The following is a 57,671-nucleotide window of genomic DNA, read 5'->3' on the forward strand; positions in this document are numbered from 1 at the left end:
GCCGCAACGGTCACAAACGATTCCCTTGTAACGAATACGCTTGTATTTTCCGCAAGCACATTCATAATCCTTGGTAGGTCCAAAGATACGCTCGTCGAAAAGTCCATCCTTTTCAGGCTTGAGCGTACGATAGTTGATTGTCTCAGGCTTCTTAACTTCACCATAAGACCAGCTGCGAATCTTGTCTGGACTAGCCAATCCGATTTGCATGCTTTCAAACTTATTGACATCAATCAATGGTTTGACCCCTTTCGTAGGTTCCTATATACAATCCAATCCAGCACTTCTCTATGTCCGTGCTTACTATGTTCGAGCACTGTCCAACCCAGTAAGCACGAACCTAGCGAGGTGCTAGGTTGGCTAACAATCTATCATAAGGCGACCAAGCTTAACGCTTAGTCAGCATCACTCAAGTTTACGACTTCATCAGTCTTTGGTGCAGCAGTTGTTTCGGCACCGTCAGCAGCAAATTCTTGTGCCAAACGTTGTGCTTCTGCGTTCGCTGCTTCGATGTTAACGATTGAATCGTCTTCATCCATGTCGCGCAATTCGATCTCACGATCATCTGCGTCCAAGACCTTCATGTCCAAACCAAGCGCTTGCAATTCCTTAACCAAGACACGGAATGACTCCGGAACACCTGGCTTAGGGATTTGCTCACCCTTAACGATGGCCTCGTAAGTCTTAACACGACCAACAACGTCATCTGACTTGTACGTCAAGATTTCTTGCAACGTGTGCGCAGCACCGTAGGCCTCAAGGGCCCAAACTTCCATTTCACCGAAACGCTGTCCACCAAATTGCGCCTTACCACCAAGTGGTTGTTGCGTAACAAGTGAGTAAGGTCCGATTGAACGGGCGTGCATCTTGTCGTCGACCATGTGGGCCAACTTCATGTAGTGCATGATACCAACTGAGACACGCTTGTCGAAGGCTTCACCAGTACGTCCATCGTACAAGATCGTCTTACCGTCGGCTGGCAAACCAGCTTCATTAATTGCGTCCCAGATATCTGAGTCACGGGCACCGTCGAAGACAGGAGAAGCGATGTGGATACCCAATTCACGGGCAGCCATACCCAAGTGCAATTCAAGCACTTGTCCAATGTTCATACGTGAAGGCACACCCATTGGTGACAACATAATGTCGATAGGTGTTCCATCAGGCATGAATGGCATGTCTTCTGAAGGAACGATAACAGAAACCGTACCCTTGTTACCGTGACGTCCGGCCATCTTGTCACCAACTTGAATCTTACGACGTTGGGCAATGTAGACACGAACCATCATGTTAACACCAGGTGCCAACTCGTCACCGTTTTCACGAGTAAAGATACGAACGTCTTGAACGACTCCGCCTCCACCGTGAGGAACACGCAATGACGTGTCACGGACTTCACGAGCCTTCTCACCAAAGATGGCGTGCAACAAACGCTCTTCGGCTGATAGCTCAGTAACACCCTTAGGCGTAACCTTACCAACCAAAAGATCACCGTCTTCAACTTCAGCACCGATACGGATAATACCGCGCTCGTCCAAGTTCTTCAATTGCTCTTCACCTGTGTTAGGGATTTCGCGAGTGAACTCTTCAGGGCCAAGCTTCGTATCACGCGCCTCTGATTCGTATTCTTCAATGTGAATTGACGTGTAAACATCATCGCGGATCAAACGTTCGTTGATGATGATGGCATCTTCGAAGTTATATCCTTGCCAAGTCATGAAGGCGATCAATGGGTTTTGTCCCAAAGCCAACTCACCTTGCTCCATTGATGGACCATCGGCCAAAACTTCGTCGGCATCAACTGCATCCCCAACCTTAACGATTGGACGTTGGTTGTAGTTCTTACCGGCGTTTGAACGACGGAACTTCATCAATTCGTACTTATCAAGTGAACCATCTTCACGACGGATGCGGATTTCGCGACCGTCAACATACTCAACCGTACCAGGGTACTTTGCGATAATCGCAACACCCGCGTCGTGGGCAGCCTTATATTCGATACCCGTACCAATCAATGGTGCGTGTGGATCAATCAAAGGAACCGCTTGACGTTGCATGTTGGCACCCATCAAGGCACGGTTTGAGTCATCGTTTTCCAAGAAAGGAATTGCGGCCGTGGCAACGGCAACAATTTGCTTAGGTGAAACGTCCATGTAGTCAACTTGGTCGATAGAAACTTCGACGTTTTCATCACCCTTACGAGCCAAAACAACGTCAGAAGCAAATGATCCATCTTCGTTCAAAACTGAGTTACCTTGGGCAACGATGAAGTTATCTTCTTCGTCGGCCGTCAAGTAGTCAATCTTGTCCGTAACCTTGTGCGTATCCCAGTCAACACGACGGTATGGCGTCTCAATGAATCCGTAACGGTTAACACGACCGTACGTAGCCAATGAGTTGATCAAACCGATGTTAGGACCTTCAGGCGTTTCGATAGGGTCCATACGTCCGTAGTGCGTGTAGTGCACGTCTCGGACTTCATAACCGGCACGGTCACGAGTCAAACCACCAGGTCCCAAGGCTGAAAGACGACGCTTGTTCGTCAATTCTCCAAGAGGGTTAGTTTGGTCCATGAATTGTGACAATTGTGATGAACCGAAGAACTCCTTAACAGCTGCCACAACTGGGCGGATGTTAATCAATTGTTGTGGTGTAACCGTATCTGGGTCTTGGATAGACATACGCTCACGAACCACACGCTCCATACGGCTCAAACCGATACGGAATGTGTTTTGCAACAATTCACCCACACGACGGATACGACGGTTACCCAAGTGGTCAATGTCGTCCGTTGCGCCGATGCCCAATGGCAAGTTCAAGAAGTAGTTCATACCAGCGATGATATCAGCTGGTTGGATCGTACGAATTGACTCGTCAAATTGACCGTTACCGATCACTGGCAAAGTCTTTTCTGGATCCTCTGGGTTTTCAACCAAGATTGTTTGCAACGTCATAGGCGTCGTCACAACACCTTCGTCTGAAGGCGTAAATGTCGTCGTCTTGAAGTCGTCACGATCTAGGTAAGGTGCCAAGTCGGCCATAACCTTCTTGTCGATTAGCGTACCCTTTTCGGCGATAACTTCACCAGTTTCAGGGTCAGCCAACGTTTCACCCAACGTCAAGCCCATCAAACGCGTCTTCAATGACAACTTCTTGTTGATCTTGTAACGACCAACTGGCGCCAAATCGTAACGCTTTGGGTCAAAGAAGCGAGCTGTCAACAACGCACGTGATGAATCAGCCGTCTTTGGCTCACCTGGACGCAGACGCTCGTAGATGTCCTTCAATCCTTCTTCGACACGAGAGTCGTTGATATCCTTGTGAACATCCTTATCCAACGTCAATGAGATTGAATCGTATTGGTCACCCAAAATTTGCAAAATCTCTGAGTCAGATCCGTAACCCAAGGCACGAACCAATTCAGTGATTGGCAACTTACGCGTACGATCAATACGTACGTAGCTCAATCCCTTGGCATCTGTTTCATATTCCAACCAAGCACCACGGCTTGGGATGAAAGTCGTTCCGTAGTTAGGACGACCATTCTTATCCAATTCCTCGTTGTAGTACACACCAGGAGAGCGGACAAGTTGTGAGACGATAACACGCTCAGCTCCGTTAATGATGAACGTACCTGATGGCGTCATCAATGGGAAATCACCAAAGAACACATCTTGTGACTTGATTTCACCAGTTTCTTGGTTCGTTAAGCGCAACGTTACGTGCAATGGTGCTGAGTAATTAGCATCGTGGTTACGTGCTTCTTCTACTGTGTACTTAGGCTCCATGAGCTTATAGTCCACAAATTCCAATGACAACTTACCTTGGAAGTCCTCGATTGGCAAAATGTCCGTAAACATTTCGCGCAATCCTTCATCCAAGAACCAGTTGTATGAGTCCGTTTGGATCTCAATCAAGTTAGGCAAATCAAGGACTTCCTTGATTCGTGCGTAACTACGACGAACACGGTGCTTACCGTACTTTACAAGCGTTCCTACCAAGTTTTCCACCTCGCTTTGATTTGGCCAACTGCGCACACCAGTTTCTTTACAGTTTGATTACAATATCTGTTTTTTACCGGTTTTTGAGTGCAAAAAAGACAACGGCATTTCCATTGATGAAAACACCACTGCCCTTGCTATAAAGGCATTCAGGGACAATATTTCCTGTCTGCCGTTGTCTATGCACAATTAAACTACCTTATAGTATACAAGAAAAAGCAAGTAATATCAAGATTTTAAATCTTTGTCAATACTTGCTTTTTCAATTTGTTGTGTTTATTCTGTGACCGCTTCTTGACTGTTCGTCTTTGACTTCACATTAATTGTGATTTCGCCACTCTTAGCACCAATCGTGACAACATCATTCGTCGTCACCTTACCGGCCAACAACTCTTCAGACAAACGATCTTCAACCTTCGTTTGCAACGCACGACGGATTGGACGTGCGCCATACTCTGGATCGAAGCCGGCCTCGGCAACCACATCAATGGCCGCTGGTGTAATCTTCACGTCGAAGCCTTGATCAGCGATGCGCTTCAAGACTGACTTGGCCATCAACTTCACGATTTGGTGAAGTTCTGGCTTCGTCAATGAGCGGAAGACCACAATTTCATCAATACGGTTAATGAATTCCGGACGGAACGTTTCGCGCAATGTCTTGCGAACCGTCTCATTCATGGCATCGTAATCCTTTGACTTATCAACGGCACCAAAGCCGACTGACTTTTCATCACGAACACGAGTTGCCCCCAAGTTAGACGTCATGATGATAATCGTGTTACGGAAATCAACCTTACGGCCCTTGGCATCCGTCAAGTAACCATCGTCAAAGACTTGCAACATCAAGTTGTAGATATCAGGGTGCGCCTTTTCAGCTTCATCCAATAGCACAACTGAGTATGGTTTACGACGAACCTTTTCAGTCAATTGGCCACCTTCTTCGTAACCAACGTAACCCGGTGCTGACCCGACCAAACGGCTAGCTGAGTAGGCTTCACGGTATTCAGACATATCAACACGAATCATGTTGTCTTCTGAACCAAACATCGCTTCAGCCAAAGCCTTGGCCAACTCAGTCTTACCAGTACCCGTAGGTCCCAAGAACATAAACGTTCCAATTGGACGTTGTGGATCCTTCAAGCCTGAACGCGCACGACGAATTGAACGGGCGATGGCTGATACTGCTTCATCTTGCCCAACAACACGGTTGTGCAAAACCTTCTCCAAGTTCAACAAACGCTCTTGTTCTGACTTCTCCATTTGCGTTAGTGGAATACCCGTTTGCTCTGAAACAACTTCTGCAATATCATGCGTCGTAACTTCAAGGTCATAACTAGCTGACCCTTCTGGTTGTTCAGCATCGCGGTCTGCGATGTACTTATCAACCTTCTTCTTCTGGGTCATTTCCTTCTTACGCAATTGGGCTGCCAATTCGAAATCAAGCGCTTCGATAGCGGCATCCTTTTCAGCACGGATGGTTTGCAACTTTTCCTCAAGCTTAGCCAACGGCGTCTTGTGACCAGAACGGTCAATACGCACTTTGGCAGCCGCTTCATCCATGATATCGATGGCCTTGTCAGGTAAAAAGCGATCCGTCACGTAACGGACTGACAACTTAACGGCATCAACTACTGCGTCATCAGAGATTGCCACTTGGTGGTGTTGCTCGTAACGACTCTTCAAGCCCTTCAAGATTTCAATTGCGTCAGCTTCAGATGGCTCGTCCACTTGTACTTGGGCAAAACGACGTTCCAAAGCAGCATCGGCTTCAATGTACTTTTGGTACTCATCCAAAGTTGTCGCACCAATCGTTTGCAATTCACCACGGGCCAAGGCTGGCTTCAAGATGTTTGACGCATCAATCGCCCCCTCAGCACCACCAGCACCAATCAATGTGTGCAACTCATCAATGAACAAAATCACATTGCCATCGCGTTGGATTTCGTCGATAACCTTCTTCAAGCGGTCCTCAAACTCACCACGATACTTTGTTCCAGCGACCAATGAGCCCATATCCAGCATCATCAAACGCTTCTTTGCCATATCGGCTGGCACTTCACCAGCGACAATCTTTTGGGCCAATCCTTCAGCAATCGCCGTCTTACCAACACCAGGCTCACCAATCAACACTGGGTTGTTCTTTGTGCGACGTGACAAGATTTGAATAACACGCTTCACTTCAGCAGAACGGCCAATGACAGGGTCCATGTGGTGATCACGGGCTTGTTGTGTCAAATCACGGGCCAATGAATCCAACGTTGGCGTACCTTCTTGTTGACCTTGTTGGTTACCACGACGGCTACCCCGGGCGTCCTTCTTACGCGCTGTATCATTAATACCCAACTTGCGCAAAATGACACGACGCATTTCACCTGGGTTAGCATCCAATGCAATCAAGATACGTGATGACAAGATTGAGTCATCGGCCAACAATGCCAACAACATGTGCTCCGTGCCGACACGGCCTTGTTGCATGTTGCGCGCCTCTTCACCAGCTAATTGCAACACTTCACCAGCCTTTGGTGAGTATGGCAAGTAAGCTTCCTTTTCAGCACGTGATAGCGTACCGTAACCCGTAAAGCGCTCAATTTCCTCACGAATATCATCATCAGAAATATTAAATTGTTGCATTACCTTGCTGGCAATACCCTCTTTTTCAATCGCCAAGGCCAAAAGCAAGTGCTCTGTCCCAACGGCTTGGTGCTTAAAATACTTTGCTTGTTCTTGTGCCAAAACTAAAACGTTCTTTGCACTAGGTGTGTATTGATTATCCATAATTATTTACGCTCACTTTCAAACCGTAATCGGTTTAATAATTGACGCAGCAATTGTCCGCGCAGCAGTCCGGCCATTCGGGCATCCCCTACCGCTAATGCTTCCTTCGATAACATCGTTAATACAATCTTACCTTCCCGTTCAGTTAATAGTTCATCCCGGTATAAGCTTTCGATGATGTCGGTTGCTTCGCGTACGCTCACTACCTCTGAGAGACTCTGAATCAATTCTTCTATAAAACGTGGGTCAGTTCGTAGCGGGATTTGGACAATTCGAATATATCCACCGCCACCACGTTTCGACTCCACTAAATAGCCGTTTTGAATCGTAAAACGTGTCTTAATGACATAATTGATCTGCGACGGCACGACATCGAAACGTTGTGCGAGTTCAGATCGACGAATTTCAATTTTCTCTGATTGCCGCAAAATCTGTTTCAGATACGTCTCGATAGCATCTGACATGTTTTGATCAGCCATGCGCGTGCCCCCTTGACCAATGTTGACATTATTATAAAACGCACTGCTTTGCAATGCCAATAATTTGTCGTGGTTTTCGCACACTTTCTGTAAGTTTACCATTACTCACAGTTTCTAAACAAAATTTTTCACAGATTTCCGCATACCCATACTGTAACAAACAATTATATCGATTCGACACGTATTCATTGGTAAAAACACGACAGAAAAACCACCAAGAAATATCTTGATGGTTTTTCCAATCGATGGGCCTAGCAGGACTCGAACCTGCAATACCCGGTTCGTAGCCGGGGTGTTTATCCAATTAGCATATAAGCCCAATAAATATTTAATTTGATTCTAAATCTAGAATCAGAAGCGAACAACGGGATTCGAACCCGCGACCTCTACCATGGCAAGGTAGCGTTCTACCAACTGAACTATATTCGCATCAAATGCCGACTACTGGATTCGAACCAGCGACCCCTTCATTACTAGTGAAGTGCTCTGCCAGCTGAGCTAAGTCGGCATGTCTATCGTAAACCGATAATACGGATGACAGGAATCGAACCTGCACGCCCGAAGGCACTGGAACCTAAATCCAGCGCGTCTGCCAGTTCCGCCACATCCGCAACAGACGTCTTCAAGTTATTCGCTTGAAACAACTTTTATATAATAACAAGTTTCGAATTAAGTGTCAACACTTTTTTAAAACTTGTTTTATCAAGTGGAACGCTTGGCAGCGGTCCGGTAGGCATGTCGCCTTACCACTCGATATATATTACTCGCTTCAAAGCATTTTGACAACCCCTTTCTTCATATTATTTTCGCAATTCACGCACATTAAAAAACCACCTGCCGATAATCGACTGGTGGTTAATTAGTTATTATTACAACGTGTCTTCAGGGACGATCTTGTCTGCGCCAAAGTATGGACGTAGTACTTCTGGAATCGTCACTGTACCGTCTTCGTTTTGGTAGTTTTCCAAGATTGCAGCAACCGTACGACCGACTGCCAACCCTGATCCGTTCAACGTGTGAACGAATTGCAACTTACCTTCTTCATCACGGTATTGAATGCGGGCACGACGCGCTTGGAAGGCCTCTGTGTTTGATACAGATGAAATCTCACGGTAGATGTCTTGTTCAGGCATCCAAACTTCCAAGTCGTATGTCTTTGCAGCTGAGAAGCCCATGTCTCCCGTTGACAACGTGATGACGTGATATGGCAAGTGCAACTTTTGCAAGATGTTTTCAGCATTTGCCGTCATATCTTCCAAAGCTTGGTATGATTGCTCAGGCTTCGTAAACTTAACCATTTCAACCTTGTTAAATTGGTGCATACGAATCAAGCCACGTGTGTCACGACCAGCTGAACCGGCTTCTTGACGGAATGATGGTGAAACGGCCGTTACAGAGTATGGCAACTTGTCAGCATCAATCACTTCTTCACGGAAGTAGTTTGTCAAAGGCACTTCAGCCGTTGGAATCAACGTCATGTCTTCGTTCGTGCCGACACGATAAGCGTCTTCCATAAACTTAGGGTATTGACCCGTACCAAACATGGCTGCGTCCTTAACCATGTAAGGCGTAATCATTTCCTTGTAGCCTTCCTTTTGGTGCTCGTCCAACATAAAGTTGTAAACGGCACGCTCAAGACGGGCGCCTTGGCCAACGTAGTAGACGAAGCGAGCACCGGCAACCTTAGCACCACGCTCCCAGTCCAAAATACCAAGGTCTTCACCAATTTCGTAGTGTGCCTTTGGCTTGAAGTCGAATGATGGGATTTCACCCCAAACACGCTCTTCACGGTTAGCTTCTTCATCCGCACCAACTGGAATCGTTGGGTTTGGCAAGTTAGGGAAGTGCAACATGCGGTCTTGGATAGCTTCGTCAACCTTAGCAACTTCTTCATCCAATTCCTTAATCTTGGCAGACACCGTTTGCATTTCAGCAATAACATCTGACGCGTCTTCCTTGTTACGCTTCTTCAAACCAATTTCGTCAGACACCGTGTTACGGCGGGCCTTCAACTCTTCCGTTTGTACCAACAACTCACGACGCTTAGCATCGTCAGCTACCAAGGCATCAACTTCCGCAGCATCGACACCACGCGTAGCCAAACGTTCCTTTACGCTTTCCGTTTCATTACGGATCAACTTCATATCTAACATAATTCTTTTCTCCTAATTAATCACGCAAACCGAGTTCATCAACTTTTTCGTCAATCAAAGACAATACCTTCTTAGCCGCTTCAGGGTCATTAACGAAGTCGTACTTGTCACCATCAATACTTAGCTTAGGTGAACGGTCGTAACCTTCAAACCAAGCAATGTAACGCTCGTTCAACGTCTTGTAGTAATCATACAAAGATGGGTCGTGATCAATTTGTTCGAAATCACGGCCACGCTTTTGAATACGGGCCAACATCGTATCGAAACTGACGTGAATATAAATCAACAAGTCTGGCGTCTTAACGATAGCATCGTCGGAAAAATCAACTTGTTCCATCATGTTGTTCAACAGATCGCCGTAAATTTGGACTTCTGTTTGCGTTGCACGTTCCAAATCGGCATTCAATTGGAATAGCAATAAATCTTCAAAAATTGAACGATCAATGACGTTTAGCTTGCTGCCTTGTGCGTCCTTGATATTGTCCATGCGCTTGTTCAAGAAATAATTTTGTAGCAAGAACGCATACTTCTTTGGATTCTCGTAGAACAAAGGCAAAATTGGGTTATCGTCCACGGACTCATAGAATGCGTCACTTCCCAAGTGCTCAGCGAGCATAGTTGTCAAACTGGTCTTTCCAGCTCCGATAGTTCCCGATAATACGATCATCGTGTCGTCCTGCTTTCTAAAATCAATATTAAGTATATTCTACCAAATTTAAGAGGTCCTTAACACTCCCTTTATTTGGTCAGACGGTCTTTATAAGTTGCGCTGTATTCTTCGAGGGCTGGGATATCAGCTGACTTTGACTTATTGTAGTCGCCACCAGCGTTGCCTGTGTATTGTTCCAATGACAAATGGTACTTCGTGATGACCGCAGCTGCCCGCTTACCAACATAACGCATGTGCCACTCTTCGTGGTCATACCCGGTTGAAGTCGTTAAATCTTCTGGATAACGGACAATCAAGCCATACTTATAGGCATTATCTTGCAACCATTGCGCAGCATCCGGGTCAGAGCCACCTTCCGCAAACAAACCACCGGTGCTACTCCGCAAATCAAACGCCAAGCCAGTTTGGTGTTCTGAGTAACCAGGTCGGGCCGAAACGGAATCAGCCGCTGCTTGACCCTGACCAGCCACATAACCATCATACAATGTCTTCTGGTAATCATAAGCCCGGTAACCGGAAACCGTATCCCCAACGTTAAAGCCAGCGGCCTTCATTGCACTAATCAATTCATCCTTTGCCTGATTCGTCTTAGGACTCAAACCACCGTTATATGGGTTGTAATCAGCTGGCAACGGGTGCTTTTTGTTAACAACCATTAACGTCGTCGCCTCAGTTGACCCGGCTTTCACCTGCACAGGATATGGCTTGGTCGTTGCCGACTTGGTTTGCTTGCTTGTGTGTTGACTAGACTTGGTAATTGACGTGGTTGGATGTTGCTGATGGGCATACACTAAGCCCCCGGCAACCAAACCAATTACGACGACGCCAATGCCAACAGTCGCACCTAATTTCATGAGTTGTCTCCTTCATGCTTTTTCTGTCTGTTACTAGTTTACCACCCGAAACAAAAAAGGACCCCGAACATTTCTGTTCGAGATCCTTAAAGTTAGTCGATTGACTACTTGCCAGTCGCAACGTGGATACGGTTCACGGCACGCAACAAAGCGACCTGAGCACGTTCTACATCACGAACTGAGCTTTCTTCAGCAAGGCGACGCTCAGCACGTTCCTTAGCTGACTCAGCACGTGTCACATCGATGTCAGCAGCACGCTCAGCGGCGTCTGACACAACAGTCAACACGTTTGAAGAGAACTCAGCAAAACCACCGCTGACAGCCAAACGTTCTTCAACGCCATTGGCCTCGTCAACAATCTTCACTTCGCTCACCTTCAAAGCTGAAATAATTGGTGCGTGGTTCGCCATGACACCCACTTCACCGCCAGTCGTGCTAAGCACAACTAACGTAGCAGTCTCATAATCGAACACGACACCATTCGGCGTTACCACCTTAACATGTAGGCTGTGTTCATTCATGGCGCGCCCTCACTATTGAGCCATCGTAGCAGCCTTATCAGCTACTTGTTCGATGACACCAACGTTACGGAAGGCATCTTCAGGGTATTGGTCGTACTTACCTTCCAAGATTTCCTTGAAGCTACGTACAGTTTCAGCAACTGGTACGTACTCACCCTTCAAACCAGTAAACGTCTCAGCAACTGAGAATGGTTGTGACAAGAAGAATTGAATACGACGAGCGCGGTTAACGATCGTCTTCTCTTCATCTGACAATTCATCCATACCCAAGATTGAGATGATGTCTTGCAACTCACGGTAACGTTGCAACGTACGTTGTACTTCAGTTGCAACTTCGTAGTGTTCTTGACCAACAATCTCAGGCGTCAATGCAGTTGACGTTGAAGCCAATGGATCCACGGCTGGGTAAATACCTTGTTGCGTCAATGAACGCTCCAAGTTAGTTGTGGCATCCAAGTGCGCAAATGTCGTAGCAGGAGCAGGGTCAGTATAGTCATCGGCAGGCACGTAAACGGCTTGGATAGATGTAACTGAACCCTTTTGCGTTGACGTAATACGTTCTTGCAATTGACCCATTTCAGTTGCCAACGTAGGTTGGTAACCAACGGCTGATGGGATACGTCCCAACAAGGCTGAAACCTCTGAACCAGCTTGCGTGAAACGGAAGATGTTGTCGATAAACAGCAACACATCTTGTCCGTTAACATCACGGAAGTGCTCAGCAATTGTCAAACCAGTCAAGGCAACACGCATACGTGCTCCAGGAGGCTCGTTCATTTGACCATAAACCATGGCCGTTTGCTTCAAAACTCCTGAATCCTTCATTTCGTGGTACATGTCGTTACCTTCACGGGTACGCTCCCCGACACCAGTAAAGACAGAAATACCATTGTGACCTTGTGCGATGTTGTGAATCAATTCTTGAATCAAAACAGTCTTACCAACTCCGGCACCACCGAACAATCCGATCTTTCCACCACGGATGTAAGGTGCCAACAAATCGATAACCTTGATACCAGTTTCAAGGATTTCAGTAGATGTGGCCAATTGGTCGTAGGCAGGCGCGTCACGGTGGATTGGGTCACGAGGAACATCCTCACCCAATGCTTCACCACCGTCAACGGGGTTACCCAAAACGTTGAACACACGTCCCAACGTAGCTTCACCGACTGGAACACTAATAGGTGCATTAGTGTCCTCTACGGCCATCCCACGTTGCAAACCATCAGTTGAGTCCATGGCAATCGTACGAACGACACCATCACCCAAAGCCAAAGATACTTCGACCGTCAACGAACCTTGCTCACCCTTATCGATGATCAAAGCATTGTTGATGTCAGGTACTTGAGTTCCTGATGGAAAGGCAACGTCGACGACTGGGCCAATGACTTGAACAACACGTCCAGTATTCATTGTCGTTTCCTTCCTTCATTTCAAAGGGGTTACGCCGCTTGGACTAATCCAAGGCAGCCATACCACCTGTAATTTCTGTAATTTCCGTCGTAATCGCACTTTGACGCGCACGGTTGAATTGCAACTCCAACGTGTTAATCACTTCCTTGGCGTTATCAGTTGCCGATGACATCGCGTTGGCCGAAGCCGCGTGCTCAGCCGTCTTGGCATCCAAGATAGCACCATAGACCAAGCTCTCAGCATATTGTGGCAAAACCACACCCAAGATTTGTTCTGGAGAAGGATCCATTTCGTAATCCGCCTTCAAACCGCCTTCTTCAGTTGGTTCCATGTCATCAGTCGTAACTGGCAACATCTTCTCCAAACGAAGATCGTTTTGAATACGTGATACGAAGTGTTGGTATGCAACAGTCAACTCATCAAAGACTTCGTTGTCGTACATTGTCGTAACGGTCTTAACGATTTCGCGAACCTCGTTAAAGGTAGGCACGTCAGACACACCACGGTACTCGTAAGCAACATTGAAGCCACGCTTCTTGAAGAAGTCTGAAGCGTTACCACCAACGGCCAAAATAACCACTTGGTCAGGCGTCAATTGACGCTCTTCGATAACTGCCATCATACCCTTCAATAGCGTTGAGTTATAACCACCAACCAAACCACGATCAGAAGAGATGACCAAGAAGCCAACCTTCTTCACATCACGTTGTTCAAGTAAAGTACCTGAAACATTGTTGATGTGTGCATTAGCTAAGTGTGCCACAACGTCGTGCAAGGCGTTAGCATACGTTGTGTATGAACCACCGTGACGTTGAATTTGACTCAACTTAGCCGTAGAAACCATTTGCATGGCACTCGTGATTTGTCGCGTCTTTTTTGTTGAGGCAATTCGGCGTTGAATATCTTGCAAAGAAGCTGCCATTTATCGCCCCTCCCTTAATTAGTGGGCACTTGGCGCAAAGGTTGCCTTGAACTCCGTAATAGCGGCGTTCATAGCATCTGCATCAGGCAAATCCTTTGTGTCAACAATCGTTTGCAACAAGTCGTTGTGTGAAGCACGAACAGCTGCGATCAATTCTGATTCGAAGCGTTGGATATCTTCAACTGCAACGTCATCCATAAAGCCACGAGTCAAGGCGTACAATGACAAAACTTGCTCTTCAACTGGCAATGGTTGGTGCAATGGTTGCTTCAACAACTCAACAGTACGACGACCACGGGCCAACTTAGCTTGCGTTGCCGCATCCAAGTCAGAACCGAATTGTGCGAATGACTCCAACTCCTTAAATGAAGCCAAGTCCAAACGCAACGTTCCGGCAACCTTCTTCATGGCCTTAATTTGGGCGTCACCACCAACACGTGAAACAGAAGTTCCGGCATCGATGGCAGGACGTACGCCGGCGTAGAATTGGTCGGCATCCAAGAAGATTTGTCCGTCGGTGATTGAGATAACGTTCGTTGGGATGTACGCAGAAACGTCACCCGCTTGCGTTTCGATAACTGGCAAAGCAGTCATAGAACCGCCACCCAATTCGTCTGACAACTTAGCCGCACGTTCTAGCAAACGTGAGTGCAAGTAGAAGACGTCACCAGGGTAAGCTTCACGTCCAGGAGGACGACGAAGAATCAATGACAGCTCACGGTAAGCCGTAGCTTGCTTTGACAAATCATCGTACACAATCAAGACGTGCTTGCCGTTGTACATGAATTCTTCACCCATTGCTGCTCCGGCATAAGGTGCCAAGTACAACATTGGGGCTGGTTCTGAAGGACCAGCTGAGACAACAATCGTGTAATCCAAAGCGCCCATTTGACGCAAAGTTTCAACTTGCGTACGCACAGTTGAGTCCTTTTGTCCAATAGCCACGTAGATAACGATCATGTCTTGATCCTTTTGGTTCAAGATCGTGTCGATGGCAACAGACGTCTTACCCGTCTTACGGTCACCGATGATCAACTCACGTTGTCCACGACCAATAGGAACCAAGGCGTCGACGGCCTTCAAACCAGTTTGCAATGGCTCGAAAACAGACTTACGCTCCATAACTCCTGGGGCCTTTACTTCAACTGGACGAGTGCTCGTCGAGTTAATTGGTCCCATTCCGTCGATTGGTTGACCCAATGCGTTAACAACACGTCCGATCAATCCCTCACCAACAGGCACTTCCATGATACGACCAGTGCGCTTAACAGTATCGCCTTCGCGAATCTCGTCGTACTTACCTAGGATAATGATACCAACATCATTAGACTCAAGGTTTTGTGCCATACCAAATACGCCGTTCTCAAACTCGACCAATTCACCGGCAAGAGCATTCTCCAAACCGGTTACACGGGCAATACCGTCACCAACATAAGTAACAGTACCCGTTTCTTGAACAGTCAATTCGTCTTGATAGTTGGCCAATTGGCTCTTGATGAGTGAACTGATTTCTTCAGCTTTGATGCTCATTTCAGCAGTTCCTCTTTCTTTAAAGTGTGTCTATTCATCACACACAACATCAATTTCTACTAGATTTTCAGATTACTAGCGGATGATACTCTGACGAATAGCAGCTAACTTAGTTGCTAATGACCCATCCAAAATCTGGTTGTTAGCTCGCACAACAACACCACCAAGTAAGTTTTCGTCAACAGATTGTGTCAACTTAACTTCCTTTGCATCAAAACGAGTTGCAAGTTGCGCCGTCATCCGGGCAGCTTGTTCATCGCTCAATGCAACGGCAGTCTTAACTTCTGCGTATACCACACCTTCAGCCTCGTTAACCAAAGCTTCGTATGCCGTAATAATCGCTGGTAGGTTGCTGAAACGGCGGTAATCATACGCCATTTGAAGCAAGTTAGTTACCACTTGGCTAGTCCCATCTGATAGCGTTGCTACCATTTGCTTCTTAGCCGACTCAGGCACACGCATTGATTCAATGGCCTTCGTCAATTCTGGGTTTTCCACCAATACTGCGCGGACTTCAGTCAATTCAGCCAAAGTCGCAGCATCCGTGTTTTGGTCATGGGTTAATTCGAACAAAGCAACGGCATATCGCTTAGCAATCGTTGCTTGATCCAATGCCATTACTTGTTACCTAACCCTTCGATGTAGGCGTCAATCAACGCCTTTTGATCATCTAACTTTAGTTCCTTTTGGATAATCTTTTGTGCGATTGATACTGACAATTCAGCAACATCATTCTTCACACCAGCCATAGCCTCGGCACGCTCTTGCTCGATTTGAGCTGAAGCTTGATCCTTTGTGGCTTGGGCAGCTGCATGCGCGTCAGCAACGATTTGATCACGTTGCTTACCGGCAGCAGTCTTAGCGTCAGTGATGATGCCGTTTGCTTCAGTACGTGCTGTTTGCAATTGAGCTGAACGCTCAGCTGCATCAGCTTCGGCTTGCTTGCGGGCCTCTTCAGCAGAGTCCAAATCGCGAGAAACCTTTTCCGCACGGCTTTCCATCATCTTTACTACTGGACCCCAGGCGAACTTCTTAATAAGAAGCATCAACACTAGGAATGCCACTAGTACAAACAACATGTTACCCAAAGCCAACCCTTCGCTAGCACCTGCTAGAACAATTTGATTAATCATAATTAGTTGGCCTCCGCGTTACTATTACTTGCTCAACAACATGAAGGCAATGGCGATGGCGATGATAGGCACGGCCTCGACCAATCCAACACCGATGAACATGTTAGAACGCAACTTACCTTCCAATTCAGGTTGGCGAGCCATACCTGAGATCATGCTTGAAATAACAATACCGTTACCAATTCCGGCACCAATAGCGGCACCAGCAGCAGCAACACCAACACCAATGGTTGCAACGTCCATTTTTTTAATCCTCCGATTAGATAAAAAACAATTACTCTTCAATCTCAGTCTTTTCTGATACGTAAACCGTAGTCAACGTCACAAAGACATAAGCTTGAATACTTCCGACAAACAAAGAGAATGCTTGCCAAATCATCGTCAACAAGAATGCTGGAACGAATGATACGACACCGGCTGCATTTGCCAATTCCCAAAGAAGAGACAAGACCATTTCACCGGCAAAAATGTTACCGAACAAACGAAGTCCCAATGTTAAGAAACTTGTGAATTGCTCAATAATGTTAATTGGCAGCAATGCGCTAAATGGACTCAAGTAAACTGACTTGAAGTAGTTCTTAAATCCGAGCTTTTGAACACCCAAGAAATGGGACATTCCAATTGCAATCAATGCCAAGGTCATCGTTACCAACGGGTTAGCCGTTGGTGAACGCAAGTACGTTACGTCATTGAAGTTAACCACGAAGGCAACACCCAATTGGTTCGCAACGAAGATGAACATGAACATTGAGAATGCGAAGAACTTTAAATTAGTTCCAGTTCGATTTGGTAGCGATCCATCAACAATACCGTTGGTAAAATCGATAATCCATTCTAGGAAATTTTGCTTTGACTTACCAGCTGGCTTTAAAACCAACTTGCGAGACATCCAAAATACCAAGAAGAAAACAATTGCGAATGTCACAGTTGTTGAAATGATAATGCTCCAGTCGAACGTTAGCCCCGCAATGCTAAAGGTTGCGGTCTTCTCACCCACAGAAATCCACCTCTTTCCTTTCTAAATATAATTGAGCGGCGATGCGCAGAACACAGGACCGTTAAACTTTTACCCCCCTATATTACGCTTTTAGGAATGAAATTCAACGCTTTAGCATTCAACAAATTTGTCCCAAATGTGCAACCATTTAAGAAAAGGCCCATTTACCGCCGTTTTAATCATTCCAATTAGGAATGAATTGATATTAATATCCAGAATTGATATTTTCTGACTTGCCAAACCCGCGTCATTAAGCGTTTTTGTGCCATTTTTTACAAATAAAAAGCGACGTTGCTTTTACGCACCGTCGCCTATTCTTGAATATTTATTACTTTTCAGAAGCTGCCTTTTGTGGCAAAACCAAATTCAGAATAATTCCCAAAACTGTCGCGATTGCTACGCCTGAGAATTGGATAATGTCATTACCGTGACCGACTTGCAAGTATGCGTTTCCAATTCCGATAACCAAAACTGATGAGGCAATCATCAAATTACGCTTCAAGTTGAAGTCGATCTTGTTTTCGACGATGATACGCAAACCAGAAGCTGCGATAACACCAAACAGCAAGAATGAGACACCACCCGTTACAGCACCGGGAATTGATTGAATCAACGCTGACAACTTACCCACGAATGAGAACAAAATGGCGAAGACGGCCGCACCAATCAAGACGTACACTGAGTGAACCTTGGTAATCGCCATAACACCGATATTTTCACCGTATGACGTCACTGATGGTCCACCGACCAAACCAGCGAAGATTGAGGCTGTACCATCACCAGCCAACGTCCGGTGCAAACCAGGATTACGCATGAAGTCACGACCCGTCAAATCATCCAAGACCATCAAGTGGCCCAAGTGTTCAGTAATCGTGACCAACGCTAGCGGTGCCATCACGATAATCGCGCCCCAATGCATTACAGGCTTGTAATCCACAAATGGCACATCAAAGTCTGGCAAGGCAAACCATGCCGCGTGTGCAACTGGTGCCAAATCAACCAACCCAAACAAAATCGCAAAGATGTAACCACCCACAATACCAAGCAAAATGGGAATCAACCCCAAGAAGCCCTTAAGGAACATATTGAAGATGATTGTCAAAGCCAACGTGATCATCGCCACTGCAAAGACTCGTATATCATACTTGCCATTCAACAACGTTGCTGATTGTGCAGCAGATGATGACAATGACAGCCCGATGACCATGATAATTGGCCCCACCACAATCGGTGGCAACAACTTTTCAATCCAGTTCGTCCCGATGAACGCCACAATCGCGGCGACGATCAAGTAAACAATACCAACCGAGATAACACCGGTTGCCACACCAGGGTAGCCAGTTGTTTTCATTAAGGCAACCATCGGAATAATAAAGGCAAAACTTGACCCCATGTACGCTGGAATTTGACGCTTCGTAATCAAGATGTGCAGCAAAGTTCCCACACCTGAACTAAACAGCGCAATTCCGGGGTTCAAACCAACCAACAATGGCACCAACACCGTTGACCCAAACATTGAGAACATGTGTTGCAATGACAACCCAATCCATTGCAAGAAGCCCGGCCGTTCATTGACGTCTAGGACCACATCGCGTTTCGTTTCCATAATAACACTCCTCTTTCATCGCCTTTAAAAACAAAAGCAGCCAAGATGACTCATCATCCCAGCTGCTAAATCTTGTAACGTGCGGTTGTGTTAGTCTTACTACCCCAATAGTACGTTAGTCGATCTTGTTAGTCTCGCTGGGCTAACTTAAAGACGTTCTTTATGTCTATTAGTATATAGTAGTTAAAACTCTTGGTAAACACTTCCGTTCGTGTTAAACGTTTTACTTAAAAATCGATCACTTCTGGCGCTTCAACGAATGACGCCAACAGTGCTGACGGGAACGTCAACTCCAAAATAATTTCTTGTTCTGGCGTTGGGTGACCGGCCATGAAGCCCTTATTGTCTTCGAAATAGTGCTTCACATCGGCCCACGCCTTTTCAGAGCGCACCAGTGTTCCCTTGTTTGACGAGATTCGGCGACCGCCCTCCCCCATCATCGTATTAAACGCAACCTTACTGTTTGCATCCAATTCAGCAACCTTGGCAGAAGCTGGGTCAGTTACCAAGTACCACTTATTAGGCGCTTCAGTCGATTGTGCAAAGCCCATGATACGGGTTGATGGTTGATTATCAACCGCCGTTGCCATCACCAACAATTGACCGGCCGCAGCCACGTATTCGTTAAAGTTTGCCATATGTGCAATTTCTCACTTTCTTTTCGTTACCTACATTCTAACAGAAAGAAAGTTGACTTGCTGGTTTAAATTGACTTTAATTCTCGCAAAGCATCTGGAATCGCAACTTCCCCATCGTGCATCGTAATGACCCGACGGTACGTATTCTCAGCTTGCAATAACGCTGCCAAAACAGCCGCAACGTTTGGAATGGCATTCTTACCTGGCTCAGTTGGGTCAAGCGCAACCAACCCGGTCGCAGGCTCTTCAACCAATGAACCCGGTTGCAAGATAGTGTAGTCCAACTTGGTATTATCCATCAACCATCGATCGGCAAAGAACTTGGCAATGTTGTAGTCGCGCAATCCTTCACCCCATTCAGCTGGTGACGTCGCGTTCCATGATGACAACATGATAAAGCGCTTAATGCCCAAGGCTTCGGCTGCGTTTTCCAACTTAACTGCTCCAAAAGCGTCGATTTGCAATAAATTCTTACCGCGTGAACCAGCCACAAAATAAATGGCATCAACTGCCAACGGACGCAACTCACCAATTAGCGTGGCTTCATCAGCCAACAAGTCAATGTTCTTGACCGTTACGGCAGCGCCAAAATCTTGGTCAGTATGACGTGTACCGGCAACAACTTCACGGCCGTCCGCTACCAATTGCTTAACCAATTCCTCACCAACACGACCACTTGCACCAACAACTAATACTTTCATGTGTATCTCCTTTTCATCACTGACAATATCTTTCGTCTTAACCCACAATAACAAAAATAGAGGCTGAATGATATTAATCACTCTGCCTCTACTATTCAATTTACAATTAGTGAGTACCGAACAAACGGTCACCGGCATCACCCAAACCTGGGACAATGTAACCGTGTTCGTTCAAACCTTCGTCCAAACCAGCCGTGTACACGTCAACGTCAGGGTGGGCCTTTTGTACTGTCTCAACACCGATTGGGGCTGAAACCAACGTAATCAACTTAATCTTCGTAGCGCCACGCTTCTTCAACGCATCAATCGCCATGACTGCTGAACCACCAGTGGCCAACATTGGATCAACAACCAACACTTCACGTTGATCAATATCCTCTGGCAACTTAACGAAGTATTCAACTGGCTCCAATGATTCTTCATCACGGTACATACCGATGTGACCGATACGAGCGGCTGGGATCAACTTCATAATACCGTCGACCATGCCCAAACCGGCACGCAAAATTGGCACGATAGCCAACTTCTTACCAGCCAACGCCTTTTGCGTCGTCTTGGCAACTGGTGTTTCAACAACAACATCTTCAACTGGCAAATCACGCGTTACTTCGTACGCCATCAATGATGCAATTTCATCAACAATTTCGCGGAACTCCTTCGTTCCAACATTCTTATCACGAATAATCGTTAGCTTGTGTTGAATCAATGGGTGATCAAAAACAGTAAGCTTGCTCATGTCATTTACTCCAATTCATTTTCTTCTATTATACAGGTTATGTTATTCCGCGTGCTCAATTCCGCTCAATGGGAATTGATCCGTCAATGCAACAACTTCCGCTGCAATCAAATCGAGGACTTCTTGGTTATCGTGGTTCTCAAAGGCACGCAAAATCATGTGGGCCACTTGACGCGCCTCGTGCTCCTTGAAGCCGCGGGTCGTAATTGCTGGCGTTCCGATGCGAATACCTGACGTAATGAACGGACTACGTGGCTCATTTGGAATAGCTTCTTTATTAGTCGTAATGTGAATACTATCCAATAAGTTTTGCGCTTCCTTACCCGTCAAACCAGTTGCAGTCAAATCCAAGTTAAAGAGGTGGTTATCCGTGCCACCAGAAACAACGCGGACCAAATCAGATTGCTCGAAGACTTCGGCCATTGCCTTAGCGTTGGCCACGATTTGTTGACCATATGCCTTGAAGCTAGGTTGCATATCCTCGTAGAACGCAGCTGCCTTACCAGCAATCACGTGTTCCAACGGACCACCTTGCGTGCCTGGGAAGACCGCTGAGTTCAACTTCTTGCCTAATTCAGCCTTGGCCAAAATCATACCACCACGTGGACCACGCAACGTCTTGTGTGTCGTCGTGGTCACAACATCTGCAATGCCAACTGGTGATGGGTGAACACCGGCTGCAATTAAACCGGCGATGTGGGCCATATCGACCATCAAATAAGCACCAACTGAATCGGCGATTTGACGGAAGCGGTCAAAGTCAATGAATCGTGAATATGCTGACGCACCCGTCACAATCAACTTAGGCTGGAACTCATTAGCCAACGCTTGCACTTGATCGTAATCAATCAACTCGTTCTCATCCAATCCATATGAGTGGAATTGGTAAGTCTTACCCGAGAAGTTAACTGATGATCCGTGTGTCAAGTGACCACCAGCATTCAAGTCCATCCCCAACACGTGGTCTCCATGCTCAAGCAAAGCCGCATAAACAGCGGCATTCGCTTGCGAACCTGAATGCGGTTGCACATTGGCGTATTCAGCACCAAACAATTCCTTTGCCCGGTCGATGGCCAACTGTTCAACTTGGTCAATGTATTCTGTACCACCGTAGTAACGCTTACCTGGATAACCTTCAGCGTACTTATTTGTCAAAACACTGCCTTGTGCCGCACGGACACCTGCTGATGCAATATTTTCAGATGCAATCAATTCAATATTGTGTTCTTGACGGTCGCTTTCACGATCAATCGCTGCCCACAACTCTGGATCAAATTCACGATAATTTGTCATTCGCAATGACCTCCTATATATCCCCAATAACTATTACAGCCCCAAAGTTAATCCGCCAACAGTTCAGTTACCCAGTGACCGCCTGACGACTTGCCAAGACGGTTATTGTAAGCACTATTTTCTGGCGTATTTGGCATAGCAGCCACCAAAACGGTTAACACATCCTTACGATCATCAAAATGACGTAAGCCGGCAAACAATTTCGCTGCTGCGGTATCTCCATTATCCCCGAGCGACCAGACAAAGTCCATGCCGGCCAACTGGTGTTGCACAATTAAATCGTTCGTCAACATCAAGCCAACTGGCTCCAATTGGCTTTGTGCCCAAATAATCGCCTGTGTCCAATCTTCCGGTGCCACCATATAGACATCCTTATCAGGTGCATAGTGGCGATACTTCATGCCCGGTGCTTTTGGCGCTTCATCTGCATCAACGTGCTTAATTTCAGAGTCCACCGGCACAACCAAAACTGCTTCGATTTGGGCTGGCGTAATCTTACCAGGGCGCAACACAGCTGGTGTATCTGTCGACAAATCAATCACCGTCGACTCCACGCCAATCTTTGTCGCACCATCATCCAAGATGCCTGAAATCTTACCATGTAAATCATGATAAACGTGTTGGGCAGTCGTTGGTGATGGCTTCCCTGACGTGTTCGCAGATGGACCAACCATTGGCGCATCTGCTTCACGAATCAATGCCCGTGTCACGTCGTTATCCGGCATCCGGGCGGCAACAGTATCCAAGCCCCCTGTTACCGTCGTTGACACTGTACCTGGCTTGACTGGCAAAATCATCGTCAAAGGTCCTGGCCAAAAGGCGTCCATCAACTTTTCAGCCCACGCATTAACCACTGCAAAACGATCAACTTGTTCCTTGTCAGCAACGTGGACAATCAACGGATTATCCGATGGTCGGCCCTTCGCTGCATACACTTTACTAACTGCTTTTTCATTAAAGGCGTCGGCACCCAAGCCGTACACCGTTTCAGTCGGGAACGCTACCAGTGATCCGCGCTTAATCGCACGAACGGCTGCTGGCAATTCGTCGGCCGACCAAATTTTCGTCTCTGCCATACTCTTTATGCCTCCCGCGACACTTTAATCATCCGATCATGTCCACTCATATCTTGACGCAACGCTACTGATACGCCAGGCAACTCGCCAAAGACCGCTAACAAAGCTGGCCCTTGTTGATAGCCAATTTCAAAGTACGCTGTCCCGTTGGGCGCCAAATAAGTGAGCAATTGGGCTGCCATTTGCTTGTACAAGGCTAACCCCTCATCATCAGCAAACAAAGCTAAATCTGGTTCGTACATGATAACTGACTCATCCATCACGTCACGTTCCGCCTCACTAATATAAGGCGGGTTCGAAATAATGATGTCGTATTGCCCAGTTGCTTGGCTAAACAAGTCACTTTCAATGAACTTAACCTGCTTGGCGAATTGGTCAGCGTTGGTTTGCGCTACTACTAACGCATCTGCTGAAATATCCGTCCCAGTCACATCCCAGGTTGGCCGTTCAGCCCCAATCGTTACCGCAATCGCCCCTGAACCAGTTCCAATGTCGAGCACGCGTTGCGCTGGCCCAGTTGCTTTATGATCGTTTAGTACCCATTCAACTAATTCCTCAGTCTCCTGGCGTGGAATCAAAACACGTCGATCAACGTTGAACTCGCGGCCATAGAACGCAGCGTGGCCCAGCGCGTACTGCACTGGTTGACCACCCTTGATTGCCCGGACGGCAACCATGAAACGTAACCGCTTCTCGTCCTCTAAGACCGTATTCAAGTTATTCGCCAATTGCGCATAGTTCCAATCCATCATCCCTGTTAGCAGATAATCGATTTGTGCGAGTCGCTCTTCTTGGTCGTGAATATATGGCTCAAGTTGCCAATCACCCCAATCGCGAACTGCTTGAATTGTCCATTGTTCATCAAACATGTTATCTATCCTTGCTTCAATTCTTCTAACTTAGCCGTTTGATCAGCGATAATCAACGCATCAATCACGTCTTCCAATTCACCGTTCATAATCCGATCCAACTTGTTCAATGACAAACCAATACGGTGGTCCGTCACACGGTTTTGTGGGTAGTTATACGTTCGAATACGTTCTGAACGATCACCAGTACCAACCGCCGTCTTACGTTGCTCAGCGTATTCAGCTTCGTTTTGTGAGGCGTAGTAGTCGTAGACACGCGCCTTCAAAATTTCCAATGCCTTCGCACGGTTTTGTTGTTGTGAACGTTGGTCTTGCATTGCCACTACGATACCAGAAGGCAAGTGGGTCATACGCACAGCTGATGACGTCTTGTTAACGTGCTGTCCACCGGCACCAGATGAGCGGTACACATCGACACGCAAATCCTTGTCTTCAATTTCAATATCAACGTCTTCGTATTCTGGCATCACACCAACAGTAGCCGTTGACGTGTGCACACGCCCAGCTGATTCCGTTTCAGGGACACGTTGCACACGGTGCGCACCGTTCTCAAACTTCAACTTTGAATAAACGTTGTTACCCGTAATCATCAAAACGATTTCCTTGTAACCACCGATTTCAGTCTTGTTTTCATCGATAATTTCAACGTTCCAACCTTGCTTTTCAGCGTAGCGTTGGTACATGTCGTACAAGTCAGCCGCAAACAAAGCCCCTTCGTCACCACCGGCAGCCCCGTGGATTTCCATGATGATGTTCTTATCATCGTTTGGATCCTTTGGCAAAAGCAAAATCTTGATTTGCTCTTCAAGGGTTTCCTTTTCTGCCTTTAGCTCCTTCAACTCATCCTTGGCCATTTCTTCCAATTCAGCGTCGCCCAAGCCTTCGTTCAACATCTCTTCGTTGCCTTCGATACCGTCAACAACATCCTTGTAGCGCTTAAACGTCTCAACCGTTTCACGCAAGCTACCTTCTTCCTTAGAAAGCGCCATGAAACGTTGCGTATCTGAAATGACATCAGGGTCAGAAATCATTTCGCTGATTTCGTCGTAACGGTCAACAACCGCTTGGACCTTCTCAAAAATCTCATCCATGTGATTTACAATTCCTCTTCTTTAAGTATGTATTAGTGCTTAACAACACGACGGGCAATCGCTGCCATGTCTGGGTGGTTATAGTGATAACGGCAAACTGGCATGTAGGCTTCATCCCCACCAATTTGCACCTGTGCGCCTTCATAAACGGGCCGACCGTCAGAAATGCGTAAGTTCATCGTCGCCTTACGACCGCAGAATGAACAAAGCGTCTTCATTTCCTCGATTTTATCCGCATAAATCAGCAAAGCTTCTGACCCCGGGAATAAGTTATTAAACGCGTCGTTCTTCAACCCGAAGGCCAAGACGGGAATATGTAACTCATCCACTACCCGTGTCAGTTGTAACACCTGGGCTTTGGTCATAAATTGGGCTTCGTCGATTAAGACCGCAGCAACCTCATCTTGACTATGAATCAATGCGAACAGGTCGTCCTGCTCAGTAATTGCTGTGGCTGAACGTTGCATCCCAATCCGTGATGCAATTTCACCAACCCCAGAACGATTATCTAGCGCACTCGTCAATAAAAGCACATGGCGTTGTTGTGTTTCATAGTTGTGTGCGACTTTTAAAATTTCGATACTCTTACCGCTTGCCATCGCGCCGTAACGATAAAACAGTTGCGCCATATGCGACCACCTTTCCGTTTGCCAAACCATTTTTTTGCAGTTTGACACTCGTATACCAGTATAACGAAATTTCACCTATAAAAAAAGAAGAGAACTCGCAACAGTTCCCTTCTTGAAATTTAATCGGCTAGATTCTTGTAATTCAAAATCTTCTTGTACATCGTCTTGTACTCAGCATTTGTCATCGTAGCCTTGTATGGTGGGATGTAGAAAATCTTGGCATGCTTGTCGAGGTAGTCCATCGGATTCGTCTTAGCAGAATCCATGGCCTTCTTCCACGTATCACGTGAGATGCCTTGCTTATCAGCTTGCCAATCAAGAATAAATGACGCCAATGCACCGACGTTATACGTTTCAGCGTATGCACCACTATCTAGGTAAGCCAAGCGGTTTTGCTTAAACAATGTCCGCACAGCTTGATCGTTTTGCTTCATCGTCTTCACCTTATCTGGATAGCCAGCAAATAGTGATGACCGAATCTCATAGTAGTACGCCGTTCCTTCCATACGATCGTCCTCAAAGGTTGCCTTGTAGTCCTTCTCGTAGTTTTCCTTGTAGTAACGGTACGTCGCCAACGCTTGCGCTAATGACTTCTCTGACTTATTCGTGTAAGCCGCCATCAACTGTTCTTGCAATTGCAATCGAATGCGGCGCGCATCCGTGTGCTTCAAATACTCGTTTTGGTCTGGATTGTAGTGCTTCTTCGGTGAAGCCCAGCCCTCTTGTTCTGTCCCGTGGAACATTTCGTGCGCATACGTGATGAACAAGTCGTACGTCCCCAAATGTGGGTAACGTACCAGACGCTTCGTGTCACGTAACTCCTCATTCGTGACAGCCATGAATGCCCCTGACTTGCCGTGCGCATTAAACGCCATAAACCAACCTGATAGCGGTTGGGGATCGATATCATAACTAAGCGCTTCCTTTTCAGTCATGTCTGACACCTTACCCGTTGGCGTCACCATCCAGAACTTCTTATCATCCACCCCATTGACAATGGCGTATTGGTTAACGTCCTTATTATTTGGCCAAAGCGAGGGCGCAATTTTATGGTAAGTCTTCACCTGATTTGCAAATGTCTTGTGGACATATGTCGAGACATCTTGATCAGCCCGCGCTTTCGTAATGCCAAATTCACTTGCCTGAGTTGTCGTGCCCAATAGCGCCACACTAGCACCCACGACGCCGACGCCCAAACTAACTCGCGCCACTAGTTTTTTCATACCCATTTCGTAAACCCCACTATTTTCAAGTTTGCTTTATTGCATTTAGTTTACAAAAAATGAGTGGTATTGTCACAAAATAAGGTTTAAAAAACACCCGTTGAACTTAATCAACGGGTGTTTCGATTATCATTAGAATGCTTCTGGCTTGATATCTGCCATCTTTTCAGCCCAGTTGACTTCTGGGTACTTGCGTTCCAAAGCCGTTTGCAACACGTGCAAAGCCAAGTTTCCGTTACGTGTAAAGATAGGTCCGTGGAAGTACGTCCCGTAAACATTACGGTACACAAGTCCTTCACCGCCATCTTCACCGTTGTTCCCCTTACCTTGCAAGACCTTACCCAATGGGCGCTCGCCTTCACCCAAGAATGTACGTCCTTGGTGGTTTTCGAAACCGCGGTATTCGTTGCCGTTAACTTCGTCCTTAATCAAGACATTACCAATAAAACGGCTGTGTTGTTGGTTCAACGTGTAGTGGTCCATAACGGAAATCCCCTCAACACGCGTCCCATCAGCCATCAAGAAGTAGTGACCCAACAATTGGAACCCACCGCAAACACCCAACAATGGGCCATCTGATTCGATGTAGCGCTTGATAGCATCTGCTTTAAACTTCAAATCTTCTGCAACGATTTGCTCTTCGTAGTCTTGTCCACCACCGAACAGCACAAAATCGTACTTCTTATCATCGAACTCATCGCCCAATGAAATCAACTCTACGTCGACATCAACACCGATTTGTGATGCATAGAAACGCATCGCCACGATGTTACCGTAGTCGCCGTAAGTGTTCATCAAATCACCGTACAAGTGTGCGGTGTGCAAAACGTACTCTGCTGCCATGATTTTATTCTCCCATACCAGTCTTGATAAAGCCTTGTTGTGCCAATTGGGCACGTAGTTGTAGCATTGCCGTATAAGTTGCGGCAATGTACACGCGCTTCGTTGGCATCTCGTCGATCGCCTTGACAATTTGCTTGAGATCTTGGTAAACCGGGTGTTCACCGTATCCAGCCATCTTCACACGGACATACAAGTCCTTGTAACGCTCACCACCAGTTGCAATGGCTTGCATGCCTGAATCCTTCAATGATTCAAAGTCTGTATCCCAAATCCAACTCGTATCGATACCGTCTGCATAGTTCGCATTCAACAATGCAATCAATGAGAATGGTTGATCGTCCGTCTTCATCATATCGATGACTTGATTTGCCCCAACCGGGTTCTTAATCAAGACAATCGTAACTTCCTTACCGTTGACGTTAACGGCTTCTTGACGACCGAAGATTTGCGCATTTGATTCAAAAGCGTGGTGAATTTGTTGTGTGGTAACACCTAAGAAACGACCAACCGTGTACGCAGCTAGCGCGTTATAGATGTTGTACATGCCACCGATTTCAATTTGATACGTCTCGCCATCAATATCAAAGTTTGAATAACGAGGTGTCATCTCATTAATCTTCGTTACGGCATAATCCAACTCAGGACGCTTGAAATCGTCTGAAACTGAGAAGTAATCACCTTGATTACCAAACGTCATAAAGTGATAGTGCAACACCGTATCATCAGTTGGTGATAGCACACCGTCCGTGTTGTGAGGCGCCTTCATATCACCATCCGCTGGCAAGTGATTAAATCCGTAATAAACCTTTGGATTTGGCAGATCACCGCGCATGAAGATTGGTGAATCAGCGTTCGCAATCACCGTTGCCTCAGGGAACAAACGAATGCCCTTCAAAATCTTATCGTAGGTCGTGTAAATCTCACCAAAACGATCCAATTGGTCACGGAAGATGTTCGTCAACACGAAGGCCATCGGCTTCAATTGACGTGCAACTTCTTCCACATTCGCTTCATCAACTTCCAAAAGCGCAATTGGGCGGTGTGACTTACCGGTTACTTTCGCTGTCAACATCGTTCCCGTGATACCTTGCATCATATTCGAACCAGATGGGTTTGTAATCACATCAGGGAATTGTTCGCGCAAGACACGCGTGGTCAATGTTGTTGTCAACGTCTTACCATTCGTACCTGTAATCAAAATAACGTCATACTTCTCAGCCAACGTTGTCATGACTTCAGGGTCAATCTTCGTTGCCAACTTACCTGGCAATGATGTACCACCACGACGCAAAATATCATGCAGTACCACGTATGAACTTTTACCAACAAAAGTTGCCAATGCACTCTTCAAGCTCATGTCGTCCTCCTACTACATCGTCACCGATGTTTATCTGTCAAAATAACTAATCTATAGTGTACCATTTTCGCACGTAAAAAGTCAGGCCGATAGGAATATAAAGTAAAAGCACGCGCAAATAATTCGCACGTGCTTTTGTTAACAATTCACTTACATTGACTTCGGTCCTGGCGTCGATGCAATCAACGTCGCCTCACCTTGTAGTGTCCATGCTTCAACGTCATTTGGCAAGATAAAGCTTTGGCCCTTGTGCAATGGATAGGTCACGCCAAAGACAGTTAAGTCTAACGTCCCGTCAATCACAGTTGCCAGCAAATATGGCGCCCGTGCATCTAAGGTCGCACGGCCATCAACATCCCACTTATAGACATTGAAGTAAGGTGCTTCAACCAGCGTTGTCACCGTGACGCCACCGTATGTAGCCGTCGAAGTTTGTGGTTGTTCCGGTACAAACGGTACCGTCGTCACATTCTTCGCATCGGCCAAATGAAGTTCCCGCAATTCACCCGTTTTTGCATCAACCCGGTCAAAATCGTAAACCCGGTAAGTCACGTCAGATGATTGCTGCGTTTCCAGTGCGAGAACCCCGGCACCTAATGCATGAAGCGTCCCGGCTGGTACATAGAAGAAGTCGCCAGCCTTAACGGGTACTTTTCGGAGTAACTTATCCCAGTCACCAGCATCAACCGCTGCATCAAATTCTGCCTTGGTTTGGGCCGTGTGCCCGTAATAAATTTCGGCGCCCGGTTCAGCCGCCACGATGTACCACGATTCCGTTTTACCAAGTTCGCCGGCGTGTTCACCAGCATACGCGTCATCAGGGTGCACTTGCACCGATAAATCCTGGTGCGCATCTAGCAACTTAACGAGCAGTGGGAATGGTCGGTTCGTGTCTGTGTTGCCAAACAGCTGTGGTTCTTCTTGCCACAACTCAGCAATCGACTTACCTGCAAAACGGCCATTCTCACAAAGCACCGTGCCATTCTTGTGACCTGAAATCAGCCACGCTTCACCCGTCGTTTCCGATGGGATATCAAAGCCAAACACATCACGTAACGCCGTGCCACCCCACATCTTTTCGTGCAAGGCTGCCGTCAAAATCAATGGTTCTGTCATTATTCAATTCCCCCAAAGTACATGTCGCTAATTAATCAAGATGCAAATAAATGCTTGAAATCCAACCGTGTTGCACCACGTGGTACCACAAGATACCAGATGGATCATCAACCCGTTCTGAAATTTCAATTCGTGAACCGTGGACAACTCGTCCAATTTCACGTCCGTATGGTTGTGCATATACGGCCACGTCCCCACCTGGCACATAATCCACAGTTCCGCGGGCCACAAATGGCTTTGGGGCCCACGTCGTTGGTCGATTCCATTCAGAAATTGGCTTTGCTGAACGGCCATCATTATCCGTTAACTTCATTGTTTGCATGTTGTACGGTACCCAGCGTGAATCTGATAGTTGATACCAGAACTTCCCCTCACGCGTTGCAACCCGTTGGGCAACCTTCACGTATGAATCCGCCCAAAGCTTTTGGCCAGTTGGCTCAGCGACATCAATCGCTGCAACCGGTTGGACATCCGCTAACAAATGCAAATACTTGTCAGCTAATTGTTCAGTTTCCGCAATGTCATCGCGACGGTAATAGAACGTTGCGGTGTGCATCGTGGTTTCATCGAAAGTCCCTTTTAACGTCCCCTCTGATGAAACAAAGCGATACCCTGGCAATGTTTGTGGATCAACTGAGAAGCTATCACCCACGGTACCTTCAATCAATCTTGCATGCGTTAACGCCGTCTTTGTATCAACATCCTTGGCGTATACCCAAACTGGCATACCCTTTAGTTGAAAGTCAGCCATACTCGCTGCCTCCTAGTCGTAGTTTCTTACGTCTATTCTACCAAATTAACCTTAAGTAAGCCCGCGTTGATTACCTGCACTTAACCTTTTGTTTAGTTTAACGTCTTAATGACCCGCGCTGGGTTACCGGCAACCATGACATTACTTGGTACATCCTTGGTCACAACCGCTCCGGCACCAACCACTACGTTATCTCCAATCGTAACACCAGGTAACACGATAACGGAACCACCAAACCAGCAATCATCCCCAATCGTGATTGGTGAATCATATTGCCAACCCTCACGCCGCAACGCCTTATCATATGGATGGTGATTAGGTGTGTAGAGCTGGCAGTTTGGCCCGATAAAACAGTGCGCACCAATCGTCACGCGCCCAGCACTCAAAATTTGCAGGCCGGCGTTGATAAAGGTTGCGTCGCCGATGGTTAGGCGTTGGGGATGCTCAATTGACGTGATTGGAAAATACACATCAGCATCCTTTGCCATATTCGGCAAGAATTCTTGTAACAAGCGCGTTGCTTCAGCCAAATCTGTCTTCGCGACATCGTTAATGCGTTGCACCGTTTGCGCACTTTGCTTAACAATCGCTTGTACCTGAGGCTCCTTTGCGTATTGGTACCACTCCCCTTGGTCAACCTTGTCAAAAATAGCCACATCGGCTAAGCGCGCGATTTCTGTTGGTGTTAAGTCTTTCATAATCCGATTCCCCTCGTTATTCAGTAACTCCATTATACGCCAAATTTGTACGGACAAATGTGAATTAATTTAAATGAGAACGTTTTTAATCAAAATAGTTGACTTCTCATTTTCCTTACTGTATATTAATGTCATGCCTTAGCAAAGGACATAATTGCTTTGTAGTTCAGCGGTAGAATAGCTCACTGTTAATGAGAAGGTCGCTGGTTCGATCCCAGCCAGAGCAGTCATAGAAAACTTGAAACCCTGTCATATCAAGGCTTAACGCCTGTGTGACGGGGTTTCTAGCACCAACTCCCCCACTTACTCCCCCTTTTTCTTGGCACCAATTGGCATCAAACTCGGGGAGTAAAAGGGGAAGTAAAATTTAATACGAGCAGCCAACTCTATCAGCTCCTCTACATACCCATTGTAGCAGGGGCTTTTTGTTTTGTTACGGGGATGAAATTCGTTGCCTATACAAAAAGTCCGTCAGATGCAACATATGCCTTTCTGACGGATTTTTAATATCGATTACTAATCACAGATTTGGATTTGTATACTCAACAGATTATTTCTACTTATGCAAACCGCTTCTAAAGCGTGTAGTCACATTTATATAGACTTCCGTTTATATTGATTCACTAAACATACCCGCTATGTCCTTTCGGACTTGACGTTCATCACCTGCAATATAAAATTTAACACCATACAACTTAACTTGATCATTTTCGCCAATCACATCGACACTTTCAGGCGAAATACTCGTTAACAAGTCCTCTTTCCATTGGTATTGAGCCAGCAATTAGGTACCCTTGGGTTCAATATAAATCTGATAAATGTACAACTCATTGGCCAAATACAAGTTAACACCTAACTTATCGCTAATATCTTGCCATGTCATATTGTCCTTATCGTGCATGGCAATAGCTTGTAACTGAAAGGGTGTTAATGTTAATAGTACCTCATCAACGGCTGTCTTTTGTGCCTCATAGGCTTTTAATTTGGTATCGTCATCAGTCTTCAAGTAGTCCATTTGTAACTTAGAACATTTAATATCCACGTCTAAACGCTCATTAAAATAATCTTTAATAAGCTGTTCTGCCCTTTTCATAACTTCCTCCCGTGTACCTATATTTCATATATCATTATACTAAAAATAGTTTAGAAAATAAAAAAGAAACTGATGTAATTCAGTGCCTAGATGGATACTTTTGAGGGTCTCGCCAATGTTGGCTAGACCTTTTAAAATCTGATCGGATATCGTCAATATTAACGAGACCTAAATAAGGTGGCAAAATCTTAAGGGGGGCGCAAGTTACGCCCCCCACTTATAAAATATGATGATAAATAAAAAAACACTAACAAATTAATGTTAGTGCTTACTATTAATTATACTTGAGGAAAACAATGGTTATACATAAGTAAATCTTATTTAAAAATAACCAATAAATTTCATTGGTTAAATTAATTATTTAAAAAAATTTTTTCATTCATTATTTCTTCGTTTGAAATTTCAATATGCATTTTTTCATTAGCATAACTATAACTTCTATCCCAAGCGGTTTCAGGTTTATGAGTCATATTTCTAAGTTCTGCAGCTTCATATCTACCATATTTTATCCATATCTCTAAAAGAACGCCCGATACATCAGAATTAGCGCTAATTTCGTTATAGTGTAATCGTAAATCCTTTTTGCGGTCTTCACTGGGGTTAATAACGTCTGTTAATTCTATCTGTGAATAAAATTTCTTACCTACCGACTCATAATATGGACCATGGGCATAAGCCAAAGTATCTTCATTAAATAAGAGGTTGCCATTCTTTTTCATAAATAACTTTTGAGCAAAATAAAGTAACTTATGAAGTTTCATTTGAGTAATTGGTGTCGCCTCTTCATCACTGTTTACCGTGCTGAAACTTTGCGCTATAAACCAATCCGCCACATCCAAAGCTGTTTTATATAAACTTCTCTCATTTTTTGTATTAACGAGATTATTTAAATTAGCAAAATCGTTTTTTGAATACTTACTTTGATCCGATTCGAAAAAGCGTTGTTTAAATTTTTCTATATCAAATTCTTGAAAACCTTTTAAAATATCACTTGTTTTTTTGCTAGGAATAGAACCGTTTTCAACTTGAAAAATTGTAGCTCTAGATAAGTTTGTAAAGACAGCAAACCCACGTTGGGACAACCCCAACTGTTCACGAAGTTTCAATACATCTTCGCTTGTTATTAAATTATTTCGTTGTTCATATTCTAAAAATAACTTTTCATCATTTTCTTGTTCAATGTTCCTGTCAAAAATCTCTTCATCAGTATTTAACAGGATCCTAGCACGTCCCATTATCGTTATTTCAATCCCTTTAACGGAATTAGTAATTGGCTTATTAATGATTTTTGTTGCGTTTTCATATACAAAATCATCTTTACTTTCAACGTAATATTTTTTCATTATAAACCTCCCATTTCATGTTCAGCTTCATGAAAAGAAATTAGCCAACCATATTCATCTCTCAACTGTAACTTAATATAAATTTGAAAATCTTCAAAATTTGAACAAAAAACCCAAATAAAATCACCAATATGATTCCTATCTGGTTCTGGCCCTTTACAATAATTACTAGTTGTCAAATTTAAAATAGTCTCTTCCATAGAGAGAATAGAAATACCTTTTTCTCTTAAAAAGTTGGTGTTTTTTCTCCTGTTAACTAAAGTATATTCGCCCTGCGACATTTTCATTTTAAATTTATGTAAAAACTGATCAATCTCTGAATCATTTGGATTATTGAATATACTCATAGCCCACCTCACGTATATTGTACAACTTGGTCTATTTTTAGTCCAGTTTTTTAAATAGTTTACTTTAGTATTTGAACACTAGCATTCAACAATTATCCGAAGTTTCAATAAAATAAGTTATTTTGCCCTTTTTATGTGCAATTTTTATATTGCGTTATAGTGCAACGCGTTGCAACGTTTTTGTGGCACTTCATAATGCTAGTGTTGTCTATTTCATGCTAAGTTTTACTATATTCGACAATTCAGTTGAAAGTCATTTAAATGCTCAAATTTGCAACTGTCAAAAATACAAGTTTTGACAAGTTTACAACGCCCTATATTCAACTTAGACCGTCAAAATATTTCAGGTTTTCGTCACATCTGTCGAAAGATACTATTACAAGTTTTGACAAGTCCTCATTTGTCGGGATCGTTGCCACTTGTGGCAAATGTATAATGTCTTTTTTATTAGTGAATGATTGGTTCACAACCGTACCCATTTTCATACTTTTAAAATCAATGCCATTTTATACTAAGTTCTCACTGCGGAAAATTCCGCTATGAAATAGTTAAGTTCTCACTGTCATAATATCGACAGTGAAACGCCAACAGTTGCGATCATCTCACATCTTCGGCTGCATCTAGGGTGTTAAATAATTCATGTCCTAGTACGTTTGTCTTTTACAAGTGTAGATTTACCTACGGTTGCCCATAACGTATATGAAAAAAGTTCATAGAATGCGCTTCTCAACACTTTTAGTATTGATATATCAAATAACTACTGTTTTTATAGTATTTGAAAAATAATAATAACTGCAGCGTGTTGAAGAGACGGCACTATTTGATATTCGGTTACTTCCTAAGCGACGTGGGCGGGGGTATAAATGATTTTTAATTATCAATCAGCTAATTACTCACAGAAACATAAAACGTCACACAGACGCCCCTATGGCTTATCACGCAATACATTAACCCCTTAACAGTCGGATCTATAATAAAACAAAAAACCATCTATTAAAGATTATTTAATAACTGGTCAACTGCTTATTTACCCTCACATAAAACTTACAACTGTCATCACACCAAATATTAACGTTAATACGATAAAAGCTAGTCTTAATTTGCCTGGGTTCCCGATAAGGTTAGAGATACTTATTAGCAAAAACACCAAACTAGCCTGAGCCTTTTGTCCTTGCACCAATGCCCATATTTGCCACAACAGTGCGAGTGCTGCCAGTACGATGAATAAGAGGCGCGCGTAATACTTTTGTTTTTCCCTTTTCATGGCTTACCTCCTTTCATCATCCGTTACAACCATTACACTATTGATAGTATCTAATAATCAACAAAAAACAAAAAACAATAACCCCCGCTACTTATCAATCGTTTCTGATGATTTGTAGCAGGGGGTTAATTTGCTTTAAATATTCTCACTTACAATGCAGCAACAAAATCATATGATTGTTACTCCGAAATTGATTCCTCGTTATATTCTTTTACGTATTCTTCTTTGAAATACTTAAAATAAATTAAGTCCACATTAGACTCAAAACTAAAGACGTATACTACGCTGGCAACATATACCGGAACTAATGTTGCGATAGTCTTAGCAACTAAATGATGCATTACACTCGGATTTATGACATACACAACTGAAACAAGAAACATAGTAATTAGTGTAAAAAGCTCAATATTAAAAGATTTATAAGTGGACTTACTATACTCACTTAAATCTTTCGCATACTCATCTTGTTTAGATTTTGGCTTATATTTGATTAGCGGCTTTAAAACCCTTCTAATCTGCACTGACCTGAAGTAGAAAAATAAGAAACTAACCCCGAAAAAGAGTAACGATGCGACCAAGGGTATACATACGTCAAATTTATCAAACTTAATGAAATCATACAAAAAGAGCACCATCGCGCTATAAACAATAAGCGCTAAGAATGAAATAAATTTCCATGTTACGTACCATATATTGGTCGTTTTAGATATATGTTTCTCTTCTTGTATTTCAGATACCCCCTCGCTGGATGCTTCGATAGGCCCCGTCGTCTCTTCACTATCACCTACATTTTTTGGGGCTTGGTCATGGGTACCACTCATAATAAAACTATCTCCTTCAATTAAAACTCTCCTTAAAACATACCTTAAGAAACCACACAACATAGCTAACTTATAAATATTTTATACAAATTCCTAAAAACAAGACCTTCACTAATACAAGGAAAATTGCTTTTAACACCAATTTAATATAGTTATCATCCTTTAGGTATTTCACGCTATCGTCACACACCAAATTTATATAGCGCGTTTTCCTACAATCTACTTGCCCAAATAAATTGATCAGCCTCTACAAATGTCATGGACTTCACATCGTCATACTCGGCCCTATGCGCGTCTAAAAAGCATTCAGACAACTCATAGCTAGCTACACACTTGTCTAGTGTGCCGGTGAAATAGTTAGATAGTAACGTGTCGTACTTGTCAGCCATAACATCCTCTGTCTTTCTGATACAATGGAGTTACTTACTAATAATTCTTTATAAATGGCGCTGGACTACGGTTCGGCTTTTTTTATCATCCTTCCAACGTAACAACCAAGTCGTATGTATCTCTGAATGCCACAGCGAACTCTATTAAGCCTTCTCGAATTATTTCATGTGCTCGCCTTACCGAGAGATGAGTATCGCAACGAATAGCCTTGTGAGTGTCCTTTAAAATGTATTTCCGCCATATCATCACGCGCTTTCGTTCGTCTAAACTCATAAGGGCTTCTATTAAGCTGTTTGCATATCCAACTACATCATCAGTTAATGGTCTCCCCGTCATCGGGACCCTGTTAAGCTGTTCGGGGGCTGCCTGATAAACATCAAACTGGGAAATAAACAAAATTCTAATTGCCTCCGACTTTAAAAAGTCCCTAACCTCTTTTGCTGTTGTTGCGTTATCTACCGTTTCAACTAACTTTGCCATATACTCACCTCATCTTTTCACGCCTGCAAATTACATATATTTATTGTACAATGTGTTCAATAATAAAAGGATCACTTCTTTCAAACTTATTTTTCTGGGAGATCTACAAAAAAACAACACACTATCATCGTTTGTTCTCTATATGTACACTCATGCCCCGTCTGTCTCTTTTACCAATATGGTCAACAAATGTAAACATGCAACTATTCTCATAAAAAAACGCCGGCAAGTCTTTAAACTTACCAACGTTCTAATTATATTTATTTCAACTTACGGGCAATTTCCATTAAGGCGGCTGCCTTTACATATTCGATACGTCCTAGATCACTTAGTTTTGACTTATCAACAGTATCTAAAAATTTATGCAACTTAATGCGTTCGCCCTCGTAATATTCTCCACTGTTCCATGCTGCCATATTCGTTCCTCTTTTCTACTTATTTGATAAACGCTTCTAACTTTTCAATACGTGCCTCTAATCTTTCAACATATTCACGTATATTTGTATCGTCATAATATGCAATCATCAGATCATTTTCTAATCCATCCAATCGTGCTTCTATTTCGTTTACGTGACCGTCCATATTTTCGTCTTCATTATCAGCGTACGCCTTAGTCGCTGTTAAAGAATCAAATAGTACGTCACGTAATGCCTCATCATCAATCACAGTCAATGATTTCTTGACTGCGTTACGCCATTCCTTGGTGTTATCTACTGTTGCTCTTGGATCGTAATGTTCGTATCTCACCTTGCTGTCCTACTCTCTAAAATTCGGTTTCAATTTCTAAACTTATCACTCCCTTATCACTCTCTTATCGCTATAAACCGCGGTATTATCGCAATTATCAACTTATCAATAATTTGTTACTTACATACACAGTAAGCACTACATCTGACCTTATATAGCTAATTAAATATTGATAAGTGTGATAAGTGTGATAATACCGGTCTTTGCGTTGATAAGAAGATGATAAGTTTTGATAAGTGAGCATCACAGAAGTTCTACCTTCGTGTAAAAGTTACCATCAACACCAATATTAAAATTATGCGGTAATAAGACAGCCAGCCGTCTTGTGTTTGGAAAACTAACTTCTTTTGGTAAATAGTATTTTGCTTTCAATGCTTGGTGTAATTCGCCACGTCGGACCCGGTCTTGTGTATCGCCCGTTTCAACGATAACCAATGGCAAAGACTGTTCTAAGTGGTATACCTCATCTTCATCATCAGCTTGTGCGTTCACAATATTAGTTGCATCAGATAGCCAACGCTTAGGCACTTGCCAATCAGGATCATAAGCGTCCACAATCATGTTGAATATACCGGCACGTTCATCCTTTGCTTGCTTAATTAGCGTTGCCGCTTCTTGGTCATTACGTACAAACTTTTTTGTGAACTCCACAATGGCAATGCGATTGCGGGTGGCGTCATCTGCATTTTTAAAACTTGGTACATCATTTACCAGCAATACAACGGGGCTAATGACATTAGCACTCTGTTGCTTCTTGTTGCCTTTTGCTTCAAATTTCACAGTTGAACCTTCACCAGCTACTAGCTGTTTTATCAGGTTGCCTTCTAGTTCTACCCCTCGCTTCATCTCATCCGAAAATAAGAATCGACTGTTGTTAATCGAGTTCAAGCCAACTACAAAGTTGCTACTTTTATTGATGAATGTCTCACTGTCTAGCTTAGTGGCATAACCATCAGATTCCTCACTCCCCAAGGCGTTCTCCATCAGATTCCACAGGGTACTTTTAGCATTGTCACCGTCCCCATGAATAATAAAAAAAGTCTTTAGTCGATTATTTCCAAAAAGCTGATACCCAAATAACTTCAACAAATCATCAGACAAATTAGGGTATTCAGGTGTATTGTAATTATTCAATAACGTTGTAAAGGCTGGTGCATTTGCTCGTGGGTCGTACTCCGGCAGGATATGATCGAATAATCGACTGCCACGCGGTTCCAATTGTTTTGTATCAATGTTGAATACCCCGTGATAAGTGTTAATTAGATTCGGGTCATTATTTACCCCTACGCTATTAGCTTCGGCCTTTACCAAGGTTGTAATATTCTTCAAAAGTCGGCTGTTCAAACGTCCTTTACGCTTTAGGAACACATACACTGCATTTTCACCAAATACCGGCGCCTCCTTTGCAAATTCTTCTAGCAAAACTTGTTCCTTATCTTTTTCCAACTTAATAGGTTGCTCCAACGACAATTCTGCTAGTTCTTGCTCATTCAAACTTTCCGCCATTAGTACCTCCAATTCTTCACCCAACTTTTAAACTTTGGACCCAATTCACTAATTGGAATCGGGTCACTTCCTAAACTATTTAAATGCTCTACGACATCCAACGTGAATCGTATATTGCCACCAGTATTTCGATAAACCCAACCGCCTACACTTGTTAGCATGTTATCCCAGCCTCCAAACAACCCGTAATTATTCTCAGGGTCTAGTAGTGCTGTAACCATTCTTGCGTTAGTGACCATCCAAGGTTTTCGATCTTCGTTGTTCTCAAAACGTTGCGAGCTTTTTGATTGCTTAGGTTCATATCGGTTTGGGTTCTCATCAAATATTTTGACGAATTCATCCACCGGCAAAGCCATCGTGTCGTTTGCGTTAATCACAGGCTCACTGTGCTCGTTTTGCGTTGTTAGTACATATGTACCAGCCAACTGCTTAAACTGCCTTGTCGCCCCTGCTTCATCCGCTGTGACGTTTAGTAAATAGCTCACCACTCGCCACACCTTGATATAGTCATCTGGCGGTGCTGGTCGGCTTAAGTCGATACCAATACGTATTCGTGCACCTTCCTTAATACCATTGCTGATTGTTGGATAGGCGACTAGATTGTACTGGTTTAATAACCCAGTAGTTATCCTGTCTCTCACTTCGTTATACGTGGATTCATTACCATCCACATCCAAAAACAAGATGGTCCGGGCTGTCACTTCACTATCTGCCCGGGCTGTTCCGTCAACAAGCCCATAAACGACGTACGGTGCACTGGTATGTTTAAAGGTCTCCAGTTGGTTGTTCGTCAGGTTCTGCGCTTGTGTCGGTGTTGCTGTGGTCGTGACAAGGTGTGCGAAATCATCGATACCCTCGACTACTGTATATTGTTTGGCCAATACGCCCATTTGTGCATAAATCATCTCTTTTTCCTCAACACAAACTCTCGTGTACGGCCGTTCGCTACATCTTCTTCAAGAAGGTCAGCAATCTTAGGCAAATCATCACTTGTATATTGTTTATCATTAGAAAAATTGTTCAAAAAAATAAGTAAGTCATCTCCGTAACCCAAAACACCGCTCTTATAGCCGTTTTCAATGAGAAATACCGCAGCTTCATACTTATCATATTCAGCATAGTCACGTACTTTAAGAAAACTTTCTATTTGAACTGCCGCTTCCTCCGGTGTTAAGTATCCCTTGTCCAAATCATCAACTTCATTCATAATTTAAATAATCTCCTTTTTCTTTTTGAGATGCTCACGGTATCTGTCGGAAAACTTCGCCGTGAGTAAGGTACAGAGCAACTATGCGTGTTCAATCGAACGCCTATGGTTGCTTTTTTTGTTATCGTTGAAATTGTTATGCCACGTATGTAAATCAATTGACCGTAACTTTTCAGCACGTTTCAACTCCTCTAATGCTTGGGCCGTGAGTGGAGCGATCGCATTATTTCGTTCTTCATCACTGGTAATTAGGTAGTACCCACTAGGCGTACTGCGTCGGCTACCAATTGGCACACCCTTATGGTTAATCAGGAACGCCACCCATGCCGTTATTGTGCGTTTGTTAGTATTTAGTCGTGCCGCAATGTCCGCAATGCTCACTGGCTTCTCTGCCCCTTCTGGTAGCATTGCCACCAATTGCTCAAGCTGTTCCGTTAATGTTTCTTCACTCATCTGTATCCACTCCTTTCAAATCACCCAACTTCGCGTTTATCACTTCAAGTACATGTTTCTTCGTGTACTGCGTTAGATCCGTTTCTGTAATCGCTTGTGCAGTAGCTGATACAGCCAGCATGAAACCTAGTTCAAAATCTGAACTCGTCTTTGGCTTATCCAATTCACTTAATAGACCGCGCACCTTGCTTGTCACCATATAGGGCAACTCATCGGCTGTTTTTGCACTGATAAGTGCTTGTAAGGTCAAGGCCACCCCACTCGTTGCAATAACGGCCAGTTGACCGTGACCGCTTTCCTTAATCAGATCATTCACATCACTTGCCACCAGTTTAATTGTGGCGTTGTCTAGTCCTTTCATCTCATCACCTCTTTATAATCGCTTTATAGCTTCGTCCAGTTCCGATTGATGAAACAATTCCCGTGCCACACCAAATTCAAACAGTGAATGTGGCTTGATAACGCCTTTATCTATCAATTTCTGAAATGTCTTAGGCGACACATCCAAATAGTTATAAGCCTTAATCTTAGATAACCACGGGCTTTTCTCTGGCGCCGTGACTGCTGCGGTTAGCCGGTCTAGCGCCGCCACTAAGCTCTCAATATCTGGTATACTGGTAGCATTCATAAATAAAACCGTGTCCTTTCTTTTGGGTGCGTGGTAACGATTAGTAACGGGCTTTGGTCGGCACAGGTTACTAGTCGTTTTTTCTTTGTGGTGAGTTGGCTGCTCGCATTCTGTTTATTTTCGATAAACACAAAGACTTTCCACTGGGCAGTTTAACGACTTGCTTGGGTCACATTATGTACACCAGCCACCACATACAAGGCACTGGCACGGTAATAACTAATAAAGTTGTCCTTTAATTAGTTTGTTGTGTATGTATGACGCCACCAGTGAGCCGTGTGTGCTTGTCCTGTGGCGTCTGCGTTTAGTTGTTTTCGTTAAACTCTCGGTCTGCCTTGGCACGTTTCAAGCCGTCTTGTACCTTCTCGGCCAATTCCGCCAATACATCATTTGCTTCATGCTTGTCCTCTGAATTGATGGCACCGTTCAACTTCTCGGTTAATTCAAACAAGTTAAACGGATCTTGTGCAGCGCTTCGTGGGTCTGCATAAGTACGGGCAATTTCTTCCATGTACTTAACATGTGCTAGTGCCGCTTCAATGTCTTTACACTCAATCGCCTTGTATAGCTTTCCAGTTGCGTCATATAGCCCCATTGGGTCATTAGGTTGTTGACTAGTAGCCGGTGCTAAATCAAACGTTGCTACGCTCCCCATATCCTTGGCCAACTCTTCAATAGACATCGTCAGGCGGACCCATGCGTCTGTTACCATTGGGCTTTGTTCGACTGCCCCAACTGCGTCACCTTCCACTGTTTCCATATCTACTGCGTGCATTGCCGCCAACAATTCGGACACAGTCCCCACTAAATCGTACTTATCCGGTACATTGACCGTTACAGGTACATACTGTTCCGTTTGCAATGCTGGGTGCTTCTTTGCCGTGTAGTCATGCTTATTCATAATCAAAACCATCTTTCTTTGGTATTGGGGATGCATCCCCATGCGTTAATATTTACTGTGGCAGTTTTCAGACTTGCCAAGGTCACATCTCTAATCGTCTCCGTCTTCAATAACCAATGCGCCCAAGTAGAAGTCCGTAATAATTGAAATGACCCAAGCTAACCCGCCTAAACCAGTTAGTAACCAAAACATCGGTAACAAAACGTGCCATTGATTAAGCATTAACCGCACCTCGTCCCTTTAATACCGTTGCCTTAATCTCTTGGTAGCTGTACCCGTTCAAGATAAGTTGCTTCATCAACTCTTTAACACGTTCCAAATGTTCCAACTGCGATGAGTTCAACGCCTCTTTTGCATCAGTTACATCAAACGTTGTCTTAAGTTGCTTGGCATTCTTACCCGTGACAACTTTCAACGCTAAGTTATGGATCGTTGCATACATATGCGGGTTATCTGGCCAACTATCATGGACCACTTCACTAAGTGACTTATTCACTGGCTTAATGTTGGCAAGGGCAATTGTCTTATGTGCTAGTTCCTCACGTTGTGAATAGAACGCGGCAACTAAATTTCTTTTGAACTCAACAACCGTATCCGTGTTACGCATCAATGCGATAAGAAAAGTTGCTTGTTGCTCGTTGTAGTGCCAAACTTTCCGCGTCTGTCCGCTTGGTAAAGACGAATTTTTAAAAACCAGCTTTCCAAACTCCTCTAATTCATCGCGATACTTGTTAGTTAGGTGTCGGACGTGTTCAACAGATACACCCGTATACTTCGCTACAATCTCGCTGGTCGTGTAAACACCTTCGGCTGGTGTGCCATACATTACTGAATCTTCCATGGTATAATTACCTCCGTAATATTCACTTCGTTTGAGTTACAGCAAAAACGATCTTTCTACTCATCATTTTTGCATCGACGCCACGGCCTGCTCGCTGTGGCGTTTTTTGCGTCTTAAATCAACTTATAAAGCCACTGGTTTAACTTGTTTGCTGTGGTTGGCCGTATGTCCTCCTTTGCACCTTTTAACAATTTATCCAACGTCCAACGGCTAACCCCCGTTTGTCGTGATAATTCGATAACTGAAATATTTTGCTCGCCTCGCTTGCGTCTTAATGCTTTCAGCATTTCGTTTGATACTTTCATAGGTTCTCCTTTAACACCAATTCGGTGTTTCAATGCATATTAATATAAACACCATTTTGGTGTAAGTCAAGACGATTACTCCAAAATGGTGTTTTATGATATTATTTAATTTGGAGGTAGCGCTAATGAACAGGCTTATACAGTTACGAAAAGAAAAAGGTGTTTCTCAATCTAAAGTCGCTTCTGAAATTGGTATTTCTCAACAAGCATACGCTCGATACGAACATGAGGAACGAGAACCGAAACTAGATACATGGAAAAAACTAGCTGATTATTTCGATGTCACCGTTCCGTATTTACAAGGTATATCACCATTTAGAACAACTGTTACAGAGTTCTTTGATGAGGATGAATTTGACGAAAACGGCGCTCCGACTCCAGAGCACATTAGCAATATGAAAAAAATTGTTGATTCTCATAAAATAGACGACGCAGCTAGATTAAGCCGCAGTATCAATCGGATAACTTCGGACCCGGAAATCAATAAAGAAATAGACAATAATATATCTAACTTTGACGACAGATTATTAATCAGTCGGTTGTACGAAGGCATAACATATGGTTTGGGACCATTGCTATTTGTGAACAAAGGAATTGGAGACAACAAAGATTTGCTTATTGAAGTCGCCAAACAGCTAGACGAAATAAATGAAAAATTGATTGATGCGTCTGGTTTCCGAAATCGCATGGATCAATAAAGAGAATTAACGCTGTGCCCATTTGTGGGCATGAGGTTCACCACTTTGTGCGAACGCCCTAATCTTAATTTAGGTCACCACTTTAGGCTCATTCTTCCGCACTTGTGAGGAAAGACCAATAAATCATTCCAATACGGAATATATAGCGCCTCAAGTGGCGCCGGTCACTTCAAAGTGACCAGAAAATATGTGTGTCTCGTTGTTGTTGATACTCCAATATGGGGATGACAACAAAAAAATTGTTTCGTTTAAAATGAGACCGAAATAACAAGCGTGGTTGCAAACACACTTGTAAACCTGACGTTGTTCTATGGGATAACAGCTTAATCGTTGCCACACATGGCTACGGTCTAAGTTCAACTTAGGTCACGTTCCCAACTTGTTGGGAAAATTCTCCACAAGTGGGGAAAACACAGCATGATCCAATAACTAACGGTCGTACTTGCGGGTACTACCGTTAAAATAACAAGCTCTAATACACTAACGGGCGTACTTACAGGTACGGAGGTTCAAAATAACAGGTGTACCTGCGGGTACGCTTGTTGCATCCCCACTCCTGGGGATACTTAGCGTTATCTTTTTCAATTAGCAGGCATTGCTAATCGAGGGTATGCGCAATATCACGCCAACCAAACGGGGGTTCGTTAATTTTGACGGCACCCCAAAAATTGAGCCCTGCGGAAATGCCCGCTACCTCTTCACATACTCAAACCTTAATGCCATACATAGAGTTGGCTGCTCGCATGGAAAGGCTTAACTATGAGTATTACGAAACAAAAAAACGGCACCTACTCCGTGCGTATCCGTTGGACGGACAAACAGGGTAAACGCCGTGAAAAAACTAAGACTAAATTTGAAACTAAAACACTAGCAAAGCATTGGGAACGGCAAGCCACTTTAGATGCTGACGCCGGTAAATTTGATGGTGTCACTACTGATTTGACCGTTAATGAACTTGTTGATATGTATCTGCAAGAATACGTGCGCGGTAAAAGGCTATCAACCACAAGCAAGGTGGCCCGTTCATTTGAAATGTACGTGCTCACGCCTAAATGGTTCGATAACGTCAAAGTTGCCAAACTATCCAAAGTTGAATTACAACGCTGGGTTAATTGGTTAGCGGGCCAGTTCTCATCGTACAAGCGTAAAGTGGATCATTTCAGAAAAGCATTAGATATTGCGGTATCTTATGAACTATTAGAAAGTAACCCGCTTAATGACGTTCGATACCCTACGGCAGTGTCAAAACCTGATAGGTCATATCGAGTTGAATTTTATGACCGTCAGCAACTTCAAACATTCATGCAAGCTGTACAAGACAAGTATGATAATGCTATCAACTATCACAAGTACGCCTATCTCCGTTTGTTAGCATTTACGGGGATGCGCAATGGTGAGGCAAGGGCCCTTGAGTGGTCCGATATTCATTTAGACGGCAAAGAGCCACATATTATTGTTAGCAAAACCACTAGCGAAACAACTGGCCATGGTGTCGTTATCAACCCACCTAAAACAAAGGCGGGCAATCGCAAGGTTATGTTAGACGAAAAAACCGCCGGCATCCTAAGACACTGGCGGGCTAGTCAAGGACAGCAAATGATGAAACGTGGTAGATCTGCCAATGGCATTGTTTGGACCAATCAGCGACTTGATAATCGCATTTCAGGCAATCAACCACGTTCGTGGCTACTATCAGCAATACGCGATGCGGACGTCCCTCAAATTAACATTCACGGGTTACGGCACACATATATCACACTTGCGGTTCAAGCTGGCATGGATATTAAGACTTTGCAGTCACAAGTTGGACACGATGACGTAAAAACTACCTTAGCAATTTATGCTACCGTCACAGATGAAATGCGATCAAAGACGGCCGATATTTTCACTCAATTAGTCAGCTTTTAATGACAAGTGGGGGAGTAACTGGGGGAGTGAATAGAATTTAATACTGAAAACGCCTATACGACAAGGGTTTCAAGCTGATTGGTCGGTTCCCAGCCAGAGCAGTTGCCGGACCCCGTTTCTTAATTGAAACGGGGTCTTTTTCATTCACCCTTTCACCGGCATAAAGAAAAGAGCAATTGTATCGCTACAATTGCTCTCATCAATTAATCATTAAACTTACGCTTCAACGTCAATGCACCTGCTGCACCAACCAGAATCAAACCAACAATCACAAAGCCCATAATGCCCGTTCCACCCGTAACCGGGAAGATTGATTGCAAAGGCTCTTGCTCCTTGTTTTCAACCGTGAACGTCGTCGTAAAGATGTTCTTGTTTTGGTCTGGCTTAATCCATTCCGTTACCGTCCCATCCTTATCAGTCTTCACAAACAATACCTTTTCGTTCGCCAAGTCCGCCGGCACTGTTACACCAGTTTGCGTTGTGAAATCCGCTTGCTTCAAAACCTTGAAGTAAACATCTTCTGCGCGTTCGTAACCAGTTGGCACCGTCGACTCATTCAATGTGTACAACTTGTTGAACTCAAGTGTTTGACCAGTTGGCATCGTGTGCATACCAGTCGTATCATCCTTGTTCATGCCAATCTTTTGAGTCACATCCGTGAAGTATTGGAAGACTGCACCAGCCAATGGCTTGTTGTCTTGATCAACCTTCTTCACTTGGAAGACCGCCTTGATATCCAATTGGTTAGGCACATTAGCTGTGACGCTACCGTCCTTCGCGTCAACATTTGTCAAAACGGCTGGATTTGTCGTTTCCTTAAATGTCGATGTGTAAGCATCACCTGTACCGTCCGCATTAGCTGTCAACTTAGCACCAACATTGAACGTGACGTCCGTTACCTTCACATAACCATCCGGCGCCGTTTCGATCAATTGGTATTGACCAACCGGCAAGTTGTTCCACGTCCAGCTTGTGTCAGTTGTTGATGATGCAGCAATTGTTGTTGCCGTCGTCAACGTCTTGTAAGCTGAAATTTCAGCTGATGCAAAACTTGCAGCCGTCCAAGCTGAAGGCTCACCGACCTTCTTTAGCTCAAACTTGGCACCTGCCAAAGCAGCCCCAGCTTCGTCAACCTTGTTGATAGTAACGTTAGTGGTTGGCAACTTCTTCAACTTAGTATCAACTTCTTCGGTGCGCTTAGTAGACGTACCATCATCACCCAAGCCAGTAATCACAGTTGCCGTGTTTTTCCACTCATCATCATAGAAACCACTAGCTAACTTAGCATCCACTTGCACATCTAAGCGCAACGCCATATTTTGGCCATTGAAATCAGCCTTTTTAATGGCGGTCGGATTAAGTGTTACCGTCACCTTTTGGCCACTAATGGCAACCGTATAATCTGACTTGGCATAAGCTGTACCATCCGTCTTGTACAACGCTACCGAACTTGCACCATTACGCAATGAAATATCAGTTGGCAAAGTATCTTCAAATACCAAGCTCGTTGGCACCATCAGTGAAGATGTACCAATATCATACGTTTGTTGCTTGACCCAGTACGTAAAGTTGAACTTATCTGCATTAGTTGTTGACGTAATGGCAACATTCTTCTCATGCAAGTTTCCCTTGCCCGCATCATTTGCGATGTCAGCATATGTTTGATCATCCGTCGTGACGAGCTTTTGTGGCTCAGTCAACGCAATCGGATGCGTCAAAGCAGATGAAATTGTCTGCCATGTATTTCCATCACCTGTGTAAAGCGTGAAATTATATTGCTGACCTTCCAAAGGATACGTCAAGGCAGCCTTTTCAAAGTTAACACCATCTAGCATATCCTGGAAATTTTGGTTATCTCCATTCCAAGGTTTAGCGTCTGGTCCAGTTGAATAGATACCGTGGGCTGTTGAGTACCAGTGGAACTGACCATATCCTGACTTTTGCATAAACGAGCCCTTGGCGGTTTCAACTGTCAACGTACCAGCTCCACCAACAACTGTTTCTGCATACTTGTCAGGAGAATAATTAGCCCAACCATTGCCACCTTGTCCATTAATATTCTTCGTATACGGATCCCAAGTAAAGTCATTTGGCGCATTTTTGGCAGAACCCGATTCTGAAGCGTCCGAGTTCTGCGCACGGCCAAAGTTATTCAAAGATGAAAATGTGATTTGTGCATCATCTGTACTATCAACTTGAATCTTCTTGGTAAACTGACCGTCCTCCAAAGCAAAGAATTGTAGCTTAATATCCAACGAATCAATCTCGTGGTAAATCAACCCTGAGTACAAGTTGTTAGGAATATCAATAAAACGCATATCTCCCAACATATTGTGCCCTGTGATGCCTGATGACGGCTTAATGTTAGAAATCGTCATCGTCGCCCCTAACGGATGCAACTCACCACTACCGTCCGTGTAGTCACCGACGTGGTCATAAACAACAGTGAATTCTGCACCATTCATCGCGGCGTCATTTTGGAAAGCAATCGTGTAAGCAGAACGGTTATCTGCACCGGCTCCTTGCTCATATTGCTGATGATAACCCGTCCGCACCTTTGTTTGATCCGCGTTATTATCGTTCTCTGACCCATCGATTTGTGTGACATAAGAAATGTCTGACTTACGATAAATCGAGATTGGCGCATCATAACCCGTATCAGCCGTGTCCTTGATATCTGCTTGCGCGACCTTATTACTCCAAATGCGGAAGTTATTTGGATCCGTCTTCCCAGTATCCTTCAACGGCGTCGTACGAACCGTGCGCTCAATCAGGATACCTGAAATAGCCTCACCCGACACAACATCCGTAATCGTCCGGTTGTAGTAAGCGTTTGGATCCTCTTCATCATTTGGCGCTGGCACAGACACTTCCGGATCATCTGGGTTCGGCGTTGCTTCCTCACCTTCGTAACCGTTCACCTTGGCCTGAATCGTCATCTTAGCATCGTCTGGCAACAGGCTAACTGGTGCCACCTTAGTTGCTTCCTTCTTGCTAGTTGATTCAGCGTCAGCCGTTGCCTTAACTGCCTTCGTCTCAGCCACCTCTTGCGTCAACGACAATCCGATTGGCAATGACACTGCCCGTTTCTCATCGTTGGTTGACGTTGCGGTCAAGTTTAGTGAGTGCCCATCATCATTATCATAAATGGTGAAAGCTCCCAATTCCCCTGTCTTAGCATCCCAAGACTTACCGTCAACCTTAAAGTCCGTCAGACCTGCCTTCTTAGCTGCTGCTGGATCGATTTTGAACGTCACCTTGTCCCAATTGGGCCACTTTGACTCCTTATCGATAAAGTTCAGCTTCCAAGAGACATCACGCCCACTCTGCCATTGCCAGCCATCACCATCCCCAGCAGTAACGGTCAGTCGATCAGATTTATACAGCGTTTTTTCCGCCGCATAGACTGTCTTGGCTAACAAACCCATGTTGGTCACATAAGGAACAACCAGTGCTATCAAACCGACAACCGCCCACCAGAAACGCAACCGCTTGTTGGGTAGAATACCCCGGTGTGTTTCCATAAACATCACTCCTTTTCATGCTATTTTCTGTTTCCAGCGTAATGGACCAAATATCCACTACTGCACTCTCATAGAATAGCGAAGCAATGTAGTTATCTTTTGCCGGGGTCTTAACGAAACTTTGAAGTCTTTTGAAGAATTATCCGCACCCTTCAAACCCCTTGACGATTTTGTGCATTTTCAAACAATCTTCATAAATCAAACTAATTTTCAGCAAATCCCACGACGAAAACCGTCATATTTACAATTCATAATAAGTATTTGTAAGAGGGTTGAACGTAACTTACATGGGGAAAATACATATATAGGCCGGTAGCTATCACATCGATAGTCACCGGCCTATTTTTTATACAATGAGATTAAATCATCTCATTTTTCGAAAATTCGCTATTTTGAGATTAAATCATCCCATTCCACCAAAAAAGCCGCACTGCATCTCTGCAGTACGACTTAATCATTAACTATTCAAATACCATTTGGTTGGTGTACAACTCAGCGTAGAAGCCGCCTTGTGCCAACAACTCGGCGTGGCTACCTTGCTCAATAACGTTACCATCACGCAAGACCACAATCTTATCCGCGTTCAAAATCGTCTTCAAACGGTGCGCGATGACGAAACTCGTTCGACCGGCAATCACGTTATCCATCGCCTTTTGAATCTTAGCTTCTGTCACCGTATCAACGTTTGACGTCGCCTCATCCAAAATCAACAAGTCAGGCGCCGTCAAAATCGTCCGTGCGATTGACAACAATTGCTTCTGACCAGTTGAGAAGACTGAATTTTCATCAGACACTTCAGTATCGTAACCCTTTTCCAACGTCATGATAAAGTCGTGAATATTCGCTTGCTTAGCCGCATCAATCACTTCAGCATCAGTTGCATCAGGCTTACCAAATGTGATGTTGTCACGAATCGTACCAGTGAACAAAACAGAGTCTTGCAACACAATCCCGACGTTATCACGCAATGATTGTAGATCCATGTCACGAACGTCGATGCCATCGAACTTAACCGCACCACCTGTTACGTCATAGAAACGGTTCAACAAATTCATGACAGTCGTCTTACCAGAACCGGTTGGTCCAACCAAGGCCACCATTTGTCCCTTATCAACTTCAATGTTGATACCATGCAAAATTTCACGATCTTCGTTATAACCAAAGTGCACATCGTCCAACACAATCTTGTCTTGGACACCGTTAAACTGCACCCCATTAGCTGGGTTAATTTCATCATCTTGCTCGAAGACTTCGTTCAAACGGTGCGCACCCGTCATCGCCAACTGCAACATGTTGTAAGTTGACGTGATTTGGGTGATTGGCTGGTAGTATTGTTGTGAAAATGACACGAAGGTCACAATCAATCCCAAGCCAGCGGCACGGGCTGACAAATCACCGTTCAACGCTTGCGTAGCACCGTAGAAAATAACGATAGCCAAATTGAACAAACCCATACCTTGCATCAATGGGAACAAGACACCTGACCATGTTTGACCAAGCGTTGACGCACGACGCACCTTGTCGTTGTGAGCCACAAAGCCCTTGATTGACTCTTCTTGCAAGCCGTTGGTGATAATCACCTTTTCACCATTAATTTGCTCATTAATGTAACCGTTCAAGTGACCCACTTCAGCTTGTTGTGCATCGACGAACTTCTTCGCTTGTACAATAATCAACGCTGCCAAGATAACCGCAACGGGTGTTGAGGCAATCGTGACCCACGCCATCTTAGGGCTCTCATTGAACATCATCCACACAACCCCAACCAACATAGCCACTTGTGAGAACAATTGGAAGATGGCTTGGTTCATCGCATTAAAGATGTTATCCAAATCTGACGTGAAACGTGACAACACTTCACCGTCTTGGTGTGAATCGAAGTAACGAACCGTCATCCGTTGCATCTTGCCAAACAAGCCCTTACGCATTTGGTTCACTGAGTTGGAAGCGACGATTGATTGAATCATCGCGTTGATAAACAAGCCAACCAGCATCAACAAAACAAAGGCCGCAAACGTCCACAACGCATGGTGGAAGTCAGCCAAACTCGCTTGGCTCGCTGTCATCGGGTTCAACTTCACCATCAAATACTTCGATAGCTCTGTAATTGAACGTCCCATGTAAACTGGCGCTTTAACTTGGGCCCACGTTGCAAAAATCGTGAAGACCACAATCGCAATCATCGCCACCCAGTAGCGCTTAAAATAATGAGCAAAGAAGCGGACTGATTCAGTAATATTCTTCATCGTTTATGCCTCCTGCGCCTTTTGTGTCTTATAAATTTCTTGATAAATTGGGGATGTTTCCACCAATTCTTGGTGCGCACCTTCCGCAACCAATGCCCCATCTTCCAAAACCAAAATACGATCAGCGTTAATCACTGAAGAAATCTTTTCCGCAATGATAAACGTCGTCGTATCTTGCAATTCGTTATCAAGGGCTTCCTTAACCAACTTTTCTGACTTGGCATCCAACGCTGACGTTGAATCGTCCAAAATCAAAATCTTTGGATCACCAATCACCCCACGGGCAATTGACAAACGTTGCTTTTGACCACCAGAGAAGTTTGATGAGCGCTCCTCAACTACGTGTTCATACGTATCTTCATAGCGTTCAACGAATTCAGCTGCTTGCGCAATCTGCGCTGCACGCTTCATATCTTGCTCTTGTGCATCCGACTTACCTTGACGCAAGTTATCTGAAATCTTACCAGAGAACAACGTTGCGCGTTGCAAAACGAACGACACCGTCTTGCGCAACGATGACTCGTTGGCATCCTTCAAATCAACCCCACCGACCTTAACGGTTCCTTCGGTTGGATCAAACAAACGCGGAATCAGTTGCGCCATTGACGACTTACCTGAACCCGTTGCGCCGACAATACCAATCATTTCACCAGGTTGCACCTTGAATGAAATGTGCTTCAAGGTTGGCTTATCATCCCCTGGATACGTGAATGACACGTCGTCAAATTCAACAGCTCCGGTCAAATCTTGCGCCGGCACATCCTTATAACCCAAATCTGGCTTCGTATCCATGATTTCAGAAATACGACCCATTGACACAAATCCACGTGCCGCAAAGGTCATCATCATTCCACCAACAATAATGGCTTGCATGATAATCATCAGATAATTCGTAAACCCGGTAATTTGTGCCAGCATCTTAGGCTCAGTCCCAACCATATTTCCAACGAAGTAGATGGCCACAACCATCAAGCCTTGCCCAATAAACATGAAGGCGGGCATGATAATTGAGAAGAGGTACCCAATTTGCAAATTAACGTGGTTCAATTCGTCAGAAACATCATCAAAACGCTTTTGTTCATTACCTTCTTGGTTGAATGACTTCACGACACGAACACCTTGGAGGTTTTCCTTTGCCTTCGCATTCACTCGGTCAATCAATCCTTGAATCATCCCGAAGCGCTTACCCATGTTGCCCATGACCAACGCTGAAACAGCACCGACCAAGATAACCATGACGACGATGATCCACCATAACTTGGGAATTGAATTAACTGCCAAGATAAAGCCACCAATGAACAAAATCGGCATACGTAGCAATGGCTGCATCATCATCATCAAAATACTTTGAATTTGTTGCACGTCATTGGTTAGACGCACAACCAAGTTACCCGCTGAAAATTGCTCGATATTGCCAAATGAAAATGTTTGAATCTTACGGTAAGCTGCTTCACGGACATCAGATGCAATTCCTTGCGATGCACGCGCTGCAAAAATTGTATTCACAATCCCCGCAATCAAACCAATCCCCGCAATCACCAACAATTGCAACCCGATATGACGCACCTTAGTCATATTGTCATCTGAGATTGCTTGGACAATCTTAGAAAGCAATGTTGGTTGGAATAGCATCGCCATCGCCATGATAATAACCGTGATGATAGCGAGTACTAAATCGAGTTTGTACCGCTTAAAATACGGCTTTAACAAACGCATAGTTTCCCCTCCAATTAATAAATTATTTCTATCGTTAGTGAACCATTCTAACATTCTTTTTCAGTTTTTTGTCAATTTAGTTAACAAAAAAATTTGAAACCACGCAAAAAGCGCAACCCATGTGATGTACACCGGTTGCGCTTTGAATATCTATTTCAATGACGCGAATTTCTTGGCCCGTTGTTCAGCACTAACGACACTGCGTCGGGTAAGCAAAATCGTTGCCACAATCGCAACCGTCACCATCCCCAGTAACCCAGCAATCAAATGATAAAAGATGCTAGGCACTTTGGCCGGAATTGCCAACCAAGCTGTCATTTGATTTGACACGTTTTGCGAATCCAACCAATTAGACGAATGATCCGACACGTCTGACAAAACTGATGGTTTCACCGTAAAAGGCAGGTGTTGCAAATCCCAACCCGTAATACGTTGCGTAGGTCCTAAATTACGCGGGTACATAATATCATGGTCATCGGTTGTATTATGTTGCAGCCCCAAGGCGTGACCAAGTTCGTGTTCCCAAACCGACACCACCAAATCATGGCGCTTCATATAGGCCGTTTTCGCAAACGCACGTTCAATTTCACGTTGATATAACGTAATCACGACCGTCCGCTTATCACCAAGGGTTGTCGTCTCCGTCAGACCCAGCGGATCATCAGCTCCTGGTGAAGCGACACCATCTTCGCTCCACATCATGGTCACATTCACCGCCTCTGGATCAGTCGGATTCCCGCTAAACAAAGTTGGCATTTGGAGCGTATCCGTCCAAATTGCCATCGCGGCTTTTGCCTCAGTCTGTTGTTTTGCCGGTATCCCTGACATATCAACAGCATAAGTCGTCGCCGCCTCAGCAACCATCCCATGACTGCGCACCATTAACGCAACCACCATCGTGGCGATAACTAGCATCGCCCCTTTTAAAAATCGCATCCCAAAACTCTCTAATCTCTCACTATTAAATCCGCTCTTTGTCCTCTCTACTTAACAAAGAACGTGGCAATCATCATCACTACTGCAACCACAAAAGCCAAGCCCGTCACCGCCATGTGTAAACGACGGTGCATGTTCAATACCGCAATGTACTCACGAATGAATGCTGGAATACGGTAATAGAATGGGGTGTTACCACCTCGACCTTGGGCCAGCACGTCAAAACGGCGCGCCTGGAGGCCAGCACGGAACACGTGGTACTCACTCGTGAAGTACACAAATTCAGGATCGAACTTGCCAGTTGCCTTACTAATAATATCACGAGAAAAGCGCATATTTTCGCGCGTCGTGCGACTCTGATCTTCCAAAAGTGTTTTATCAGCGGGATAGTTTAGTGTTGCAACGGCATAATCGCGCATTGCTTGGGCTTCTGAAACCTTTTCGTCGCCCCCTTTACCACCGGAAAAGACAATCGTTGGATAAACGCCCGTTGCGTCAAAGCGACGTTGTGCAGCGTCAGTTGCCGCCTTAATTCGGTTACCCAACAACTTACCAACGGTTTCACCATTCACCAGACCAGCACCCAAGACAACGTAGTAATCAGATTCACGCTTACGTGTCACCGCCGCGTAGACAATCGCTGACACCAAGAAAATGATGAAAATTAACATGAAGTAAAGTTCCATCACCCGGGCAAAAATAAACAGTGTTGCCAACCACGTTGGTGCGTGTTGCATCATGGCATCAATCATGTTGAAAACCATCAACCCCAAGAACAACAATGGTAACAATAAGTTTGGCAACGTGTGGTGCTCTTTACGCCAGACTTGCCATGAGTAATAAACCACAGCTAAGTCGAAGAAGACGGATAGGAACAAGAAAATCGCCAAGAACAAGGCAAAAATCATTGCAAAGGCGAAAATTCCCGTACCGCCAAGTTGCACCAAAATCATCGTAATCGAGATAGCGGCGAAAAAGAGCGTAAATAACGTCCAAACACCAAGCCACATCGACCGCGGATCCGCATTAATCACGCGCCACAACGCATACCCGCTTAAGACAAATAACAATAACGCAATTAGTGTAACAAATAGCATAAAGCCTCCCTTAATCTACGACATAGGCCGCAAATCGGGCCGCTTGCACTGGCGTTAGCGTGACATCCATCATCGTACCCGCTTCCACATAATCAATACTGTGCACTGATGCTTGTTCATTCAATTCGCTGACCAATTGTCCTTGTTCGAATGGAATCAACACCTTCGTTTGGACGTGATCTGAATAGATGTGTTGCCGAATGACATCAATCAGCATATCCAATGACGCATCATCTTGTGCTGACAACGTCAAAGTATCCCCATCACGATCTGGGAATGACATGCCTTCAATCTTGTCAGCCTTGTTGTAAATCGTAATCATTGGAATATCACCAACACCGATTTCCTTCAACGTCTTGGCCGTCGTTGACATCATTTCCTTGTAGTTTTCATCTGCATAGTCAACCACTTGGAGTAGTAAATCAGCTTGTGCAGCTTCCGCCAACGTGGCGCGGAACGCTGCCACCAAGCCGTGCGGCAACTTTGACACGAACCCAACCGTATCTGACAACAAGAAGTTTTGATTATCTGGCAAGTTCAGCTTACGCACTGACGTCTCCAACGTGGCAAACAACATATCTGCTTGGAAGACCGTCTTATCTTGGTTCTCACCGTAGCGCCGCACCAAACCGTTCATAATCGTTGACTTACCGGCGTTGGTATAACCAACCAAGGCCACGTTCTTGATACTTTCCTTCTCACGACGGGCGCGACGAGTTTGATCGTCAGCTTCCACATCCTTCAATTCCTGACGTAAGAGTGAAATTTGGTGTTCAATGTGACGACGGTTGGTCTCAAGCTTCGTTTCACCGGCACCACGGCTGGTAAAGCTACCACCGCCACCACCAGTTTGCTGATCCAAACGGACATTCATCGACGTACGCAAACGTGGCAACTGGTATTGTAACTGCGCAATCGCAACTTGTAACTTAGCGACCTTCGTCTTAGCACGTGAGGCGAAGATATCCAGAATCAAAGCCGTGCGGTCCATAATGCCCGCCCCAGTACCTGATTCCAAATTACGAATCTGTGAAGGTGACAATTCATCATTTGTCACCACCATATCGGCTTCGTAATATTCAACCGCTTCCTTCAGCTCTTCAACTTTACCCTTACCAAAGTATGTGGCTGCATTTGGACGCTCA

The 57,671-nt window shown here is 44.5% G+C and carries 56 protein-coding genes and 5 tRNA genes (2 of these 61 cut by a window edge); 3 read left to right on the plus strand and 58 right to left on the minus strand.

Annotation, left to right across the window (positions count from 1 at the left end; translation table 11 throughout):
- The 34 genes from rpoC to ACJ28U_RS07920 all read right to left on the minus strand — a co-directional run.
- On the minus strand, window positions 1–237 hold the 5' end (the start) of the coding sequence (gene rpoC / locus ACJ28U_RS07755; RefSeq protein ID WP_010369515.1) for a DNA-directed RNA polymerase subunit beta'. The gene continues 3,420 nt to the left of window position 1, outside the view; only the first 237 of its 3,657 coding nucleotides appear in the window; the start codon lies at window positions 235–237; the stop codon falls past the left edge of the window.
- Between the two features lie 158 nt (window positions 238–395).
- On the minus strand, window positions 396–4,010 hold the full coding sequence (locus ACJ28U_RS07760) for a DNA-directed RNA polymerase subunit beta (protein ID WP_099088583.1): 3,615 nt from the start codon (window positions 4,008–4,010) through the stop codon (window positions 396–398).
- Between the two features lie 267 nt (window positions 4,011–4,277).
- Complete coding sequence (locus ACJ28U_RS07765; protein ID WP_407618886.1) at window positions 4,278–6,776, minus strand: ATP-dependent Clp protease ATP-binding subunit; 2,499 nt, start codon at window positions 6,774–6,776, stop codon at window positions 4,278–4,280.
- A 2-nt stretch (window positions 6,777–6,778) separates the two neighbouring features.
- Complete coding sequence (locus ACJ28U_RS07770; RefSeq protein WP_099088553.1) at window positions 6,779–7,255, minus strand: CtsR family transcriptional regulator; 477 nt, start codon at window positions 7,253–7,255, stop codon at window positions 6,779–6,781.
- Between the two features lie 246 nt (window positions 7,256–7,501).
- Window positions 7,502–7,574 (minus strand) — tRNA-Arg (locus ACJ28U_RS07775).
- A 37-nt stretch (window positions 7,575–7,611) separates the two neighbouring features.
- Window positions 7,612–7,684, minus strand: a tRNA-Gly gene (locus ACJ28U_RS07780).
- Window positions 7,685–7,690: 6 nt separating this feature from the next.
- A tRNA-Thr gene (locus tag ACJ28U_RS07785) sits at window positions 7,691–7,763 on the minus strand.
- A 21-nt stretch (window positions 7,764–7,784) separates the two neighbouring features.
- Window positions 7,785–7,866 (minus strand) — tRNA-Leu (locus ACJ28U_RS07790).
- A 258-nt stretch (window positions 7,867–8,124) separates the two neighbouring features.
- A complete protein-coding gene (gene serS / locus ACJ28U_RS07795; protein WP_099088554.1) occupies window positions 8,125–9,408 on the minus strand; it encodes a serine--tRNA ligase in 1,284 nt (427 codons plus the stop codon).
- A 16-nt stretch (window positions 9,409–9,424) separates the two neighbouring features.
- Window positions 9,425–10,075: a deoxynucleoside kinase gene (locus tag ACJ28U_RS07800; RefSeq protein WP_010369531.1), complete on the minus strand. Its 651-nt coding sequence runs from the start codon at window positions 10,073–10,075 to the stop codon at window positions 9,425–9,427.
- 71 nt (window positions 10,076–10,146) lie between these two features.
- A complete protein-coding gene (locus ACJ28U_RS07805) occupies window positions 10,147–10,932 on the minus strand; it encodes a M15 family metallopeptidase (protein WP_010369534.1) in 786 nt (261 codons plus the stop codon).
- A 104-nt stretch (window positions 10,933–11,036) separates the two neighbouring features.
- Window positions 11,037–11,453: a F0F1 ATP synthase subunit epsilon gene (locus ACJ28U_RS07810; RefSeq protein ID WP_010369537.1), complete on the minus strand. Its 417-nt coding sequence runs from the start codon at window positions 11,451–11,453 to the stop codon at window positions 11,037–11,039.
- A 12-nt stretch (window positions 11,454–11,465) separates the two neighbouring features.
- Window positions 11,466–12,866 carry a F0F1 ATP synthase subunit beta gene (gene atpD / locus ACJ28U_RS07815; protein ID WP_010369540.1) on the minus strand — a complete coding sequence of 467 codons (1,401 nt, stop codon included), beginning with the start codon at window positions 12,864–12,866 and terminating at the stop codon, window positions 11,466–11,468.
- A 43-nt stretch (window positions 12,867–12,909) separates the two neighbouring features.
- A complete protein-coding gene (locus ACJ28U_RS07820; RefSeq protein WP_010369544.1) occupies window positions 12,910–13,788 on the minus strand; it encodes a F0F1 ATP synthase subunit gamma in 879 nt (292 codons plus the stop codon).
- An 18-nt stretch (window positions 13,789–13,806) separates the two neighbouring features.
- The gene (gene atpA / locus ACJ28U_RS07825; protein WP_010369547.1) at window positions 13,807–15,318 is read right to left on the minus strand and encodes a F0F1 ATP synthase subunit alpha; all 1,512 of its coding nucleotides are present in this window, start codon (window positions 15,316–15,318) and stop codon (window positions 13,807–13,809) included.
- 75 nt (window positions 15,319–15,393) lie between these two features.
- Entirely contained in the window at window positions 15,394–15,936 is a 543-nt protein-coding gene (atpH, locus tag ACJ28U_RS07830) for an ATP synthase F1 subunit delta (protein ID WP_407618887.1), read from the minus strand.
- Window positions 15,936–16,451 carry a F0F1 ATP synthase subunit B gene (gene atpF, locus ACJ28U_RS07835; RefSeq protein WP_099088556.1) on the minus strand — a complete coding sequence of 172 codons (516 nt, stop codon included), beginning with the start codon at window positions 16,449–16,451 and terminating at the stop codon, window positions 15,936–15,938. Before atpF ends, atpH begins: the two co-directional genes overlap by 1 nt.
- A gap of 24 nt (window positions 16,452–16,475) precedes the next feature.
- Window positions 16,476–16,694 carry a F0F1 ATP synthase subunit C gene (gene atpE / locus ACJ28U_RS07840; RefSeq protein WP_004560332.1) on the minus strand — a complete coding sequence of 73 codons (219 nt, stop codon included), beginning with the start codon at window positions 16,692–16,694 and terminating at the stop codon, window positions 16,476–16,478.
- A gap of 31 nt (window positions 16,695–16,725) precedes the next feature.
- Window positions 16,726–17,448, minus strand: coding sequence for a F0F1 ATP synthase subunit A (gene atpB / locus ACJ28U_RS07845; RefSeq protein WP_010369559.1), 723 nt, complete (start codon window positions 17,446–17,448; stop codon window positions 16,726–16,728).
- 328 nt (window positions 17,449–17,776) lie between these two features.
- Complete coding sequence (locus ACJ28U_RS07850) at window positions 17,777–19,054, minus strand: solute carrier family 23 protein (protein ID WP_099088557.1); 1,278 nt, start codon at window positions 19,052–19,054, stop codon at window positions 17,777–17,779.
- A 227-nt stretch (window positions 19,055–19,281) separates the two neighbouring features.
- Window positions 19,282–19,692 carry a pyridoxamine 5'-phosphate oxidase family protein gene (locus tag ACJ28U_RS07855; protein WP_407618888.1) on the minus strand — a complete coding sequence of 137 codons (411 nt, stop codon included), beginning with the start codon at window positions 19,690–19,692 and terminating at the stop codon, window positions 19,282–19,284.
- A gap of 65 nt (window positions 19,693–19,757) precedes the next feature.
- Complete coding sequence (locus ACJ28U_RS07860) at window positions 19,758–20,393, minus strand: NAD(P)H-binding protein (RefSeq protein WP_407618889.1); 636 nt, start codon at window positions 20,391–20,393, stop codon at window positions 19,758–19,760.
- Between the two features lie 106 nt (window positions 20,394–20,499).
- The gene (gene upp / locus ACJ28U_RS07865; protein ID WP_407618890.1) at window positions 20,500–21,129 is read right to left on the minus strand and encodes a uracil phosphoribosyltransferase; all 630 of its coding nucleotides are present in this window, start codon (window positions 21,127–21,129) and stop codon (window positions 20,500–20,502) included.
- Window positions 21,130–21,171: 42 nt separating this feature from the next.
- A complete protein-coding gene (gene glyA / locus ACJ28U_RS07870) occupies window positions 21,172–22,422 on the minus strand; it encodes a serine hydroxymethyltransferase (protein WP_099088561.1) in 1,251 nt (416 codons plus the stop codon).
- A gap of 47 nt (window positions 22,423–22,469) precedes the next feature.
- Window positions 22,470–23,498, minus strand: coding sequence for an L-threonylcarbamoyladenylate synthase (locus ACJ28U_RS07875; protein ID WP_407618891.1), 1,029 nt, complete (start codon window positions 23,496–23,498; stop codon window positions 22,470–22,472).
- A 5-nt stretch (window positions 23,499–23,503) separates the two neighbouring features.
- Window positions 23,504–24,367 carry a peptide chain release factor N(5)-glutamine methyltransferase gene (gene prmC / locus ACJ28U_RS07880; RefSeq protein WP_407618892.1) on the minus strand — a complete coding sequence of 288 codons (864 nt, stop codon included), beginning with the start codon at window positions 24,365–24,367 and terminating at the stop codon, window positions 23,504–23,506.
- Window positions 24,368–24,372: 5 nt separating this feature from the next.
- Window positions 24,373–25,458, minus strand: a complete 1,086-nt coding sequence (prfA, locus tag ACJ28U_RS07885; protein WP_010369583.1) for a peptide chain release factor 1 — start codon at window positions 25,456–25,458, stop codon at window positions 24,373–24,375.
- 32 nt (window positions 25,459–25,490) lie between these two features.
- Window positions 25,491–26,087: a thymidine kinase gene (locus ACJ28U_RS07890; protein ID WP_099088564.1), complete on the minus strand. Its 597-nt coding sequence runs from the start codon at window positions 26,085–26,087 to the stop codon at window positions 25,491–25,493.
- Between the two features lie 119 nt (window positions 26,088–26,206).
- Window positions 26,207–27,316 (minus strand): hypothetical protein, encoded by a 1,110-nt coding sequence (locus ACJ28U_RS07895; RefSeq protein ID WP_407618893.1) that lies wholly within the window; start codon window positions 27,314–27,316, stop codon window positions 26,207–26,209.
- 126 nt (window positions 27,317–27,442) lie between these two features.
- Window positions 27,443–28,153: a type 1 glutamine amidotransferase gene (locus ACJ28U_RS07900; RefSeq protein ID WP_010369594.1), complete on the minus strand. Its 711-nt coding sequence runs from the start codon at window positions 28,151–28,153 to the stop codon at window positions 27,443–27,445.
- 4 nt (window positions 28,154–28,157) lie between these two features.
- Window positions 28,158–29,510, minus strand: coding sequence for a MurT ligase domain-containing protein (locus tag ACJ28U_RS07905; protein ID WP_010369596.1), 1,353 nt, complete (start codon window positions 29,508–29,510; stop codon window positions 28,158–28,160).
- Between the two features lie 150 nt (window positions 29,511–29,660).
- Window positions 29,661–30,626: a mannose-6-phosphate isomerase, class I gene (gene manA / locus ACJ28U_RS07910; protein WP_407618894.1), complete on the minus strand. Its 966-nt coding sequence runs from the start codon at window positions 30,624–30,626 to the stop codon at window positions 29,661–29,663.
- Between the two features lie 31 nt (window positions 30,627–30,657).
- Window positions 30,658–31,377: a MucBP domain-containing protein gene (locus ACJ28U_RS07915; protein ID WP_407618895.1), complete on the minus strand. Its 720-nt coding sequence runs from the start codon at window positions 31,375–31,377 to the stop codon at window positions 30,658–30,660.
- A 92-nt stretch (window positions 31,378–31,469) separates the two neighbouring features.
- Window positions 31,470–32,075, minus strand: coding sequence for a DapH/DapD/GlmU-related protein (locus ACJ28U_RS07920; RefSeq protein ID WP_407618896.1), 606 nt, complete (start codon window positions 32,073–32,075; stop codon window positions 31,470–31,472).
- Between the two features lie 155 nt (window positions 32,076–32,230).
- On the opposite strand from ACJ28U_RS07920, the gene ACJ28U_RS07925 reads away from it, so the two are divergent.
- Window positions 32,231–32,302 (plus strand) — tRNA-Asn (locus tag ACJ28U_RS07925).
- 557 nt (window positions 32,303–32,859) lie between these two features.
- Here ACJ28U_RS07925 and ACJ28U_RS07930 read toward each other — a convergent pair.
- The 18 genes from ACJ28U_RS07930 to ACJ28U_RS08015 form a co-directional block, all read right to left on the minus strand.
- A complete protein-coding gene (locus ACJ28U_RS07930; protein ID WP_407618897.1) occupies window positions 32,860–33,168 on the minus strand; it encodes a hypothetical protein in 309 nt (102 codons plus the stop codon).
- Between the two features lie 353 nt (window positions 33,169–33,521).
- Window positions 33,522–34,511, minus strand: a complete 990-nt coding sequence (locus ACJ28U_RS07935; protein WP_407618898.1) for a type II toxin-antitoxin system antitoxin SocA domain-containing protein — start codon at window positions 34,509–34,511, stop codon at window positions 33,522–33,524.
- Window positions 34,511–34,858, minus strand: a complete 348-nt coding sequence (locus tag ACJ28U_RS07940; RefSeq protein WP_407618899.1) for a type II toxin-antitoxin system MqsR family toxin — start codon at window positions 34,856–34,858, stop codon at window positions 34,511–34,513. The genes ACJ28U_RS07935 and ACJ28U_RS07940 overlap by 1 nt, the downstream gene beginning before the upstream one ends.
- Window positions 34,859–35,891: 1,033 nt before the next feature.
- Complete coding sequence (locus ACJ28U_RS07945) at window positions 35,892–36,122, minus strand: hypothetical protein (protein WP_407618900.1); 231 nt, start codon at window positions 36,120–36,122, stop codon at window positions 35,892–35,894.
- Between the two features lie 179 nt (window positions 36,123–36,301).
- Window positions 36,302–36,943, minus strand: coding sequence for a hypothetical protein (locus ACJ28U_RS07950; RefSeq protein WP_407618901.1), 642 nt, complete (start codon window positions 36,941–36,943; stop codon window positions 36,302–36,304).
- A gap of 474 nt (window positions 36,944–37,417) precedes the next feature.
- Window positions 37,418–37,813: a hypothetical protein gene (locus tag ACJ28U_RS07955; protein ID WP_407618902.1), complete on the minus strand. Its 396-nt coding sequence runs from the start codon at window positions 37,811–37,813 to the stop codon at window positions 37,418–37,420.
- A 260-nt stretch (window positions 37,814–38,073) separates the two neighbouring features.
- A complete protein-coding gene (locus ACJ28U_RS07960; RefSeq protein ID WP_407618903.1) occupies window positions 38,074–38,229 on the minus strand; it encodes a hypothetical protein in 156 nt (51 codons plus the stop codon).
- Window positions 38,230–38,248: 19 nt separating this feature from the next.
- Complete coding sequence (locus ACJ28U_RS07965; protein ID WP_407618904.1) at window positions 38,249–38,560, minus strand: hypothetical protein; 312 nt, start codon at window positions 38,558–38,560, stop codon at window positions 38,249–38,251.
- A gap of 243 nt (window positions 38,561–38,803) precedes the next feature.
- On the minus strand, window positions 38,804–40,066 hold the full coding sequence (locus ACJ28U_RS07970; RefSeq protein ID WP_407618905.1) for a phage/plasmid primase, P4 family: 1,263 nt from the start codon (window positions 40,064–40,066) through the stop codon (window positions 38,804–38,806).
- Window positions 40,066–40,971 carry a hypothetical protein gene (locus ACJ28U_RS07975; protein WP_407618906.1) on the minus strand — a complete coding sequence of 302 codons (906 nt, stop codon included), beginning with the start codon at window positions 40,969–40,971 and terminating at the stop codon, window positions 40,066–40,068. Before ACJ28U_RS07975 ends, ACJ28U_RS07970 begins: the two co-directional genes overlap by 1 nt.
- Window positions 40,968–41,273, minus strand: coding sequence for a hypothetical protein (locus ACJ28U_RS07980; protein ID WP_407618907.1), 306 nt, complete (start codon window positions 41,271–41,273; stop codon window positions 40,968–40,970). Before ACJ28U_RS07980 ends, ACJ28U_RS07975 begins: the two co-directional genes overlap by 4 nt.
- An 81-nt stretch (window positions 41,274–41,354) precedes the next feature.
- Complete coding sequence (locus ACJ28U_RS07985) at window positions 41,355–41,726, minus strand: hypothetical protein (protein WP_407618908.1); 372 nt, start codon at window positions 41,724–41,726, stop codon at window positions 41,355–41,357.
- Window positions 41,719–42,087, minus strand: coding sequence for a hypothetical protein (locus ACJ28U_RS07990; protein ID WP_407618909.1), 369 nt, complete (start codon window positions 42,085–42,087; stop codon window positions 41,719–41,721). The genes ACJ28U_RS07985 and ACJ28U_RS07990 overlap by 8 nt, the downstream gene beginning before the upstream one ends.
- A gap of 12 nt (window positions 42,088–42,099) precedes the next feature.
- Window positions 42,100–42,354: a helix-turn-helix domain-containing protein gene (locus ACJ28U_RS07995; protein WP_108730900.1), complete on the minus strand. Its 255-nt coding sequence runs from the start codon at window positions 42,352–42,354 to the stop codon at window positions 42,100–42,102.
- Window positions 42,355–42,658: 304 nt separating this feature from the next.
- Window positions 42,659–43,255, minus strand: a complete 597-nt coding sequence (locus tag ACJ28U_RS08000) for a hypothetical protein (RefSeq protein ID WP_407618910.1) — start codon at window positions 43,253–43,255, stop codon at window positions 42,659–42,661.
- A 90-nt stretch (window positions 43,256–43,345) separates the two neighbouring features.
- Window positions 43,346–43,477 carry a hypothetical protein gene (locus ACJ28U_RS08005; RefSeq protein WP_407618911.1) on the minus strand — a complete coding sequence of 44 codons (132 nt, stop codon included), beginning with the start codon at window positions 43,475–43,477 and terminating at the stop codon, window positions 43,346–43,348.
- Window positions 43,470–44,096, minus strand: a complete 627-nt coding sequence (locus ACJ28U_RS08010; protein WP_407618912.1) for a Rha family transcriptional regulator — start codon at window positions 44,094–44,096, stop codon at window positions 43,470–43,472. The genes ACJ28U_RS08005 and ACJ28U_RS08010 overlap by 8 nt, the downstream gene beginning before the upstream one ends.
- Before the next feature lie 113 nt (window positions 44,097–44,209).
- Complete coding sequence (locus tag ACJ28U_RS08015; protein WP_407618913.1) at window positions 44,210–44,401, minus strand: helix-turn-helix domain-containing protein; 192 nt, start codon at window positions 44,399–44,401, stop codon at window positions 44,210–44,212.
- A gap of 125 nt (window positions 44,402–44,526) precedes the next feature.
- On the opposite strand from ACJ28U_RS08015, the gene ACJ28U_RS08020 reads away from it, so the two are divergent.
- Complete coding sequence (locus tag ACJ28U_RS08020) at window positions 44,527–45,099, plus strand: helix-turn-helix domain-containing protein (protein ID WP_407618914.1); 573 nt, start codon at window positions 44,527–44,529, stop codon at window positions 45,097–45,099.
- 795 nt (window positions 45,100–45,894) lie between these two features.
- Window positions 45,895–47,007 (plus strand): tyrosine-type recombinase/integrase, encoded by a 1,113-nt coding sequence (locus ACJ28U_RS08025; RefSeq protein WP_407618915.1) that lies wholly within the window; start codon window positions 45,895–45,897, stop codon window positions 47,005–47,007.
- 203 nt (window positions 47,008–47,210) lie between these two features.
- Here ACJ28U_RS08025 and ACJ28U_RS08030 read toward each other — a convergent pair whose 3' ends face one another.
- The 6 genes from ACJ28U_RS08030 to hflX form a co-directional block, all read right to left on the minus strand.
- Entirely contained in the window at window positions 47,211–50,531 is a 3,321-nt protein-coding gene (locus ACJ28U_RS08030) for a SpaA isopeptide-forming pilin-related protein (RefSeq protein ID WP_407618916.1), read from the minus strand.
- Between the two features lie 461 nt (window positions 50,532–50,992).
- On the minus strand, window positions 50,993–52,777 hold the full coding sequence (locus ACJ28U_RS08035; RefSeq protein ID WP_407618917.1) for an ABC transporter ATP-binding protein: 1,785 nt from the start codon (window positions 52,775–52,777) through the stop codon (window positions 50,993–50,995).
- Window positions 52,778–52,780: 3 nt separating this feature from the next.
- Window positions 52,781–54,493, minus strand: a complete 1,713-nt coding sequence (locus ACJ28U_RS08040; RefSeq protein ID WP_407618918.1) for an ABC transporter ATP-binding protein — start codon at window positions 54,491–54,493, stop codon at window positions 52,781–52,783.
- Window positions 54,494–54,643: 150 nt separating this feature from the next.
- Window positions 54,644–55,429, minus strand: a complete 786-nt coding sequence (locus tag ACJ28U_RS08045) for a matrixin family metalloprotease (protein WP_407618919.1) — start codon at window positions 55,427–55,429, stop codon at window positions 54,644–54,646.
- Between the two features lie 47 nt (window positions 55,430–55,476).
- Window positions 55,477–56,526, minus strand: a complete 1,050-nt coding sequence (locus ACJ28U_RS08050) for a YdcF family protein (RefSeq protein ID WP_407618920.1) — start codon at window positions 56,524–56,526, stop codon at window positions 55,477–55,479.
- 10 nt (window positions 56,527–56,536) lie between these two features.
- Window positions 56,537–57,671, minus strand: the 3' portion of a protein-coding gene (hflX, locus tag ACJ28U_RS08055) for a GTPase HflX (RefSeq protein ID WP_099088575.1). It continues 149 nt past the right edge of the window; the window shows 1,135 of its 1,284 coding nt (coding positions 150–1,284); the start codon falls outside the window, past its right edge — the gene reads right to left on this strand; it ends in the stop codon at window positions 56,537–56,539.

It is taken from the genome of Weissella sp. MSCH1 (assembly GCF_045799135.1).
Taxonomy (GTDB): domain Bacteria; phylum Bacillota; class Bacilli; order Lactobacillales; family Lactobacillaceae; genus Weissella.

What these genes read in the sequence shown, in the direction of transcription:
- ACJ28U_RS07765 (WP_407618886.1), bottom strand. Translation starts at nt 6,776, where the DNA reads ATGGATAATCAATACACACCTAGTGCAAAGAACGTTTTAGTTTTGGCA.
- ACJ28U_RS07770 (WP_099088553.1), bottom strand. Translation starts at nt 7,255, where the DNA reads ATGGCTGATCAAAACATGTCAGATGCTATCGAGACGTATCTGAAACAG.
- serS (WP_099088554.1), bottom strand. Translation starts at nt 9,408, where the DNA reads ATGTTAGATATGAAGTTGATCCGTAATGAAACGGAAAGCGTAAAGGAA.
- ACJ28U_RS07800 (WP_010369531.1), bottom strand. Translation starts at nt 10,075, where the DNA reads ATGATCGTATTATCGGGAACTATCGGAGCTGGAAAGACCAGTTTGACA.
- ACJ28U_RS07805 (WP_010369534.1), bottom strand. Translation starts at nt 10,932, where the DNA reads ATGAAATTAGGTGCGACTGTTGGCATTGGCGTCGTCGTAATTGGTTTG.
- ACJ28U_RS07810 (WP_010369537.1), bottom strand. Translation starts at nt 11,453, where the DNA reads ATGAATGAACACAGCCTACATGTTAAGGTGGTAACGCCGAATGGTGTC.
- atpD (WP_010369540.1), bottom strand. Translation starts at nt 12,866, where the DNA reads ATGAATACTGGACGTGTTGTTCAAGTCATTGGCCCAGTCGTCGACGTT.
- ACJ28U_RS07820 (WP_010369544.1), bottom strand. Translation starts at nt 13,788, where the DNA reads ATGGCAGCTTCTTTGCAAGATATTCAACGCCGAATTGCCTCAACAAAA.
- atpA (WP_010369547.1), bottom strand. Translation starts at nt 15,318, where the DNA reads ATGAGCATCAAAGCTGAAGAAATCAGTTCACTCATCAAGAGCCAATTG.
- atpH (WP_407618887.1), bottom strand. Translation starts at nt 15,936, where the DNA reads ATGGCATTGGATCAAGCAACGATTGCTAAGCGATATGCCGTTGCTTTG.
- atpF (WP_099088556.1), bottom strand. Translation starts at nt 16,451, where the DNA reads ATGATTAATCAAATTGTTCTAGCAGGTGCTAGCGAAGGGTTGGCTTTG.
- atpE (WP_004560332.1), bottom strand. Translation starts at nt 16,694, where the DNA reads ATGGACGTTGCAACCATTGGTGTTGGTGTTGCTGCTGCTGGTGCCGCT.
- ACJ28U_RS07850 (WP_099088557.1), bottom strand. Translation starts at nt 19,054, where the DNA reads ATGGAAACGAAACGCGATGTGGTCCTAGACGTCAATGAACGGCCGGGC.
- ACJ28U_RS07855 (WP_407618888.1), bottom strand. Translation starts at nt 19,692, where the DNA reads ATGGCAAACTTTAACGAATACGTGGCTGCGGCCGGTCAATTGTTGGTG.
- ACJ28U_RS07860 (WP_407618889.1), bottom strand. Translation starts at nt 20,393, where the DNA reads ATGAAAGTATTAGTTGTTGGTGCAAGTGGTCGTGTTGGTGAGGAATTG.
- upp (WP_407618890.1), bottom strand. Translation starts at nt 21,129, where the DNA reads ATGAGCAAGCTTACTGTTTTTGATCACCCATTGATTCAACACAAGCTA.
- glyA (WP_099088561.1), bottom strand. Translation starts at nt 22,422, where the DNA reads ATGACAAATTATCGTGAATTTGATCCAGAGTTGTGGGCAGCGATTGAT.
- ACJ28U_RS07875 (WP_407618891.1), bottom strand. Translation starts at nt 23,498, where the DNA reads ATGGCAGAGACGAAAATTTGGTCGGCCGACGAATTGCCAGCAGCCGTT.
- prmC (WP_407618892.1), bottom strand. Translation starts at nt 24,367, where the DNA reads ATGTTTGATGAACAATGGACAATTCAAGCAGTTCGCGATTGGGGTGAT.
- prfA (WP_010369583.1), bottom strand. Translation starts at nt 25,458, where the DNA reads ATGGATGAGATTTTTGAGAAGGTCCAAGCGGTTGTTGACCGTTACGAC.
- ACJ28U_RS07890 (WP_099088564.1), bottom strand. Translation starts at nt 26,087, where the DNA reads ATGGCGCAACTGTTTTATCGTTACGGCGCGATGGCAAGCGGTAAGAGT.
- ACJ28U_RS07895 (WP_407618893.1), bottom strand. Translation starts at nt 27,316, where the DNA reads ATGGGTATGAAAAAACTAGTGGCGCGAGTTAGTTTGGGCGTCGGCGTC.
- ACJ28U_RS07900 (WP_010369594.1), bottom strand. Translation starts at nt 28,153, where the DNA reads ATGGCAGCAGAGTACGTTTTGCACACCGCACACTTGTACGGTGATTTG.
- ACJ28U_RS07905 (WP_010369596.1), bottom strand. Translation starts at nt 29,510, where the DNA reads ATGAGCTTGAAGAGTGCATTGGCAACTTTTGTTGGTAAAAGTTCATAC.
- manA (WP_407618894.1), bottom strand. Translation starts at nt 30,626, where the DNA reads ATGACAGAACCATTGATTTTGACGGCAGCCTTGCACGAAAAGATGTGG.
- ACJ28U_RS07915 (WP_407618895.1), bottom strand. Translation starts at nt 31,377, where the DNA reads ATGGCTGACTTTCAACTAAAGGGTATGCCAGTTTGGGTATACGCCAAG.
- ACJ28U_RS07920 (WP_407618896.1), bottom strand. Translation starts at nt 32,075, where the DNA reads ATGAAAGACTTAACACCAACAGAAATCGCGCGCTTAGCCGATGTGGCT.
- ACJ28U_RS07930 (WP_407618897.1), bottom strand. Translation starts at nt 33,168, where the DNA reads ATGAAAAGGGCAGAACAGCTTATTAAAGATTATTTTAATGAGCGTTTA.
- ACJ28U_RS07935 (WP_407618898.1), bottom strand. Translation starts at nt 34,511, where the DNA reads ATGAAAAAATATTACGTTGAAAGTAAAGATGATTTTGTATATGAAAAC.
- ACJ28U_RS07940 (WP_407618899.1), bottom strand. Translation starts at nt 34,858, where the DNA reads ATGAGTATATTCAATAATCCAAATGATTCAGAGATTGATCAGTTTTTA.
- ACJ28U_RS07945 (WP_407618900.1), bottom strand. Translation starts at nt 36,122, where the DNA reads ATGAAAAGGGAAAAACAAAAGTATTACGCGCGCCTCTTATTCATCGTA.
- ACJ28U_RS07950 (WP_407618901.1), bottom strand. Translation starts at nt 36,943, where the DNA reads ATGAGTGGTACCCATGACCAAGCCCCAAAAAATGTAGGTGATAGTGAA.
- ACJ28U_RS07955 (WP_407618902.1), bottom strand. Translation starts at nt 37,813, where the DNA reads ATGGCAAAGTTAGTTGAAACGGTAGATAACGCAACAACAGCAAAAGAG.
- ACJ28U_RS07960 (WP_407618903.1), bottom strand. Translation starts at nt 38,229, where the DNA reads ATGGCAGCATGGAACAGTGGAGAATATTACGAGGGCGAACGCATTAAG.
- ACJ28U_RS07970 (WP_407618905.1), bottom strand. Translation starts at nt 40,066, where the DNA reads ATGGCGGAAAGTTTGAATGAGCAAGAACTAGCAGAATTGTCGTTGGAG.
- ACJ28U_RS07975 (WP_407618906.1), bottom strand. Translation starts at nt 40,971, where the DNA reads ATGATTTATGCACAAATGGGCGTATTGGCCAAACAATATACAGTAGTC.
- ACJ28U_RS07980 (WP_407618907.1), bottom strand. Translation starts at nt 41,273, where the DNA reads ATGAATGAAGTTGATGATTTGGACAAGGGATACTTAACACCGGAGGAA.
- ACJ28U_RS07985 (WP_407618908.1), bottom strand. Translation starts at nt 41,726, where the DNA reads ATGAGTGAAGAAACATTAACGGAACAGCTTGAGCAATTGGTGGCAATG.
- ACJ28U_RS07990 (WP_407618909.1), bottom strand. Translation starts at nt 42,087, where the DNA reads ATGAAAGGACTAGACAACGCCACAATTAAACTGGTGGCAAGTGATGTG.
- ACJ28U_RS07995 (WP_108730900.1), bottom strand. Translation starts at nt 42,354, where the DNA reads ATGAATGCTACCAGTATACCAGATATTGAGAGCTTAGTGGCGGCGCTA.
- ACJ28U_RS08000 (WP_407618910.1), bottom strand. Translation starts at nt 43,255, where the DNA reads ATGAATAAGCATGACTACACGGCAAAGAAGCACCCAGCATTGCAAACG.
- ACJ28U_RS08005 (WP_407618911.1), bottom strand. Translation starts at nt 43,477, where the DNA reads ATGCTTAATCAATGGCACGTTTTGTTACCGATGTTTTGGTTACTAACT.
- ACJ28U_RS08010 (WP_407618912.1), bottom strand. Translation starts at nt 44,096, where the DNA reads ATGGAAGATTCAGTAATGTATGGCACACCAGCCGAAGGTGTTTACACG.
- ACJ28U_RS08015 (WP_407618913.1), bottom strand. Translation starts at nt 44,401, where the DNA reads ATGAAAGTATCAAACGAAATGCTGAAAGCATTAAGACGCAAGCGAGGC.
- ACJ28U_RS08020 (WP_407618914.1), top strand. Translation starts at nt 44,527, where the DNA reads ATGAACAGGCTTATACAGTTACGAAAAGAAAAAGGTGTTTCTCAATCT.
- ACJ28U_RS08030 (WP_407618916.1), bottom strand. Translation starts at nt 50,531, where the DNA reads ATGGAAACACACCGGGGTATTCTACCCAACAAGCGGTTGCGTTTCTGG.
- ACJ28U_RS08035 (WP_407618917.1), bottom strand. Translation starts at nt 52,777, where the DNA reads ATGAAGAATATTACTGAATCAGTCCGCTTCTTTGCTCATTATTTTAAG.
- ACJ28U_RS08040 (WP_407618918.1), bottom strand. Translation starts at nt 54,493, where the DNA reads ATGCGTTTGTTAAAGCCGTATTTTAAGCGGTACAAACTCGATTTAGTA.
- ACJ28U_RS08045 (WP_407618919.1), bottom strand. Translation starts at nt 55,429, where the DNA reads ATGCGATTTTTAAAAGGGGCGATGCTAGTTATCGCCACGATGGTGGTT.
- ACJ28U_RS08050 (WP_407618920.1), bottom strand. Translation starts at nt 56,526, where the DNA reads ATGCTATTTGTTACACTAATTGCGTTATTGTTATTTGTCTTAAGCGGG.